Raw genomic sequence first — 57052 nt, forward strand, 5'->3', positions numbered from 1 at the left:
GGTCCGGCTTCGCGGCCTCGTATGAAGCGGGGGAGGGGGCGATGCGGACGATGTACGCCAGGGACACGGCGAAGGTCAGCAGGTCGGCGGCGTAGGCCCAGCCGAGGCCCGCGTAGGCGACGACCACGCCCGCGACCGCCGGGCCGGCCACGCCGCCGACCGTCCAGCGCAGGGAGTTCAGGGAGGTCGCGGCGGGCAGGTGGTCGTGGGCGACGATCCGGGGGAGCAGGGAGTCCAGGGCGGGGCGCTGTACCGAGACCAGGGCGGAGGAGAGGGCGGCGATGACGTAGAGCGGCCATACGGTGGGGTGGGGGAGCAGGGCGTTCAGCAGCAGGGCTGCGCTGAGCAGGCCCTGGCCGGCCTCCGTCCACACGATCAGCTGCCGCTTGTCGAGGGCGTCGGCGAGGGCGCCGCCGTACAGGCCGAAGACGATCAGGGGGATCAGTTCTACGGCGCCGATCGCGCCCACGGCTGCCGCCGAGCCGGTGAGGTCCTTCAGCTGGACCGGGAGTGCGACGAAGGTCAGGAAGCTGCCGAAGTTGCTGATCAGACCGGATGCCCAGAGTCTGCGGAAGTCGGCGGAGGCCTTCCACGGGGCGAGGTCGGGGAGGAGAGCTTGGGGCACTTGGGCATGCTCTGCTCGACGGAAGTACAGGGCAACTGCTTTTCGGCAGGCACCGCCCGGGGCTCCGCCCCGGACCCCGTTTCCCACCCGCCCGACTCGGTCGGCTGAAAACGTGGGAAAGTCACCAAGGGGCAGCCGGCGGTGCCGTCAGGATCTCCGCCAGTCTCGACAGACGGTCCCGGAAGCCCCGCCGAACCCTCGGAGAGCCCCCGTTTTCGCCTGCCGCCGCGCTCACCAGGTGCTGCACGCTGTCCAGGTCCAGTTCCGCCCCCTCGGGTACGGCCAGCGTGTCGTGGGCCATCGCGGACAGCTCACTCCCGCCCGAGCCCAGCGCCAGCACCGTCACCCCGGCCCGCCGCGCCGCATGGACCCGTTCCAGCAGCTCCGCGGGCTCCTCGGGGGCGACCACGAGCAGGGTCTCGCCGCGCCGTGCCTCCTCGATCCGGCCGGGTCCGACAGCGAGGTGCGCGGGATCGGAGGGGCGCGCGTGGTGTCGTACGAGTGTGGGCGCCAGTTCAGGGGTGCCGGACCAGGCCGCCTCGTCCACCAGGTGCGCGGCCAGATGCCAGGGCTCGTACTCGGGCGTGCCCACCAGCAGCAGCCCGCCCCCGTGCGCCACCACGGACCCGCGCAGCACCCCCGCGAACCGCCGGGTGGACCCCAACCACTCGGTCCCGGCGAGCACTTCGCGCAGCAGCGCGACCCGTACGGCGTCCATGCGGCCGCATCCTGCCTCAACCGGTCACTCGTGACGCGAAGTTCACTCCGAATTCGCCCAACCTGGGGAAATTCACGGCCCGAACCCGTCCGTGTGAGGAGCCGCCAGATGACCGATTTGTCCGTCCCCTTCCGTGCGGGTCAGGAGGGATACGCCAGCTTCCGCATTCCCGCCGTCGTAGCCACCCGCAAAGGCACGCTGCTCGCCTTCTGCGAGGGCCGGGTCGACTCCGCCGCCGACCACGGGCACATCGACATCGTGCTGAAGCGGTCCACGGACGGCGGCCGCACCTGGGGCCCGCTGCGGGTCGCCGCGAGCAACGGGAAGAACCTCGCCGGCAACCCCGCCCCCGTCGTCCTCGACACCGGCCGGATCCTGCTCGTGCACGTCCGCGCCGCGGCCGGCGCCACCGAGGCCGCCATCCTGCGCGGCCAGGTCGACGACGCCGACGGCCGCCGGGTGTGGGTGCAGCACAGCGACGACGAGGGCGCGACCTGGTCCAAGGCGAGAGAGATCACCGCGCAGGTGAAGAAGCCCGGCTGGCGCTGGTACGCCACCACCCCCGGGCACGGCCTGCAACTGAGCAGCGGCCGCGTCCTCGTCCCCGGCAACCACACCCTGCCGCCCACCGGCACCGACACCGGCGCCGAGGCCAAGTACAACAGCGGCCACTGCCTGCTCAGCGACGACCGCGGCGAGACCTGGTACCTCGGCTACCTGGACGAGAACACCGACGGCTACATCAACGTCAACGAGACCACCGCCGCCGAACTCCCCGACGGCCGCGTCTACTTCAACACCCGCAACGACTCGCCCGCGCCCGGCAACCGCGCGGACGCCCACTCCAAGGACGGCGGGAAAACGCTGGTCAAGCCCTTCCGGCCGCAGGCCGGGCTCACCGCCCCGGTCTGCGAGGCCTCCGTCCTGCAGCTCCGCGACCCCGACCTGCTCCTCTTCTCCGCCCCGGCCGACCCCGCCGCCCGCGCCCTGATGACCCTCCGCGCCTCCGGCGACGGCGGCACCACCTGGCGCAAGGCCCTCTCCGTGGACGGACTGCCCGCCGCCTACTCCGACCTGGTCCGCGTCGACCGGGGCACGGTCGGACTCCTCTACGAGACAGGGGACTTCAGCGCCTACGAGACCCTCACCTTCCGCCGGGTGCCCGTGACGCGGCTCACCTGACCCGGTGCCGTACGCCCCACGGACGTAGAGTCGGCCCATGACCTCTACCGACAGCGCACAGACTCCCGCGAAGGCCCCCGCCAAGGACCCCTGGGACCTGCCCGACGTCTCCGGGCTGGTCGTCGGCGTGCTCGGCGGCACCGGCCCGCAGGGCAAGGGCCTCGCCTACCGGCTCGCCCGGGCCGGCCAGAAGGTGATCATCGGCTCGCGGGCCGCCGAGCGCGCCCAGGCCGCCGCCGACGAGCTGGGGTACGGCGTCGAGGGCGCCGACAACGCCGAGACCGCGCGCCGCAGCGACATCGTGATCGTCGCCGTACCGTGGGACGGCCACGGCAAGACGCTGGAGTCCCTGCGCGAGGAGCTGGCCGGCAAGCTCGTCGTCGACTGCGTGAACCCGCTGGGCTTCGACAAGCAGGGCGCCTACGCGCTGAAGCCGGAGGAGGGCAGCGCCGCCGAGCAGGCCGCCGCCCTGCTGCCGGACTCCCGGGTCGCCGCCGCCTTCCACCATCTGTCGGCCGTGCTCCTCCAGGACCCGGAGATCGAGGAGATCGACACCGATGTGATGGTGCTGGGCGAGGCCCGCGCCGACGTGGAGATCGTCCAGGCGCTGGCCGGGCGCATCCCCGGTATGCGCGGCATCTTCGCGGGCCGGCTGCGCAACGCCCACCAGGTCGAGTCGCTGGTCGCGAACCTGATCTCCGTCAACCGCCGGTACAAGGCACACGCCGGGCTCCGCGTCACGGACGTCTGAGGGCATGGGGGACACTGGTCGTCGTAGCAGTGTCCCCCGCAAGGAGCCGACCCCCATGCCCCGCATCGCCCTCTACACCTTGATCGTCTGCCTTCTCGCCGTGGCCGCCGCGGTCGTCTCGTTCGTCCAGGGCAGCTGGCTGGGGATCGTCTGGGTGCTGCTGGCGGGCCTGTCGTCCAACATGACCTGGTACTACGTCAAGCGCGGCCGGGCCACCGCGGCGCAGGGCAAGTCCGTCACGGGTTGACGCAGACGTCCGGGGTGTCGCGCCAGAAGCGGTAGAGCTCGTGGCCGCAGGCCTGGGAGAAGTCGTCGACACTCAGCCCGCGCAGGATCGCGTCGATCGCGTCGAAGAACGCGATGTTGACCGAGGGCACCCACAGCAGCGCGAACACGAACAGCAGCCCGAACGGAGCGAACGGCTCCACCTGCCGCTTCACGCTGTACGACAGCCACGGCTCGATCACGCCGTAGCCGTCCAGGCCCGGCACCGGCAGGAAGTTCAGGATCGCCGCCGTCACCTGGAGCAGGGCGAGGAACGCCAGCGCGTACCGGAAGACGAGGGGCACGCCGTCCAGGGCGTGCAGCCAGAAGGGCGCCGTGCACACCGCCGCGAACAGCACGTTCGTCAGCGGGCCCGCCGCCGAGATCAGGCTGTGCCGCCAGCGGCCTCTGATGCGGCCCCGCTCGATGAAGACCGCGCCGCCCGGCAGACCGATGCCGCCCATGATCACGAACAGCACCGGGAGCACGATGCTGAGCAGCGCGTGCGTGTACTTCAGCGGGTTCAGCGTGAGGTAGCCCTTCGCGCCGACCGTGATGTCCCCGCTGTGCAGGGCGGTGCGCGCGTGCGCGTACTCGTGCAGGCACAGGGAGACGATCCAGGCCGCCGTCACGAACAGGAACACCGCGATGCCCGGCTGCTCGGCGAACCCCGACCAGGTGGCCCAGCCGGTCACCGCCGTGACGGCCAGGATCCCGAGGAAGACGGGACTGATCCGGCGTTCGCCGCTGCGGGTGGTGGCGGTCGTCATGAGCGGCTCCTGTGGGCAAGTACGGTCGGGAGGCCGACCGTACCGGCCGGGGACTCACCGGGAAAACGTCTCGCGATGGCCGTCCGGTTCCTGGAAGGTGGGGGAATGGCACTGATGAGGGTGTTCTACGAGGACTGGCAGATGGAGTGCTGCGGCAAGCCGTTCAGCGTGGGCCAGGAGGTCGGCTGGCGGCTGGTCGCCGTCGACGGGAAGGAGACCGGGAACGGCCACTGGCAGGGCGCCGAGGCCTGGGTGGAGAACCACGGAGGCCCGAAGCACAAGACCGTCGGCCAGGTCCGCGCCATCGACGTCGTGCACCAGGAGTACGCGGCCCACCACGACCCGCGCGCCGACGAACCCGCCGTACTCGCCGACCTGAAGCCCGGCACGGTGGTCATCCGGGGGACCGGGCGCGCTCTGGAGCCGGTGCCCGGCGCACGGACCCTGGAGCCCGTCGACAGCTGTCCGAAGTGGTTCGGCGACTTCGAGGAGGAGGAACAGCCACCGCGCAAGGTGCCGTACCGCGTCCGCCGCGCCGTCGGCGCCCTCGTCACCCTGGAGGTCCCGGACGACCCGGGAGGTCCCGGGCGGCGCGCCGCCCGAACCCGGTGACCCGTCCCGCCCCCTCCGGAGACAATGAACCCCGTGCGCTACCGCCTCCTCGGCCCCACCCAGGCACTCCGCCCCGACGGCACGCCCGTCCCGGTCGGCGGGGCGCGGCTGCGTGCCCTGCTGAGCGTGCTCGCGCTGCGGGCCGGCCGGACCGTGCCGACCGATCTGCTGGTGGACGAGGTGTGGGGTGCTGACCCGCCCGCCGACGCCACGGGCGCGCTGCAGGCGCTGGTCGGCCGGCTGCGCAGGGCGCTCGGCGCCGACGCGGTCGCCTCCGCCGAGGGCGGCTACCGGCTCGCCGCCGCCCCCGACGACATCGACCTCACCCGGTTCGACCGGCTGACCGGCGAGGGCCTCGGCGCCCTGGCCGACGGCGACCCGGCCAAGGCCGCCGCCGTCCTGGACGACGCGCTCGCCCTGTGGCACGGCCCCGCCCTCGCCGACCTGCCCGACCACACCGCCGACGCGGCCCGCTGGGAGACCCGCCGCCTGGACGCCCTGCGCGCCCGGCACACCGCCGCCCTCGCCCTCGGCCACGCCGAGCAGTCCCTGCCCGAGCTGGCCGCGCTGTGCGACGCCCATCCCCTGGACGAGCCGCTCCAGGCGCTGCGGCTGCGCGCGCTGCGCGACGCGGGCCGCCCGGCCCAGGCACTGGCCGCCTACGAGGACGTACGACAGCTCCTCGCGGACCGGCTCGGCTCCGACCCCGGCACCGAACTGCGCGCCCTGCACGTCGAGTTGCTCACCGAGACGGAGCGGGAACCGCAGCCCGCGCCGCCCGCCGCCCTGGGCAACCTGCCCGCCCGGCTCACCTCCTTCGTGGGCCGGGAGGCCGACATCGCGGCCATCGGCGCCGACCTCGCGGCGGCCCGTCTCGTCACCCTGCTCGGGCCCGGCGGAGCGGGCAAGACCCGGCTGTCCCAGGAGGCCGCCGAGGCCGTACGGCACACCGCCCGGGACGGGGTGTGGCTGGCCGAACTGGCGCCCGTGGACGACCCGGACGCCGTACCGCAGGCCGTGCTGACCGCGATCGGCGCCCGCGAGACCGTGCTGCACGGCGCCGGCGTCGAGGCCATGCGCGCGATGACCGACGTGGACGACCCGGCCGACCGGCTCGTGGAGTACTGCGCCCGCCGCCGGATGGTGCTGATCCTCGACAACTGCGAGCACGTCGTCGAGGCGGCCGCGCGGCTGGCCGAGCGGCTGCTGGCCCGCTGCCCGCAGCTGACCGTGCTCGCCACCAGCCGTGAACCGCTCGGTGTGCCGGGGGAGTTGGTACGGCCCGTGGAGCCGCTGCCCGAACCGGTCGCGCTGCGGCTGCTCGCCGACCGGGGTGCGGCGGCCCGGCCCGGATTCCGGCTGGAGGACGACCCCGAGGCCTGTGCCGAGATCTGCCGGCGGCTCGACGGGCTGCCCCTCGCGATCGAGCTGGCGGCCGCCCGCCTGCGCATGCTGACCCCGCGCCAGATAGCCGGCCGGCTGGACGACCGCTTCCGGCTGCTCACCAGCGGCAGCCGCACCGTGCTGCCCCGCCAGCAGACCCTGCGCGCCGTCGTGGACTGGTCCTGGGACCTGCTCGACGCGGACGAACGGGACGTCCTGTCCCGCCTGTCGCTCTTCGCGGGCGGCTGCGACCTGGCCGCCGCCGAGGGTGTGTGCGGCCCGGCCGCCCTGGACGCGCTCGGCTCCCTGGTCGACAAGTCCCTGGTGGTGGCCTCCCCGGCGGCGGACGGCGGGATGCGCTACCGGCTGCTGGAGACCGTCGCCGAGTACGCGGCCGAACGGCTGGACGAGACCGGGCGCCGGGCCGAGGCCGAGCGCGCCCATCTGACGTACTACCGCGAACTCGCCCGCACCACCGACCCGTTGCTGCGCGGCGGCGAACAGCGCGCCGCCATCGACCGGTTCCAGCTGGAGTACGAGAACCTGCGCACCGCCCTGCGGCACGCCGTCGCCCTCGGTGACGAGCAGGAGGGGCTCAGCCTGGTGCTGTCCCTGGTCTGGTACTGGCAGATGCGCGACCTGCGCATCGAGTGCCGTACCTGGTCGGAGGAGGCCATGGCCCTCGGCCCCGACCCGTTCGCCGAGCCGGCCCGCCCCGCCCGCCCGGTCTGGCAGCGCTGCACCGACATCCCGCCCCCGTTCACCGGCGAACTCCTCGCCGAGGCCCGGCGCGGCGTCCACCTCGCCCATCTCGCCTGCATGGACACCGAGATGGAGGCCTGGCAGACCCCCGAGGCCCAGACCAAGCTGCGGGCGATGGCCCGGGTCTACGAGCCCGGCCTGCCGCAGACCTGCCGCGCCCCGGGCGCCATATGGTTCTACGCCGTCATCCTCACCGACGGCGCGGACCGGATACGCACGATCTCCGACGCCACCATCCGGACCTGCCGGGACAACCCCGGCTTCGAGTGGGAGCTGGCCGGCGCCCTGCAGATGCGCGCCAACCTGCTCGCCAACCGCACCGCCTGGGCGGGCGACGCCACCCGCGACGCCGACGAGGCCCTGGAGATCTACCGCCGCCTCGGCGACCAGTGGGGCATCGCCGAGGCGCTGTCCGCACGCGGCGAGGCCAACGAACGCAAGGGCTCCTACCGCACGGCAGCCGCCGACTACGAGGCGGCCATCGTCCACGCCGAACGCCTCGGCGCCCGCGCCCAGATGGCCGTACTCAGCGCCCGGCTCGGCAGCGTCCTCATGGAGGCGGGCGACGCCGAACGCGGCGAGCGCATGCTGCGGGACGTCATCGCCAACCAGGAGGGCGCCGTCAACGAGGCGATGCCGGCCGCCCGGCTCTTCCTCGCCGCCTGGCTCGGCCTGACCGGGCGCACTGCCGAGGCACGTGAGCAACTCCGGCTGCTGCGCGAGGAGTTCACGATCGCGCACTTCGTCGTCTTCGACGTCATGATCCTCAGCCAGGAGGCCTGGCTGGACGCCCTTGACCACCGGCCCGAGGAGTCCCTGACCCGCGTCCGCACGGCACTGCGGCGCGCCGACGACCCGCTGTCCCAGGTGATCACCCCGCATCTGGGCTCCATCTGCCTCACCATCGCGGCGATGGCCCTGGCGGGCCTCGACGGCGGCACCCGCGCCGCGGACGCCGCCCGCTGCCTGGCCACCGCGGACGCCCTGCTGCCGGCCGAGCACGTCTCCTCCGGTATGGAGCGCCGGGTGTACGAGCTGACCGAGTCCCGGATCCGCGAGACGCTCGACGGCCCCGCGTACGCGGCCGCGTACGCCGAGGGCGGTGGCCTCTCCCTCGCGGAGGCCACCGCCCTGCTGTGACACGGTGTTCGTCTGCTCTGCGTACGTCTGCTCTGCGTACGTCAGCTCTTCTTACGTCAGCTCTTCGTGCGGAACTTGTAGATCGCGACCGGAGCCATCACCGCGGTGAGGCCGGCCGACCAGATCAGGGTCACCCACAGGCCGTGTGTGACCGGTCCGCCGACCATCAGGCCGCGCGCGGTGTCCGCCAGGGCGGACAACGGGTTGTAGTCGGTGAAGTTCCGCAGCCAGCCCGGCATCGAGGCGGTCGGCGCGAAGATCGACGAGCCGAACTGCAGCGGCATCAGCACCAGGAAGCCCATGGCCTGCACGGACTGCGCGCTCTTCATCACCACGCCGAGGGTGAGGAACACCCACATCAGGGCCGAGCCGAACAGCGCGGACAGGCCCACGGAGGCGAGCAGCCCCGCCCAGTTGGTGATGTCGAAGCCCACGAGCAGGGCGACGATCATCAGCACGACGGTCGCGAACAGCATCCGCATCAGCTCCACCGCGATCTTGGCGAACAGCACGGAGCCGCGCCCGATCGGCAGGGACCGGAAGCGGTCCATGACACCGGAGTTGAAGTCCTGGTTGAAGCCGGTTCCCACGCCCTGGGCCATGTTCATGCCCATCATGGCCATCAGGCCGGGCACGACGTACTGCACGTACTGGTCCTGACCGCCGCCCAGGGACTGCCCGATGGAGCCGCCGAAGACGTACACGAACAGCAGGGTGAAGATGACCGGGAACAGGATGGCGTCGAACATCGACTCCGGGTCCTGCCGGATCCACAGCAGGTTGCGGCGGATGAGGGCGCCGGTGTGGCGCAGGTGGGCGCGCAGCGGGATGGGCGTGTCGCCCTTCGTGGCGGCGGCCGGGGTGAGGGTGGCGGCACTCATACCGCGACCTCCTCGCGGGTCTCGGCGGGCGTGATGTCCTGCGGGGCACCGGCACGGTGGCCGGTGAGCGACAGGAACACCTCGTCCAGGCTGGGCAGTTCGGTGGTGATGGAGGAGATCGTGATGCCGCGCGCGGTGACCGCGCCGACCACGGCGGTCAGCTGCTCGTCGCTGAGGATCGGCACCAGCAGCGTCCCGGTCTCCGGGTCCACGGTGGTGGCGGCGAGCCCGGTGATGCCCAGCTCGTCCAGCATGGCGGCGAGCGGCCGCAGCTGCAGCGGGTCCACCGGCCGCACCCTCAGCGTGCGCCCGCCGACCCTGGCCTTCAGCTCCTCGATGCCGCCGTTCGCGATGACCTTCCCGCGGTCCACGACGGTCAGCTCGGAGGCGAGCTGCTCGGCCTCCTCCATGTACTGGGTGGTGAGCAGCACGGTGACCCCCTCCCCGACCATGGCCTTGACCTCGTCCCACACCTCGTTACGGGTACGCGGGTCGAGCCCGGTGGTCGGCTCGTCCAGGTACAGGACGGCGGGCCGCCCGATCATCGAGGCGGCCAGATCCAGCCGCCGCCGCATACCGCCGGAGTACGTGCTCGCCGGGCGCTTCGCGGCCTCCGTCAGCGAGAACCGCTCCAGCAGCTCGTCGGCGCGGGTACGGGAGTCCTTGCGGGAGAGGTCGAGCAGCCGCCCGATCATGTACAGGTTCTCCCAGCCGGGCAGCTTCTCGTCCACCGAGGCGTACTGCCCGGTCAGCCCGATCACCCGGCGCAGCTGCCGGGGCTGCCGCACGACGTCGTACCCGGCCACGGTGGCCTGCCCGGCGTCCGGTGTGATCAGCGTGGACAGGATCCGTACGAGGGTGGTCTTCCCGGCGCCGTTCGGCCCGAGCACCCCCATCACGGTGCCCTCCCGCACGTCCAGGTCGACCCCGTCCAGTGCCTTGGTCTCGCCGTAGTGCTTGACCAGTCCCCGTACGGTCACGGCGGCGCGCCCGCCGGCGGGGTTGTCATCGATTCGCGTCATGCCCATGAAGGTGCCAGGCCCCACCGACAAACCACCGACAGGGCGCCGACAGCCACCGACAACCTGCCGACGACCACCGCAACCATCAATTGAGGAACCACGACGGCGACCAACCACCTCCGCGAGAGCGGCGCCGGTTCAGGCGCACAAAGGGGACAGCCCGCTGACGGGGGATGATCAGCGGGCTGTCCAGGGTGTTGCCGCAATGGCTAGTGGACGGAGTGCTCCTCCAGCGGGAACGTTCCGCCGACGACGTCCTCCGCGAACTCCTTCACCGCGTTGCCCATGACCTCACGCAGGTTGGCGTACTTCTTCACGAACTTCGGGACCCGACCGGACGTCAGCCCGAGCATGTCGGTCCACACCAGGACCTGCGCGTCCGTCTCCGGGCCGGCGCCGATGCCCACGGTCGGGATGTGCAGCACCCGCGTCACCTCGGCCGCCAGCTCCGCCGGGACCAGCTCCAGCACCACCGCGAACGCGCCCGCGTCCTGCACGGCCTTCGCGTCGCGCAGCAGCTGCTGGGCCGCCTCCTCGCCGCGGCCCTGGACGCGGTAGCCCATGGCGTTCACGGACTGCGGGGTCAGGCCGATGTGGGCCATGACCGGGATGCCGGACTCGACGAGGAGCCGGATCTGCTCGTGCGAGCGCTCGCCGCCCTCCAGCTTGACCGCTCCGACGCCGGCCTCCTTCACCAGCCGGGTCGCCGAGCGCAGCGCCTGCACCGGGCCCTCCTGGTACGAGCCGAAGGGCAGGTCGCCGACGATCAGGGAGCGCTGGGTGCCGCGTACGACGGCCGCCGACAGCATGCTGATCTCGTCGAGGGTGACGGGCACGGTGCTCTCGTACCCGAGGTGACAGTTGCCCGCGGAGTCGCCGACCAGGATCACCGGGATCCCGGCCTCGTCGAAGACGGACGCGGTCATCGCGTCGTAGGCGGTGAGCATGGGCCACTTCTCGCCGCGTTCCTTGGCGAGGGCGATGTCGCGGACGGTGATGCGGCGGGTGCCCTTCCCCCCGTACAGCGCTTTGCTGCCGTCGGAAGGCTTGTTCTGGGCAGCCGAAAGCTGCGTCATGGCAACGGCTCCTTCAGTCATCTCGAGGCGCCCTTAACGGCGTCCCCGGATCGCCTCCATGGTGGCACCTCGTGCCAGCGAGGGCCAGGGGACCCCCCTGTGATCCCTTCGGCTCTCCTCGGTTCCCTCGGGGGCGTCGCGGATGCGCCCCCGCTGTGTAAGGTCTCGGTAAAGAAATAAGATACGAGACGGTTCCGTATCGAAATGGATCTAGGCTCGAACGCATGACAAGTTCCGTCCCTGCCTCCCGGATACCGGAAGCGGTGCACCGGCGCCGATGGGCGATCCTCGGCGTGCTGATGCTGAGCCTGCTCATCGTGGTGCTCGACAACTCGATCCTGAACGTCGCCATCAAGACGATCTCCACCCCGGCGCCCGTCGGCCTCGGCGCCACCCAGAGCCAGATCGAGTGGGCGATCAACGCCTACACCCTCGTCTTCGCCGGTCTGCTGTTCACCGCCGGACTCATCGGCGACCGCCTCGGCCGCAAGAAGGTCCTGCTCGGCGGCCTGGTCGTGTTCGGCATCGGCTCGGCCCTGGCCGCCGAGTCCGGCTCCCCGGACCAGCTGATCGCCTACCGCGCCCTGATGGCCCTCGGTGCCGCCTTCGTGATGCCCTCCACCCTCGCCGTGCTGATGAACGTCTTCGAGCGCGAGGAGCAGCCCAAGGCCATCGGTATCTGGGCCGGCGGTGTCGGCCTCGCCATCGCCATCGGTCCGATCACCGGCGGCGCGCTTCTGGACCACTTCTGGTGGGGCTCGGTCTTCCTGATCAACGTGCCGATCGTGATCACCGCGCTCGCCCTGATGGTGTGGCTCGTGCCCGACTCGCGCGACCCCCGGCCGGGCCGTCTCGACCCCGTCGGCGTGGTCCTGTCCGTCGTCGGCCTGGTCCTGCTGGTCTACGGCATCATCAAGGGCGGTGAGCTGGCCGACTTCACCGACGCCAAGGTGCTGGCGACCATCATCGCCGGTCTCGCCGTCCTCACCGGCTTCGTGATCTTCGAGAAGCGCAGCGACCACCCGTCGCTGGACGTCACCTACTTCAAGAACAAGGTCTTCTCGGCCGCCATGGCCGCCATCGCGCTGGTCTTCTTCGCGCTGATGGGCGTGACCTTCTTCTCCGTCTTCTACACCCAGAGCGTGCGCGGCTACTCGCCGCTGCAGTCCGGTCTGCTGCTGCTCCCGCTGGCCGCCGCCCAGCTGATCTTCGCGCCGCGGGCCCGGCTGCTGGTCGACCGGTTCGGCAACAAGGCCACGACCACCGCGGGCCTGGTGCTGATCGCGGCGACGCTGGCCGCGTTCTCCGGCTTCGAGGCCGACACGCCGATCTGGGTGCTGGAGGTCGTCTTCTTCCTCATGGGCACCGGCATGGCGCACATCATGACGCCGACCTCCGTCGTCATCATGCAGGCCCTGCCCCGCGAGAAGGCCGGCTCGGCCTCCGCGCTCAGCAACACCTTCCGCCAGGTCGGCGGCGCCCTCGGCATCGCCGTGCTCGGCTCGGTGCTCTCCGCGTCCTACCGCAACGGCATCGAGGGCAAGCTCGGCCTGCTGCCGCCCGGCCTGAGGGACACGGCCGCCGAGTCCATCGAGGCCACGCTCGGCGTCGCCGAGAAGTTCGGCGCGCAGGGCAAGGCCCTCGTCACCCCCGCCAACGACGCCTTCCTGCACGCCATGCACGTCACCGCCCTGTGCGGTACGGGCGTGGCGCTCGTCGGCGCCCTGGTGACGGCCCTCTTCCTGCCGGGCAAGCCGCCGGTCGGCCAGGAGGGCAAAAAGGAGCAGGAGTTGGTCGTAGCCGCTGAGTGACCGAAACCGACCGGTCCTCAGGAGAAACCAACCGGTCCACGGGGGAAGGAGGCTGCTGCGGGAGAATTCCCGCAGCACAGCGAAAGGACGGACGAGTGAGCCTTGCCGAGAGCCGGCCGCGGCCGGACGGGCCCGTGCGGGGCCGACCGCGCAGTGAGGCCGTGGAACGCGCCATCCTGGAGGGCGTGGTGAAGCTCCTGGAGGACGGTGTGCCCCTTGCCGAACTCTCCATCGAGCGCGTCGCGCGCACGGCCGGGGTCGGCAAGGCCACCATCTACCGCCGCTGGAGCGGCAAGGAGGAGCTGTTCGTCGACGTCGTGCGCGCCGCCGAACCCCCCGACCCCGTGCTCCCCGGCACCTCGATGCGCGACGACCTGGTCGTGCTGCTGGAGTCCCTGCGCCAACGCGGCCTCGCGAGCCGCTCGTCGGCGATCCTGCACAACGTGTACGCCCAGATGAAGAGCAGCCCCAAGATCTGGGCGGCGTACCACGCCAGCGTCATAGCGCCCCGGCGCGCCCTCGCCCTGGACGTGCTCCGCCGCGCGCGGCAGCGCGGCGAACTCCGGGCGGACGTCGACCTGGAACTGGCCAACGACATGTTCATCGGCCCCATGCTCGTGCGCTCCGTCATGCGCCCGGACGACGACCTGCCCGAGGGGCTCGCGGAACAGATCGTCGACACGGTCCTGGAAGGCCTACGGCCCGTCAGCTCGACAGCCTCGTAGCACGTATGTGCATGTTTCGTCACAGAACACGCCGCTCCCGGGGGTAACCGGAACCCCGGGCGCCGCCTCGTTCGTCCTCGTCTTCCGTACGGCCGTCATGGGACGGCGGGAACGGAGCCGATCATCCCCTAGGGTCGGATGAACACGGGGGAACGACGGTGTGCACGGCAGGCAGTGAGGCAGACGGTATGGCGCAGCAGGCGTACATGACGGAGACGGACAACGGCGGCTCGGGGCCCGAGCGACCGGGTTCTGGGCTTCGGCGCCTGATGCACCGCCTGTTCGGCGGCTGGCGCGGCGATCCACGCATCTGGCGCCGGGGCATCATCCTCGCCGTCCTCGCGCTGCTGCTCGCGCTGGTGATGCTGCTGCACTCGCACATCCCCAACCGGGTGGGCAACCTGGGCAGCCTCACGGAGACCTTCCTGCCCTGGCTGGGCGTGGCCATCCCGGTCCTGCTGGTCCTCGGCGTGCTCCGGAAGTCGGCGACCGCCCTGCTCACGATCCTCCTCCCGGCGATCGTGTGGCTGAACCTCTTCGGCGGACTGCTCACCGACAGGACGGGCGCCGGCGGCGACCTGATGGTGGCCACCCACAACGTGAACGCCGACAACCCCGACCCGGCCGCGACCGCCCGGGACGTCGCCTCCTCCGGGGCGGACCTGCTGGCGCTGGAGGAGCTGCCCGCGTCCGCCGTCCCGGTGTACGAGAAGGCGCTCGCGTCGACGTACAAGTACCACGCGGTCGTCGGCACGGTCGGCCTGTGGAGCAAGTACCCGATGACCGGCGTCAGGGACGTCGACATCAAGCTCGGCTGGAAGCGCGCGATGCGCGCGACCGTGACCACCCCCAAGGGCCCGCTCGCCGTCTACGTCGCCCATCTGCCCTCGGTGCGGGTGAAGGTGGAGGCCGGTTTCACCGCCCGGCAGCGGGACAAGAGCGCCGACGCGCTCGGCGAGGCCATCGCCGACGAGCCGCTGCGGCGGGTCGTGCTGCTCGGTGACCTGAACGGCACGATGAACGACCGCTCCCTCAACGCCGTCACCTCCCAGCTGCGCTCCACGCAGGGCGCGGCGGGCAGCGGCTTCGGGTTCAGCTGGCCGGCGTCGTTCCCGATGGCGCGGATCGACCAGATCATGGTCCGGGGCGTCGAGCCGGAGAGCTCCTGGACCCTGCCGCGCACCGACAGCGACCACCTTCCGGTGGCTGCTCGTGTGAAGGTGGACACGTCCTCGTAACCGGTTGGAATACTGGGCCTGGGAGACTTTGTTCCGAAGCTGAACATAAACTGTACGGAACTCCGCTCTCCTCCCTTGAAAGGCACAGGCCCTTCATGCCTCTGGCCCTGCTCGCTCTGGCCGTCGGCGCTTTCGGTATCGGTACGACCGAGTTCGTGATGATGGGGCTGCTGCCCGACGTCGCGGACGACCTGCACATCTCGATCCCCACCGCCGGGCACCTGGTCTCGGCGTACGCGCTGGGCGTCGTCATCGGCGCCCCGCTGCTGGCCGCGCTCACCGCCCGGATGTCCCGCCGCACGGTGCTCATCGGTCTGATGGCCCTGTTCGTCGCGGGCAACGCGCTCTCGGCGTTCGCTCCCGGCTACGACTCCCTGCTCGCCGCCCGCTTCCTCAGCGGTCTGCCGCACGGCGCCTTCTTCGGGGTCGGCGCGGTCGTCGCCACGAACATGGTCGCGCCGGAGCGCAAGGCCCGCTCCGTGTCCCTGATGTTCCTCGGCCTGACCGTCGCCAACATCGCCGGCGTCCCCGTCGCCACGCTGATGGGCCAGCACCTGGGGTGGCGGGCGACCTTCCTCGGCGTGAGCGCGATCGGCCTGGCGGCGATAGCTTCACTCGCCCTCCTGATCCCGCGGGACCGCGTCGCCGCCCCCACGACGGGCCTGCGCGGCGAACTGGCCGCGCTGAGGTCGGTGCCGGTGTGGCTGGCCCTGGGTACGACGGTCGCGGGCTTCGGCGCGCTCTTCTCCGCGTACAGCTACGTCACCCCGATGCTGACGGACTCCGCCGGGTTCGCCGAGGGCAGCGTGACAGTGCTGCTGGCGCTGTTCGGCGTGGGCGCGACGGCGGGCAACCTGCTGGGAGGACGTCTCGCCGACCAGTCGATGCGGGGCACGCTGTTCGGCGGGCTGGCCTCGATGGTGGGCGTACTGCTGCTGTTCCCTCTGCTGATGCGGGCCGAGTGGAGCGCGGCCCTCGCGGTGGCGCTGCTCGGCATGGCCGCGTTCATCACCGGGTCCCCGCTGCAGCTGATGGTCATGGAGAAGGCCGCCGCGGCTCCCTCGCTGGCGTCCTCTGCCAACCAGGCGGCGTTCAACCTGGCGAATGCCGGCGGCGCTTGGATCGGGGGGTTGGCGTTGGCGGCGGGGTTTGGGGTTACATCGCCTGCGGTTGCGGGGGCGGCGTTGGCTGTCCTGGGGCTGGGTGTGGCGAGTGCGGCATACCTGGTGGACCGGCGTCGGGAGGTTGCTTCAGTGGGCCGAGTCGTCGCTACTCACGTACCTGAGCAGTCGGGGGCGCTGCAGCACTGACCCAGGGGGCTCCGCCCCCTGGACCCCCGCTTGCCCACCACGCCCACCCGACTCGGTTGGCTGAGGGGTGGGCGGTGGCGGGTCGGTCGGTCGAGAGGCGGGCGGTCGCGTGGTCAGGGCCCGTCGGCAGCCACGTCGCGTGCTCAGGCCCGGTCGCCAACCCCGTCGCGAGCGGCGCCCTCTCGCAGGAAGCCCGCCACGGTCGTCTCCGCGTCATCCAGCCACGGGAAGTGGGCCGTCGCGGGCTGGATCACTAGCCGGCCCCGTGGGAAGAGCCCAGCCACCTCGGCCATCGCGCGGGGTGGGCGCAGGCAGGGGTCCGCACGCGCTAGGCACGAACCCCTGCCTGGAGTCGATCTTCTGAAGCGAAACTCAGCTCAGGTTCTGGCGGCACTCATTGAGCGCGAACTCTCCGAAACTGTCCGCGATCTTCTCCATGAGGCCGCCTTCGGGAACGCCCGGGTTCCACGCGAAGACCGGGTACTCGCCGTCCTGGTCTGCCCGAGAGGTGTCGAGGACGACCACCCCCAGGACGTCGTCGTGCATGACGACCAAGAAGTGGTGCGGCAGTCCCAGCTGGGCGCGGTCCTCCAGGGTGTACGCGGATGATCCCAACAGTTCTTCCCCCCTGGCGGGCGTCTGGTACACGCCGGGGAACTCGGCAGGCGGAATCTCCCACGTACCGAATTCCTCGATCAGACGCCGATACGAGGGCGGGAAGGCGAGCGCCATCTCAGCCTCCGCTCGTGCGATTAGCTCTGGGGAGCAGCCGTCGCCATGATGAGCCAGGTCCTCGTTCTCACGCACGAGGTTGATCACTTGTTCGGCTGCCTGCATACCGCTCGTCATCCGAAGTCCTTTGCCCTGCTCTTCCAATATTCCTTCTTCCATCTTTCGAACTCAGGCCGGTCGATTCCGCTGGGGATCTTGGTGCCCACCGCGCAGCTGTTCCGCCGCTTTGGTGTCATAGCCGTCGTAGGAATCCCCTAGGAGGCTTGCATCGTCGTGGTCCGAGATGCCGGCGAGGTCGGGTCGCACAGCAAGGCCGACGACGACCGCGACTGCGGTCAGCAGAAGGATGATTCGGGCAAGCAGTCCTGAACGGCCTGGCGTTGGTATGAGCGATCTTCCTGGGCGGGAAGGCAACGGAGCATCACTTTCTTCAGAGTGTGTATGCGCCGGTTGATCGGCCGATGCGATGCAAGGATTCTCACGGAGACTCAGAAGCGCGGGTCCCTGGCTGGCCAGCGCGACGGCATGGCGATGCAACCCCTCCCCGTGAGCGACGGCGTTCCCCCGGTCGCTGAATGCTGTGCGCGTACGGAGCGGTCAGGCTCCGCTGGTGCACGCCGACACTCTAGGCACACACAGGTGCACTCGTACAGGTGTTCACTTTCGTGTGGCGAGCGTGGTGGCGTGAACCTTTCGGCAGGTCAGCCTGCTGGAAGGTGGTGCTGACTCGCAGGGTGCCTGTGTTCTTCCTGTGAAGCTTCTGTGTATGTGGATGACCGACGGGGTGCGATAGGTGATCACGGATGACTGATTTTCGATCCCGATGGGTTCGCACTGCCTGGCCTGGGCTGCCCCGGTTCGGCCAGCTCGCACCAGACCGTCTTGCGGTCCGCTCCCTGATCCACGCCCCAACGCCGGGAGAGCTGGTCGACCAGGGCCAGACCGCGGCCCGACTCGGCCGTGCCGGTGGCGGGCAGGAAGACTGGCAAAGCGCGCGGGTCGGGATCGGTGACCTCGATGCGGGTGTGGCCGTGGGGCGTGCCGGTGACGCAGACCGTCACCGGGGTGCCCTCGCCGAGGTGGTCGATGACGTTCGTCAGTAACTCGGTTGCACACAGGCGGACTTCGAAGTCGTGCGCGCGCAGGTGGTGGCGCAGCTCCGGTACGGCCTTCGGGGTGGCGAGCAGGTTGAGTTCGAAGGTCACTGCCCGGCTGCCGTCTTCCGGAGGGCGGTCGCCAGCGCGTGGGCCGTCGCGGTGTTGCAGTTCCCGAGCGCGACGAGGCCGGCGGGCGGTGCGTACGTACCCGCGAAGCTCGGCAGGTCCACGCGCAGGGAGGGCAGCGTGATGCCGTGCAGGGCGAGGGCGGCGCGGAGTTCCTCCACGCAGAGGGTCACGTCGTAGGCCGTGGGGGAGTGGTCGGGCATGGGTGGCGTGGTCCTGTTCCGGTGCGTTGTGTGACGAACACCTCACAGGCTGTCGTCAGGCTCGCTACGGTGAAAGGGGTTTCGCGTTCGCGACCGGGACAGCGGAAGGTGAACGATGGCACGGCGCAAGGACATCGACGGCTCGATGAGCGTTCCGACGTTCTACGGCAAGGAGTTGCGGTGGAAGCGGGAGGCGGCGGGGATGTCGTTGGAGGCGTTCCTTGAGGGCAGCTTCTACGGCAAGACGTACCTCAGCGACATCGAGCACGGGGAGCGGAGGATGCCGATCGATCTGGCTCGGCATGCGGATCGGGTGCTGCGGACTGACGGGTTCTTCGAGCGGCATTGCGAGGATGTGCGGAAGGCGCGTCGGGGGCCGCATGCCGCGTACTTCGAGAAGGTCCTGGAGGCGGAGAAGTACGCGGAGTCCATTGAGGAGTGGTGCTCCATCACCCTCCCCGGGCTGCTCCAGACCGGCCCGTACGCTCGGACGCTGGTCCGGTCGGCCCACCCGGCGGCTTCCGACGAGTGGGTTGAGGAGAAGGTGACGGCCCGACTCGCTCGTGCCCGCCTCTTCGAGGAGGATCACTCCACCCCGGAGTACTGGGCGGTCCTGCACGAGTCGCTGATCGCGGATCCGATCCTTCCTCTGCTGGAGATGGCCGAACAGTTGGACCGGGTGGTGGAGTTGGCCGAGCGGCGCCGGATTACTCCGCAGATCGTTCCGCTGACTTGTGGCGCGTATCCCCTGATGGCCGCCTCCATCAAGGTCATGACGTTCCCGGACGCGCCGCCGCTGCTCTATATCGAGGCGTCGTACAGCGGTGACACCATCGACGATCCGGCCCTCGTGAAGCAGTATCGCAAGGCATACGATCGGCTCAGGGCCGTCGCGCTGTCACCAGACACGTCCCTCGCCATGATCAAGGCAGCGGCAGAGGATTACCGAAATGGCAAGCAATCGGATCGACTTGAGTGACGCGCTCTGGTTCAAGAGCAGCTACAGCAACGGTGACGGCGGGGACTGCGTCGAAGTCGCCGACAACTACCCCGGCCTCGTCCCCGTCCGTGACTCCAAGCTCCCCCACGGCCCCGCCCTCATCCTCAGCGCCGCCGCCTGGGCCCCCTTCGTCACCTCGCTCAAGAGGTGAACTAGGGGCCCAGGGGGCCGTCCCCCTCACGCCTCCGGGATGTCAAAGCGAGCAAGGTCCCGCAACCACGCCCGCGCAGAACTGTCCGACGGCGCACGCCAGTCGCCGCGCGGCGAGAGCGAACCCCCGGCCGACACCTTCGGCCCGTTCGGCATCGCCGAGCGCTTGAACTGCGCGAACCCGAAGAAGCGGCGGCAGAAGACCTCCAGCCACCGCCGGATCTCCGGCAGGTCGTACGCCACCCGCTTGGCCTCGGGGAACCCCGGCGGCCAGGCGCCGCCGTCCGCGTCCTGCCACGCGTGCCACGCCAGGAACGCGATCTTCGACGGCCGGAAGCCGTAGCGCAGCACGTGGAAGAGCGTGAAGTCGTGCAGCGCGTAGGGGCCGATCTTGGACTCGGTGGACTGCATCTCCTCGCCCGGCACCAGCTCCGGACTGATCTCGGTGTCGAGGATCGCGGCGAGGATCTTGCCGGTCTCCTCGTCGAACTGCCCGCTGCTGATGACCCAGCGGATCAGATGCTGGATCAGCGTCTTCGGCACACCGGAGTTGACGTTGTAGTGACTCATCTGGTCGCCCACGCCGTAGGTGGACCAGCCGAGCGCCAGCTCCGACAGGTCACCGGTGCCGAGCACGATGCCGCCGTGCTGGTTGGCCAGCCGGAAGAGATAGTCCGTGCGCAGACCCGCCTGCACGTTCTCGAAGGTGACGTCGTACACGGGCTCGCCGGAGGCGAACGGGTGCTCCATCTCCTTCAGCATCAGCCGCGCGGTCGGCGTGATGTCCAGCTCGGCCGCGGTGACACCCAGAGAACGCATCAGCGCGTGCGCGTTGTCCTTGGTGTGGTCGCTGGTGGCGAAGCCGGGCAGGGTCCAGGCCAGGATGTCGGTGCGCGGGCGCCCCGCGCGGTCCATCGCACGGGCGGCGACGATCAGCGCGTGCGTGGAGTCGAGGCCGCCGGACACCCCGATGACCACCTTCGCGCCGCCGATCGACGCCAGCCGCTGCTGAAGGCCCTCGACCTGGATGTTGTACGCCTCGTAGCAGTCCAAGGCGAGACGTTCGGCGTCGGCCGGCACGAACGGGAAGCGCTCCAGGCGGCGGCGCAGCCCCAGGTCGGTGAGCGGCGGATCGAGTTCGAAGGCGACCGTCCTGAAGTCGGCGGTCCGCGCGCGGTGCGTACGGCGGTTGTCGTCGAACGTGCCCATCCGCTGCCGCTCCTGGCGCAGCAGGTCGAGGTCCACGTCGGCCACGGCGTACTCGTCACCCAGCGGGAACCGCTCGGTCTCGGCCAGGAGTACGCCGTTCTCGTAGATCATGGTCTGGCCGTCCCAGGACAGGTCGGTGGTCGACTCGCCGAGGCCGGCCGCCGCGTAGACGTACGCGGCGAGGCAGCGGGCGGACGCCGAGCGGCACAGCAGCTTGCGGTCCTCGGCCCGCCCGACCGTGATCGGGCTGCCCGAGAGATTGACCAGGACGGTCGCGCCGGCGAGGGCCGCCTCCGCGCTGGGCGGCACCGGCACCCACATGTCCTCGCACAGCTCCGCGTGCAGCACGAGCCCGGGGACGTCGTCCGCCGCGAACAGCAGATCCACGCCGAACGGCACGCTCTCGCCGCCGACCCGGATCGAACCGCCGCGCTCGTCGGCGCCGTCGGCGATCTGCCGGCGCTCGTAGAACTCCCGGTAGTTCGGCGGGTACGACTTCGGCACCACACCGAGGACGCGGCCCCGGTGCACGATCACCGCGCAGTTGTAGACGCGGTTGCGGTGGCGCAGCGGGGCGCCGACGACCAGTACCGGCAGCAGCTGGGCCGACCCGGCGACCACCTCCTGGAGCGCCGCCTCGACCTGATCGAGCAACGGGTCCTGCAGCAGCAGGTCCTCGATCGAGTAGCCGCACAGCACCATCTCCGGGAAGACGGCGACGGCCACCCCTTCCTCGGCGCACCGGCGCGCGTGGCGCAGGACCGCCTCGGAGTTGGCGTGCGGGTCCGCGATGACGGTGTGACCCGTACAGGCGGCGACGCGGGCGAAGCCATGCTGATAGATCGACCAGAAGTTCAAGGGAGGCACGGGCCCAGTGTAATCGTCAGAGCGACGCAATGGGGGCGTGGGGTGTCACACACCCCACGCCCCCACCGTTTCAGCGGATCAGCGCCGGCCGGTCAGTGACGACGGAACGACTGCACGTAACCGCCCGCGGGTGAGCCCACGCCGGTGACGTCGTCGTAGCCCTTCACCGCGGACAGCGAGCTGTCCTTGCCGAGGCTGCGGACCGAGGTCGCGAGGCCGCCGGAGGCGTCGAAGCCGTTCACGAAGTCGATACGGGCCTCCGCCAGGCCGGAGCCCGTCGGGTTGTCCGTGACGTCGTGGAAGACGCCCTTCTTGCCGTACTTGGCGTAGATCGACGGGTTGGCGAAGCCGATCGCCTTGCCGCCGTGCGCCTCCTGGGCCAGGGCCTGGACCGCCGCGATCACCGGGGCGGCCAGCGAGGTGCCGCCGATGCGGTACTCGCTGTACTGCTGCGACCCGTCCGGGAAGGTCTGGGTCTGGCCGACCAGGAAGCCGGTGTTCGGGTCGGCGATGGCCGCGATGTCCGGGACGACGCGGTTGCCGTCGGCGCTGTTGGCCTTGGCGAGCGAGTCCGGGACGACGCCCTTCTGGTAGTACGGCTGCGCCACGGTCTTGCTGGTGCCGCCGCCCGCGCCCGAGGTGAACGCGCCGGGGAAGTTGGTCCAGCTCTTGCCGTCCGCGGACAGCACGGCCTTCTCGGTGCCCCAGCCGGTCTCCCACTGGTACGTGTCGCCCTTGCCCACGGCCAGCGAGGTACCGCCGACCGCGGTCACCCACGCCGAGTTGGCCGGGGTGTCGACCTGCTTCGTACCGGTGTTGGCGACCTCGTCGCCGTTGTCACCGGAGGAGAAGTAGAAGCCGATGCCCTGGACCGCGCCCAGCTGGAAGACCTGGTCGTAGGCGGCCGCGAGGTCCGGCGTCTGGTTGGCCTCGATGTCGCCCCAGGAGTTGGAGACGATGTCGGCCAGGTGGTTGTCGACGACCTTGCTGAGCGAGTCGAGCAGGTCGTCGTCGAAGCAGGACGCGGCGCCCACGTAGGTGACGTCGGCGGCCGGCGCGACCGCGTGCACGGCCTCGACGTCGAGGGTCTCCTCGCCGTACCAGCCGGCCGCGCCGCACTCCTTGGTCTTGGTGTAGTTGTTCGGCAGCACCTGGTGCAGCTGGCCGGTCTTCCAGGCCGCGTCACCGTGCTTCAGCGCGTACTTGCCCGCGTCGAAGGCGATGGTCGGCGAGGCGTACGCGTCGGTGATCGCGATGCGCACGTTCTTGCCGGTGTAGTCGCCCGCGCCGTAGGCGGCACGCAGCTGCTTGCCGGTGTAGCCCTTGATCGCGTACGGGATCTTCTGGCCGTACGCGTCCGGCAGCGTGGTCGCGATGTTCGAGCCGAAGTACGAGGAGAACGGCCCGGAGTTCTTGAACACGGCGTCCGGGGGCGGCAGCTGCTCGTCGTGGGTCGACTTGTGCGGGGCGTTGTCCAGACCGGTGACGGTCAGGACGGCGCCCTGCAGACCGGCCGGCGCCGAGGCGGTCTTCGCCGGGGCGCGGTAGGTCTTCGAACCCTTGGTGAAGTTGTGCAGCTGGGTGCCGAACGCCTTCTCGGCGGCGGCGACGTCACCGGAGACGGCGACGTAGTGCGAGGTGACCTCGGTGACCTGGAGCCCGGCCGACTTCAGCCAGGACTTGACCGCGGCCACCTGGGCCTTGGTGGCCCCGAAGCGGGCCTGCGCCTTCTTGGCGCTCAGGTACTTGCCGTACAGCGGCGAGCTGGGGTCGGACACGGCCTTGGCATAGGCGGCGAGTCCGGCCTGGTCCCGGCCGGCCAGGTACACCCGGGCCTTGACCTGGGCGTTGTCGGCGGTGGCACCCTTGTCCGCCTTGGCCGTGGCCCACGCGGGCTTGGTGCCCGCCAGTGCGTCACGAGCCGGGGTGTCCGCGGCGTGCGCCGCGGATATACCGAACGCCAGCGCCCCGGCGATCATGGGCAGTGTCGCTGCCATGCTCACGCCGGCGCGCACCTTGGCGCGGTTGGATCTCATAGAACCCCCTGCGATGCGGTTCGCATGCATGTAGTGGTCGGTACGTCGTGGATCCGCACACCGGCCCGCGGCGGTCAATCGGCCCGCGACTGATCACACGATGGGGGTCACTCTTTCGATGAACCGTTCATGCCAGGGGAACGCAAAGGTCAAGAGAAGCTCAAGTAACCTTCATGCAGGGCGATTTGAGGCATTCATCCTTACGGGGGTGTTACGAACGGGGTTGCGCGCCCCGCTCCTTGAGCATGCCGGCCATCAACTCGATCTCCGACTGCTGCGCGTCGACCATGCCCTGCGCGAGCCGCTTCTCCACCCCGACGGTGCACTTGGCCACACACCCCTCGGCCATGTGGATACCGCCCTTGTGATGGTCCGTCATCAGCTGGAGATAGAAGATCTCCGCCTGCTTGCCGTCGAGCGTGCCGAGCTTCTTCATCTCGGTGTTCGTCGCCATGCCCGGCATCAGCGCGCCGTCCTTGCCGGAGGCCATGTCACCCATGCCCATCCAGGTCATCGGCGCGTCGGCCGACACCTTCGGCAGCCCCCACAGATCCAGCCAGCCCAGCAGCATCCCGCGCTGGTTGGCCTGCGTCTGCGCGATGTCGTACGCGAGCCGCCGGACCTCCTCGTTCTTCGTGCGGTCCCGCACGATGTACGACATCTCGACGGCCTGCTGGTGATGGACGGCCATGTCCCGCGCGAACCCCGCGTCGGCGGACTCGACGCCCGGCGTCGTCGTATCCGATCCGCCGTCCTCGGCGACCGCGTACGTGATCGCCCCGGCCGCGACGAGCACCGCCGCGGCCGCGCCCGCCACCCAGCCGATGTGCTGCCGCCTCACTTCATCATCCCGCCGGTGCACGAGGCGCCCGGCTCGGGCGTCTGGTCGCCCTGCACGTAGGTGGCGAAGAACTTGTCCACCTTCGGGTCGCTCGCGCTCTTCACGGTCACCTGGTGGCCCCAGGCCGACAGGATCAGCGGGGCGGCCTGGTTCTCGTACGGGCTCATCAGCGAGTACGGCGTCTTCTTCACCTTGGCCGCGAGCGCGTCGACGTCGGCCTTGGCCGCCTTGCCGGTGTACGTCACCCAGACCGCGCCGTGTTCCAGCGCGTGCACGGCGTTCTCGTCCTGCACCGGCTTGGTGTAGACGTCGCCGTTGCAGTTGAGCCACACCGGGTTGTGGTTGCCGCCGACCGGCGGGTGCATCGGGTACGACACCTTGGTCGTCACGTGCGTCCGCGCCAGCTTCCCGGACCAGGTCTTCACGCCGTCCTTGCCGGTGGTGAAGTGCCCGGAGTCCCCGGACGAGCCGCCCTTGGCGTCGCTGCTCGCGGCCGAGTCGCTCTTGCTCGACTTGTCCGACTGCGACTTCACGAGCACCACACCGCCGACGACGAGACCGCCGACGACCACCGCGCTGGCGGCGACGGTGAGCACCCGGTTGCGGCGTTCCCGGGCACGCTCGGCGCGCCGCAACTCCTCGATGCGCGCCTTGCGCGCCGCGCTGCTGCTGTTCTTGGCGGAACCCATGAGGTGTCCTTCTTGGGGGAAACGGACGTGGACGGTGGGGCTCGCTGATCGTAGTGGGCTTGGAGTGCCCGTCCGTAGGGGAGGGCGCGCAACCGGATAATTTGAACCCGGGATGCGCATTACCTAACCTCGCCGTATGCGGTTGCTGCGCTCCACCGACCTGGCCCTGCGGGTCCTCATGCGGCTCGCCGTCGCCGGCGACGCCAGCCCCACGACCCGCCAGGTCGCGGAGGACATGGACGTCCCGTACACGCATGCCGCCAAGGTCGTGGCGGAACTCCAGCACCTGGGCCTGGTCGACGCCCGCCGCGGCAGGGGCGGCGGCCTGACGTTGACGGAACGGGGCCGCTCGGCCTCCGTGGGCTCGGTCGTCCGCACCTTCGAGGGCGACGGTGACGTGGTCGACTGCGAGGGCGCGACCCCCTGCCCCCTGCACTCCGCCTGCCGCCTGCGCGGCGCCCTGCGCCGGGCCCAGGAGGCGTTCTTCGCGACGCTGGACCCGCTGACGGTGCAGGACATGGTGGCGGAGCCGACGGGCCCGCTGCTGCTGGGCATCTCCAGAGGGCCGGGGCGCGACTGAGGGGCCGCGGGGCCGCCGCTTGGCCGGAAATGGTCGTTGATCAGCGGCACCGGCCTCAGGAAGGCTGGGACCTCCGCATGGATCGACAACGGGGGAACGTATGAAGATCCTGATCTCCGGCGCGAGCGTCGCCGGACCTGCCCTGGCCTGGTTCCTGCACCGCGACGGCCACGAGGTGACCGTCGTCGAGCGCGCCCCGGGCCTGCGCGACAGCGGCTACGCCGTCGACTTCCGGGGACCCGCCTTCGAGGTGCTGGAGGAACTGGGCATCCTGGCGGAGGTCCGCGCCCACGCGACCGGGATGACCGGCACCGACCTCCTGGACGCCGACGGCAACCGCGCCGGCGAACTGCCGGCCGAGACCTTCGCCGGAGAGCTGGAGGTCCCCAAGCGCGAGGTGACCCGCATCCTCCACGAGCACACGGCCGACACCGTGCGCTACGTCTTCGACGACTCGATCGACCGCATCGAACAGGACGCGAGCGGTGTCCGGGTCGGCTTCGAACGGGCCGAGCCGGACACGTACGACCTGGTGGTCGGCGCCGACGGCATCTACTCCGTGGTGCGCCGTCTGGTCTTCGCCCCGCACGCCGAGGCGATCCGCCACCTCGGCCTCTCCGGCGTCGGCTTCAGCACGGCCAACCACCTCGGCCTGGACCACCGGGGAGCGCTGTGGCAGACCCCCGGACGGGCGGTCTACATGTTCAGCGCGGCGGACCCGGAGCGGACGTCCGTCAGCCTGTCCTTCGCCAGCGACTCCCCGGCGCTCGACCTGCTGGACCGCGCGGAACAGGAGCGCATCACCCGGGACCGGCTGGCCGGCGCGGGCTGGCTGGTGCCCCGCCTCCTGGAGGACATGTCCGCCGCCACCGACTTCTACTTCTCCTCGGCCTGCCAGGTGCACCTGGACCGCTGGTCCGAGGGCCGCGTGGTCCTGGTGGGCGACGCCGGCTACTGCGCCGCCCCGACCTCCGGCATGGGCACCTCACAGGCCCTGATCGGCGCCCACACCCTCGCCCGCGCCCTCGCCGCGTCCGCCGACGACCACACCAAGGCCTTCGCGACGTACGAGCAGGAACTTCGCCCCTACGTGACCGAGAACCAGGAGATCGGCCGGGAGGGCGCACGGCGCTTCGGGGCCTGACCTCCCTAGCCCTGGGCCAGCCACAGGTCCGGCCCGAACACCTCGTAGTGGATGTCGGCCGGAGCCACGCCCTTCTCGATCAGCTGTGACCGCACCGCGCGCATGAAGGGCAGCGGTCCGCACAGGTACGCGCGCGTGCCGGGCCGTACGGGGATGTCGGCCAGGTCGACCAGGCCGGTGCGGGTGCCGGGCTGGGCGTCACGCTCGTAGAAGAAGTGCGCGGAGGCGTCCGGGAGCTTGGCGGTGTACGCCTCGTGGTCGGTGCGCAGGGCGTGGTCGGCGGGGGAGCGGTCGCCGTGGACGACGGTGACCGGGGCGGGCCGGCCGTCGGCCGCGAGGGCGGCGAGCATCGCGACCATCGGGGTCACGCCGATGCCGGCGGAGGCGAGGAGCAGGGGGGTGTCCGGGCCGGCGTCCAGGACCAGGTCGCCGTACGGCTCGGACAGCTCCAGGACGTCACCGGTACGCACGCGCGCGTGGAGGTGATTCGAGACCTCGCCCTCCGGGGCCGTACCGCCGTGCACCCGCTTCACGCTGAACTGCCTGACCGTTTCGCCCGGGGCCCCGGAGAGGCTGTACTGCCGTATCTGACGGGCCCCGTCGGGCAGGGCGACCTGGACGGAGACGTACTGCCCGGCGCGGAAGTCGGCCACCGGCCCCCCGTCGACCGGCCGCAGCCGGAAGGAGACGACGTCCGCGGTCTCGTCGACGCGCTCGACGACCTCCCACTGCCGCGGCCCACGGCTCCCGCTCTGCTCGTACAGCCGCTTCTCTACGGCGACGAGCGCGTTCGCCATCAGCCAGTACACCTCGTCCCAGGCGGCCGCGACCTCAGGCGTGACGGCCTCGCCGAGGACCTCGGCGATGGCGGCGAAGAGGTGCTCGTGGACGACCTCGTACTGCTCGGGCGCCACCCCGAGGGAGGCGTGCTTGTGGGCGATGCGGCCGAGCAGGGCGTCCGGGCGCTGGTCCGGGTGGTCCAGCAGATGGGAGGCGAAGGCGGCGATGGAGCCGGCCAGGGCCTGCTTCTGGGCGCCGGAGGCCTGGTTGCCGCGGTTGAAGAGGTTCCGCAGCAGGTCGGGGTGGGCGGCGAAGAGCCGGGCGTAGAAGCGCTCGGTGATCTCGCCGATGGCCGCGCCGACGGCGGGAAGGGTGGCGCGGACGGTGACTGCGGACGGCTCGGACAGCATCGTGACTCCTCACGGCTCGACTGCTCGGCTCGACGGATCGGCTCTGCTGCCCGGCACGCTATGAAAACTTGCATCTGAGATGCAAATTAAATGGGCGTGGTCTCGATCACGGGGGAAGCGGACCGGCCATTACGGATGTCGGCGCGAGCAGGCAAGATGGGCAACAGAGAAGGACACCTGCCGTACGACAGGCGTTCAGGCCGAGGACGCTCGGGCGATCAAGGTCCGCAACGCGATGGAAATGGTGTTGTGGTGGGATAGCTCGGAGGCCTGACCAGCAAGGATGGGGAAGCGGAAGATGGACAAGCAGCAGGAGTTCGTGCTCCGGACCTTGGAGGAGCGCGACATCCGGTTCGTACGCCTGTGGTTCACGGACGTGCTGGGCTTCCTCAAGTCCGTCGCCGTGGCCCCGGCCGAGCTGGAACAGGCCTTCGACGAGGGCATCGGCTTCGACGGCTCCGCCATCGAGGGCTTCGCCCGCGTCTACGAGTCCGACATGATCGCCAAGCCGGACCCCTCCACCTTCCAGGTCCTGCCGTGGCGCGCGGAGACCCCGGGCACGGCCCGGATGTTCTGCGACATCCTCATGCCGGACGGCTCCCCGTCCTTCGCGGACCCGCGCTACGTGCTCAAGCGCGCCCTGGCCCGCACCTCCGACCTGGGGTTCACCTTCTACACCCACCCGGAGATCGAGTTCTTCCTGCTGAAGGACCGCCCGCTGGACGGCAGCCGCCCCACCCCGGCGGACAACTCCGGGTACTTCGACCACACCCCGACCAACGTCGGCATGGACTTCCGCCGCCAGGCGATCACCATGCTGGAGTCGATGGGCATCTCGGTCGAGTTCTCCCACCACGAGGGCGCCCCCGGCCAGCAGGAGATCGACCTGCGCTACGCCGACGCGCTCTCCACGGCGGACAACATCATGACGTTCCGCCTGGTCATGAAGCAGGTGGCCCTGGAGCAGGGCGTCCATGCGACCTTCATGCCGAAGCCTTTCTCCGAGCACCCGGGCAGCGGCATGCACACCCACCTCTCCCTCTTCGAGGGCGACCGCAACGCCTTCTACGAGTCCGGCTCCGAGTACCAGCTCTCCAAGGTCGGCCGCTCCTTCATCGCGGGCCTGCTCAAGCACGCGGCGGAGATCTCCGCGGTCACCAACCAGTGGGTGAACTCCTACAAGCGCATCTGGGGCGGCTCCGAGCGCACGGCCGGCGCCGGCGGCGAGGCCCCCTCCTACATCTGCTGGGGCCACAACAACCGCAGCGCCCTCGTCCGCGTCCCGATGTACAAGCCCGGCAAGACCGGCTCCGCCCGCGTGGAGGTCCGCTCCCTGGACTCCGGCGCCAACCCGTACCTGGCCTACGCCGTCCTGCTCGCCGCCGGCCTCAAGGGCATCGAGGAGGGCTACGAGCTCCCGCCGGGCGCCGAGGACGACGTCTGGGCCCTCTCGGACGCCGAGCGCCGCGCGATGGGCATCGAGCCCCTGCCCCAGAACCTCGGCGAGGCCCTGACCCTCATGGAGCGCAGCGACCTGGTCGCCGAAACCCTCGGCGAGCACGTCTTCGACTTCTTCCTGCGCAACAAGCGGGCCGAGTGGAACGAGTACCGCTCGGAGGTCACGGCGTTCGAGCTGCGGAAGAACCTGCCGGTGCTGTAGGCACAGGTCAGGCAGGTTTCCCGGCGAAACGATCCCGTGGGGCCGACGGTGGTGGACCGTCGGCCCTTCGGCGTTTCACCGCCCGGCTCCCGAAGCCGACCGCCGCCCCGCTCAGGTGGCTCCGGCCCAGGTTGTGGCGCAGGGTGGATGTGTTCCGCCGTTGCGTACCACGGCACCCTCGCGGTGCCCCGTCAGCGGACCGGCTCCCCGATCCCCAGCAGGTTGCCCTCGCTGTCCCGGAACCAGGCCCCGCGCTCGCCCCGGGCGCCCTTGCTCGGGTAGTTCCCGTCGATCTCGGCGATGCCGTCCCGGGTGCGCATGCCCGGCAGGTCGACCTCCTCGAAGACCACCCCGTGCCGCCGCAGTTCGGACACGGCCGCCTCGATGTCCGCAACCTCCCAGGCCATCTGCGTGAAGGTGCCGGGAGAGGCTCCCGTCGACTGGAAAACAACGAAGTCCGTGCCCCCGCACCGGTACAGCAGCCCGCCCGGGCGTTCGTCGACGGGCTCCAGGCCCAGCACCTCGGAGTAGAAACGGCGGGCCCGGTCCAGGTCCTGGGCGGGCAGCCGGGTGGCCACATGCCCCCGGGCCAGAAGGTTTCTGTCGTCCATGTCCCTACTGTGACCCGCCCGCCGCTCCGTTCTCCGCAGATACGCGGGCGTGACCTACTGCTCCCGGTGGGCCAGTGCGGCCAGCACCTGATGCAGCGGCTCAGTGGTCCGCCGCTTGTACTCCTGGATGGCCCACCCGTTCCCGTCAGGGTCCTTGAAGTACATGAAGGTGGCCCCGTCCTGAGGCGCGAACTGCACCGGCTCACTCACGTCGAGCCCCCGCGCGGTCAGCTCCTCGTACGCGGCCTTGGCATCCGTCACACACAGCTGCATCCCGTGGTACGTCCCCGGTTGCGGCGTCCCGGTAGGCACCTGCAGCCCGTCGACGAGCGCGATGGAACACCCGGACCCCGGCGGCGTGAGCTGCACGATCCGCACGCCCTCCATCACCTCACCGTCGAGGTCGACATGAAAGCCGACCTTGTCCCGGTAGAACGCCTTGGCCCGGTCCACGTCGGACACGGGCAGCAGGATCACTTCGAGCGTCATCTCCATGAACGACTCCTTCACGTCCGGCTGAACGCCTCGCCCTTACCGAAGCCGAAAACCGTGCGGGGCGCCACGGAAAACGCCAAAGCCGCGGGCAGCCGCGCACGGCGGGAAGGGGACGTGCCGGGTGGTGTCCGCCCGCAGCGGCCGGCGAAAACTCCGCCCACCCCTCGGCGAACCGTCCGCCGGACCGAGGACGGACACCACCCGGCGCGGCCCCGACTCACCCATGGACAGCAGGCGCGCCCCAAGCCACAACGGACCGGCACGGGCCGCCGCAGGCATCGGCGCAAGCCACGACGGCCCCCGCAGACGGACCAGCCCCAGAGCCACAGACGCCCACTCCGGTTAGGCTCTGGCCAGGACGACCTAGATCCAGGGGAGGCCACCGATGACGCCGGGGCGCAGGAGCAGTACCTTCACGCGACTGCTGCGGCACGGCTTCACCGACCCCTCCGCCGCCGAGCGCCTCCTGGACAGCGGCGAACTGGCCCCCGTCCGCGACGACCCCTTCCTCCTGGAGGCCCTGGGCGCCACCGCCGACCCCGACCTCGCCCTGCACGGCCTGGTACGCCTCCTGGAGTCCCAGCCCGCCCCCACCGCCCGCCGCGAGCTGCTGGACACCCTGATAGCGGCCAAGCCCCTCCGCGACCGCCTCCTGGGCGTCCTGGGCGCCTCCGCCGCCCTCGCCGACCACCTCGCCCGCCACCCGAGCGACTGGCAGGCGCTGGTCACGTACGAGCCCCGGGACCTGCACCCCGGCGTGGAGGAGTTCGAGCGCGGTCTGGCCGAGGCCACCGACCCCATCTCCCTGCGCGTGGCCTACCGCCGCTGCCTGCTGTCGATAGCGGCCCGTGACGTGTGCGGCACCACGGACCTGCACGAGACCGCCGCGGAACTGGCCGACCTCGCCACCGCCACGCTCCGTGCGGCCCTGGCCATGGCGGAGGTCGCCGCCCCGGGGGACGCCGCGGCCTGCCGTCTCGCGGTGATCGCGATGGGCAAGTGCGGCGGCCACGAGCTGAACTACGTCTCGGACGTGGACGTGATCTTCGTGGCCGAGGCGACCGACGGCGCGGACGAGGGGAAAGCGCTCAAATCCGCCACCAAACTGGCCTCGCACATGATGCGGATCTGCTCCGAGACCACGATCGAGGGCTCGATCTGGCCGGTGGACGCCAACCTCCGCCCCGAGGGCCGCAACGGCCCCCTCGTCCGCACCCTCAGCAGCCACCTCGCCTACTACCAGCGCTGGGCCAAGACCTGGGAGTTCCAGGCCCTGCTCAAGGCCCGCCCGGTCGCCGGGGACATCGAGCTGGGACGGCAGTACGTCGACGCGCTGGAACCCCTGGTCTGGAAGGCGGCCGAGCGCGAGAACTTCGTCACCGACGTGCAGAAGATGCGCCGCAGGGTGGTGGAGAACATCCCCGCGGCGGAGATCGAACGGGAGCTGAAACTCGGCCCGGGCGGCCTCAGGGACGTCGAATTCGCCGTCCAGCTGCTCCAGTTGGTGCACGGCCGCACCGACCCGTCCCTGCGCAGCGGCACCACCCTCGACGCCCTCCAGGCACTCGCCGCCGGCGGCTACGTGGGCCGCGAGGACGCGGCCCGCCTCGACGAGGCCTACCGCTTCCTGCGCTCCATGGAGCACCGCATCCAGCTGTACCGCCTGCGCCGTACCCACCTGGTCCCCGAAGCGGAAGCGGACCTCCGCCGCCTCGGCCGCTCCCTGGGCCTGCGCACCGACCCGGTGGTCGACCTGCAGCGCGAGTGGAAGCGGCACACCGGTGTCGTACGCCGCCTGCACGAGAAGCTCTTCTACCGCCCGCTGCTCGACGCCGTGGCCCAACTGGCACCCGGCGAGGCCAGGCTGAGCGTGGAGGCGGCCCGCGAGCGCCTGGTCGCCCTGGGCTATGCCGACCCGGCCGCGGCCCTGCGTCACCTGGAGGCCCTGGCCTCCGGCGTGACCCGCAAGGCCGCCATCCAGCGCACCCTGCTGCCCGTCCTGCTCGGCTGGTTCGCCGACTCCGCCGACCCGGACGCGGGCCTGCTCAACTTCCGCAAGGTCTCCGACGCGCTCGGCAAGACCCCCTGGTACCTCAGGCTCCTCAGGGACGAGGGCGCGGCCGCCGAGAACCTGGCCCGCGTCCTGTCGGCGGGCCGCCTCGCCCCCGACCTCCTGATGCGCAACCCCGAGGCGGTGGCTCTGCTCGGCGACGGCACCACCGGCACCGGCGGCGGCCTCGAACCGCGCGACCGCGCCCCGCTGGAGCAGGAGATCCTCGCCGCCGCGGGCCGCGCCGAGAACGCCGAGCAGGGTGTCACGGCGGCCCGTGGAGTCCGCCGCCGCGAGCTGTTCCGTACGGCCGCCGGGGACATCGTCTCCTCGTACGGCACCGAGACCAGCCCTGCCGAGCCCGACCAGGGCGCCCTGGTGGACCGGGTCGGCGCGGCCGTCTCCGACCTGACCGCGGCCACCCTCGCGGGCACCCTGCGCGCGGTGGTCCGCGACGGCTGGGGGGACACCCTGCCGACCCAGTTCGCGATCATCGGGATGGGCCGTTTCGGCGGCCACGAGCTGGGCTACGGCTCCGACGCCGACGTGCTGTTCGTGCACGAGCCGCGGGACGGCGTGGACGAGCGGGAGGCCGCGGAGGCCGCGAACAAGGTCGTCGCCGAGATGCGCCGCCTGCTGCAGCTGCCCAGCGCCGACCCGCCGCTGCTCATCGACGCGGACCTGCGCCCCGAGGGCAAGTCCGGGCCGCTGGTGCGCACCCTGAACTCGTACGAGGCGTACTACCGCCGCTGGTCCCTGGTCTGGGAGTCGCAGGCGCTGCTGCGGGCCGAGCCGGTCGCCGGGGACGAGGACCTGGGCCGCCGCTTCACCGAGCTGATCGACCCGCTGCGCTATCCGGAGCGGGGCCTGGGCGACGACGCGGTGCGCGAGATCCGCCGGCTGAAGGCCCGGATGGAGGCCGAGCGCCTGCCGCGCGGCGCCGACCCCAAGCTGCACACCAAGCTCGGCCCCGGCGGCCTGTCCGACGTCGAGTGGACCGTCCAGCTGATCCAGATGCGCCACGGCTGGCACGAGCCGGGGCTGCGCACCACCCGCACCCGCGAGGCCCTGTCCCACGCCCACGCGGCCGGGCTGATCGCCGCCGAGGACGCGGCCGTGCTGGACGAGGCCTGGGTGCTGGCCACCCGGGTGCGCAACGCGGTCATGCTGGTCCGCGGCCGGGCGGGGGACACCTTCCCGACCGCACCCCGCGAGCTGGCCGCCGTCGGCCGCTACCTGGGCTACGGCGCCGGCCACGCCGGGGACATGCTGGACGCCTACCGCCGTACGACCCGAAGGGCGCGCACGGTCGTGAAGGACCTGTTCTACGCGGACGGGAGCTGAGCCGGTCCTACGCCGACGGAGGCCGAGCCGGCGCTACACCAACGGGACCTGAACCGGCGCGGCCGCCCGCGCCGGAGCCGGCACCAGCCTCGGCAGGGCGTACGGCAGGCTGCCGTACCAGAGCCGGGCCACCGTGAAGCCGAAGGTCAGGCAGAGAACGCCGCCCACCGCGTCGAGCCAGAAGTGGTTGGCCGTGGCAACGATCACCAGCAGTGTCGTCGCCGGGTAGAGCAGGCCCAGCACCCGCACCCACGGCACGGACGCCAGCGCGAAGACCGTCAGCCCGCACCACAGCGACCAGCCGATGTGCATGGACGGCATCGCCGCGTACTGGTTCGACATGTGCTTCAGATCGCCCGAGGCCATCGAGCCCCAGGTGTGGTGCACCGCCACCGTGTCCACGAAGCGGCCGCCGTTCATCAGCCGGGGCGGGGCCAGCGGGAACAGGTAGTAACCGACCAGCGCCACACCCGTGGTCGCGAACAGCACCAGCCGGGTCGCCGCATAGCGGCCGGGATGCCAGTGGTACAGCCACACCAGAACACCCAGCGTGACCACGAAGTGCAGCGTGGCGTAGTAGTAGTTCATGCCGATGATCAGCCAAGCCACCGCGTTCACGGCGTGGTTGACCGACCCCTCGAGCGCGATGCCCAGCTGGTGCTCGACGCGCCAGACCCAGTCGGCGTTGCGCAGCGCCTCGGCCTTCTGCTCCGGGACCGCGTTGCGGATCAGGGAGTACGTCCAGTAACTCACCGCGATCAGCAGGATCTCGAACCAGAACCGGGGCCTGCGCGGGCGTCGCAGCCGGTGCAGGACACCCTGTCTGTGCTCGCCCGTGACGGCCTGCGGAACGGCCACCTCCTCGCGACCTTCCGGTTCTGTCACGGTCGAGTCACTCATAGGCACAGAGTCTGCCAGAAAAGGCTTCCTCGCCAGATCATCCCAAGGTTGGGTCCGCCCCGCACGTTCTACGACATACGGAGGACATTCGGTGCCGAAGCGGTCGAACCCCGCACCACCAGCTCCGGCATGAACACGAACTCGCTGTGCGGCGCGGGCGTCCCGCCGATCTCCTCCAGCAGCGTGCGCACCGCGGCCTGTCCCATCGCCGGGACCGGCTTGCGGACCGTGGTCAGCGGCGGGTCGGTGAAGGCGATCAGCGGGGAGTCGTCGAAGCCCACCACGGACACGTCACGCGGCACCTCCAGACCCAGCTGCCGGGCCGCCCGTATGGCACCGAGCGCCATCATGTCGCTCGCGCACACCACCGCCGTGCAGTTCCGCTCGATCAGCGCGGTCGCCGCCGCCTGACCACCCTCCAGGGTGTACAGCGAGTGCTGGATCAGCTCGGTCTCGACCGTCGGGGCGCTCAGCCCCAACTGGTCCTGCATCGCCCGGACGAAACCCTCGATCTTACGCTGCACCGGCACGAACCGCTTCGGGCCGAGCGCGAGACCGATCCGGGTGTGCCCCAGCGAGGCCAGGTGCGTGACGGCCAGGGTCATCGCCGCCCGGTCGTCGGGGGAGATGAACGGCGCCTGCACCTTCGGCGAGAACCCGTCCACCAGCACGAACGGCACACCCTGCGCCCGCAGCCGCTCATAGCGCTGCATGTCGGCGGTGGTGTCGGCGTGCAGCCCGGAGACGTAGATGATCCCCGCCACCCCGCGGTCCACCAGCATCTCGGTCAGCTCGTCCTCCGTCGACCCGCCCGGGGTCTGGGTGGCGAGCACCGGGGTGTAGCCCTGCCGGGTCAGCGCCTGGCCGATGACCTGGGCCAGGGCCGGGAATATCGGGTTCTCCAGCTCCGGGGTGATCAGGCCCACCAGGCCCTCGCTGCGCTGCCGCAGCCGTACCGGACGCTCGTAGCCGAGCACGTCCAGCGCGGCGAGCACGGACTGGCGGGTGGTGGCGGCGACGCCCGGCTTCCCGTTGAGGACCCGGCTGACGGTCGCTTCGCTCACCCCCGCCTGCGCAGCGATGTCCGCAAGCCGTGTGGTCACGGCACTGGACTGTACCGGCCGCACCTCGCCTTGCACACCGACGGGACGCCGCGGGCGGCCGCGCGATCGGCCTGCCGTGGATTGCTGCGTCATCGCGCTCCCTCGAGTTAAGTGGCGGCAAGAGCTTGCAGAGTCTTGCACAAGTCTCCCCATCCCCGCTGATCGGCACCGTAACCGGGTTTCGTACGGGTCGACGACAGGTCACGGAGTGGTAACCCCAGTGTCCTCTTGCACTTTTTTTCTGCAAGGTCTTTCGCAGCGCTTACATCGCTGTTACGTTCCAGTCGCCCGGCGGCCGCAACGGCGCAGTCGGCAAGACCGCGGGGACGGCGGACGGGACCGCTCCCTGCATCACTCGGGCTTTAACCCTCAAGGAGAACTCATGCGGCGTGGCATAGCGGCCTCCGCGCTGGTGGCGTCCCTCGCCCTGGCGGCGACGGCGTGCGGCGGGAGCGACAGCGACAGCAAGTCGGACGGCCCGGTCACCATCACCTGGTGGGACACCTCCAACGCCACCAATGAGGCACCGACGTACAAGGCCCTGGTCGCGCAGTTCGAGGCCGCCAACAAGAACATCAAGGTCAAGTACGTCAACGTCCCCTTCGACCAGGCGCAGAACAAGTTCGACACGGCGGCCGGCTCCAAGGGTGCCCCGGACGTGCTGCGCTCCGAGGTCGGCTGGACCCCGGCCTTCGCGAAGAAGAGCTACTTCCTGCCGCTGGACGGCACCGACGCCCTCACCGACCAGGCCAAGTTCCAGCCGAACCTGATCAAGCAGGCCCAGTACGAGGGCAAGACCTACGGCGTGCCGTTCGTCACCGACACCCTCGCCCTGGTCTACAACAAGGCCCTGTTCAAGAAGGCCGGCATCACCGAGGCCCCCAAGACCTGGGACGAGCTGAAGGCCGACGCCGCGAAGGTCAAGGCCAAGGCCGGCGTCGACGGCTACTGGGGCTCCACCCAGGCCTACTACGCCCAGACCTTCCTCTACGGCGAGGGCACCGACACCGTCGACGCCGCCGCCAAGAAGATCACCGTGGACTCGGCCGCCGCCAAGAAGGCCTACGGCACCTGGCTGAGCACGTTCTCCGGCAAGGGCCTGCACAAGGCCGACACCACCGCCGACGCCTACGCCCACATCCAGGACGCGTTCGTCAACGGCAAGGTCGCCGCGATCATCCAGGGCCCCTGGGAGATCACGAACTTCTACAAGGGCTCGGCCTTCACGGACAAGTCCAACCTCGGCATCGCCACCGTCCCGGCCGGCTCCACCGGCAAGGCGGGCGCCCCGACCGGCGGCCACAACCTCTCGGTCTACGCCGGCTCCGACAAGGCCCACCAGGCCGCGGCGCTCAAGCTCGTGCAGTTCATGACCTCGGCGAAGTCCCAGGAGACCATCGCCCTGAAGAACTCCACGCTGCCCACCCGCTCCGACGCCTACACCGCCCAGGTCAAGGCCGACCCCGGCATCGCCGGCTACCAGGGCGTCCTCGCCGCCGCCCAGCCCCGCCCGGCGCTGCCCGAGTACAGCTCCCTGTGGGGTCCGCTGGACACCGAGCTGCCCAAGATCGCCGGCGGCAAGGAGTCGCTGGACAAGGGTCTGAGCAACGCCGAGGTGGCCATCACCAAGCTGGTGCCCGACTTCAGCAAGTGAGCCCGCGTGGCCGTCGGATTCTCTCTCGAGGGGGGAAGGATCCGGCGGCCACCGACCTGTGCCCAGCCCAACCCCTGAACCATCAGAAGGTGTCGAACCATGACAGTCGCCATCGACCGCGCGACCGGCAAGCGCCGCGGTGACCGCGCGCCTCGGCCCGGGCTGGGGCAGCGCATCAAGAACGGCTACCAGAAGCACTGGTACGCCTACGCGATGATCGCCCCCGTGGTCGTCGTGCTCGGTGTCATCGTGGGCTACCCCCTGGTCCGGGGCGTCTACCTGACCCTCACCGACGCCAACAGCCTCAACTCGGCGCGCACGATCGGCGTCAACCACATCGCGGCCACGTACAAGTTCATCGGGTTCGACAACTACAAGGACATCCTGTTCGGCCCGTTGTCGTACGACCGGTTCTGGTCGCACTTCCTGTGGACCGTCTTCTGGACGGTCGCCTGCGTGGCGCTGCACTACACCTTCGGCCTCGGCCTCGCGCTCATGCTCAACCAGAAGCTGCGCGGCCGCACCCTCTACCGGCTGCTGCTGGTCGTGCCCTGGGCCGTGCCGACGTTCGTCACCGTCTTCTCCTGGCGGATCATGCTCTCCGACTCCGGGGTGATCAACCAGGTCCTCGGCGCCCTCCACCTGCCCGAGCCGCAGTGGCTGGAGGACACCTTCTGGCAGCGGTTCGCCGCGATCATGGTCAACACCTGGTGCGGTGTGCCGTTCATGATGCTCTCGCTGCTCGGCGGCCTGCAGTCCATCGACTCCACGCTCTACGAGGCCGCGGAGATGGACGGCGCCAGCGCCTGGCAGCAGTTCCGGCACGTCACCCTGCCCGGCCTGCGCTCGGTCAGCTCCACCGTGGTGCTGCTCGGCATCATCTGGACGTTCAACCAGTTCGCCATCATCTTCCTGCTGTTCGGCCCCACCGGCGCGCCCGACGCCCAGATCCTCGTCACCTGGGCCTACTTCCTGGGCTTCGGACAGCAGCCCCGCGACTTCGCCCAGTCCGCCGCGTACGGCGTGCTGCTGCTGTCGATCCTGACCGTCTTCACCTCCTTCTACTTCCGCTGGCTGAAGCGCAATGACCAGCTCGCCGTCTGACGCCGCAGGAGCCGCCGCCATGAGCACCACGACCCTCGAGAAGACAGAGGCCCGAGCGACCTCCGCCCCCGCGCCCGGGCGGACCCGGCGGCGCGGCGAGCGCGGCCCGCTCGGCGCCGCCCTCCTGCACGGCGGCCTCGCCGTCGCGAGCCTGATCGCGCTGGCCCCGGTGGCCTGGCTGGTCTTCCTGTCCCTCGGCCCGGACAAGGACGACTACCTGCACCCCGGCAAGATCCTGGGCAAGCTCACCTTCTCCAACTACAGCTTCGTGCTGCAGCACACCGCCTTCTTCGACTGGTTCAAGTCGACGATGATCGTGGCCCTCGGCACCACCCTGATCGGTGTCTTCGTCGCCGCGACCACCGGCTACGCCGTCTCCCGCATGCGCTTCCCCGGCTACAAGTCGCTGATGTGGGTGCTGCTGCTCACCCAGGCCTTCCCGATCGCCATCCTGATCGTGCCGATGTACGAGATCTTCAGCGAACTCGGGCTCATCGACACCTACTGGGCACTGATCGTCATCAACTGCACCACCGCCGTGCCGTACAGCGCCTGGCTGCTCAAGGGGTACTTCGACACCGTCCCCTTCGAGATCGACGAGGCCGGACGCGTGGACGGGCTCACCCCCTTCGGCACCTTCTTCCGGCTGATCCTGCCGCTGGCCCGCCCGGGCCTGGCCGTCGCCGCCTTCTACAACTTCATCACCGCCGTCGGCGAGGTCGCCTTCGCGACCACCTTCATGCTCGACGACTCGAAGTACACCTTCGCCGTCGGTCTGCAGACCTTCGTCAGCGAGCACGACGCGCAGTGGAACTACATGGCCGCCACCGCGGTACTGATCGCGATACCCGTGTCCGTGTTCTTCTACCTCGTGCAGAAGAACCTCGTCACCGGCCTCACCGCCGGCGGCACCAAGGGCTGACGCCCGCTTCGAGGCTCCCGCGCGCCTGTCCGCGCGGGTAGGCGGCCGCGGTGTCCATCCGACCCCGCTGACACTGCGGCCGCCTCGCACACACCCCTGGCCCCTGTCGCCGTACCCACGCCCATGACCAGAACTCCCTTACGCATCAAGGACGCCATGAGCCAGCAGCACTCTGCAGCCCCGGCAGACGACTCCACCGTCGCCACCGTCGCCCAGCACCGCGACTGGTGGCGGGACGCGGTGATCTACCAGGTCTATCCGCGCAGCTTCGCCGACAGCAACGGCGACGGCATGGGCGACCTGGAAGGCGTACGTTCCCGACTCCCGTACCTGCGCGACCTCGGCGTGGACGCCGTGTGGCTCAGCCCCTTCTACGCCTCCCCGCAGGCCGACGCCGGCTACGACGTCGCCGACTACCGCGCCGTCGACCCCATGTTCGGCAACCTGCTCGACGCCGACGCACTGATCCGCGACGCCCACGAGCTGAGCCTGCGCGTCATCGTCGACCTGGTCCCCAACCACTCCTCCGACCAGCACGAGTGGTTCAAGCGCGCCCTCGCCGAGGGCCCCGGCTCGCCCCTGCGCGAGCGCTACCACTTCCGCCCGGGCAAGGGCGAGAACGGCGAACTCCCGCCGAACGACTGGGAGTCCATCTTCGGCGGCCCCGCCTGGACCCGGGTCGAGGACGGCGAGTGGTACCTCCACCTCTTCGCCCCCGAGCAGCCCGACTTCAACTGGGAGCACCCGGCGGTCGGCGACGAGTTCCGCTCGATCCTGCGCTTCTGGCTGGACATGGGCGTCGACGGCTTCCGCATCGACGTCGCCCACGGACTGGTGAAGGCCGACGGCCTCCCGGACCTAGGCTCCCACGAACAGCTCAAGCTGCTGGGCAACGATGTCATGCCGTTCTTCGACCAGGACGGCGTGCACGCCATCTACCGCCAGTGGCGCACGATCCTCGACGAGTACGCCGGCGAGCGGATCTTCGTGGCCGAGGCCTGGACCCCGACCGTCGAGCGCACGGCGAACTACGTCCGCCCGGACGAACTCCACCAGGCATTCAACTTCCAGTACCTGGGCACGGAGTGGGACGCGAAGGAACTGCGGACGGTCATCGACCGGACGCTGGAGGCGATGCGCCCGGTCGGCGCTCCCGCCACCTGGGTCCTGTCCAACCACGACGTCACCCGGCACGCGACGCGCTTCGCCAACCCGCCCGGCCTCGGCACCCAGATCCGCACGGCCGGCGACCGCGAACTGGGCCTGCGCCGGGCCCGCGCCGCCACCCTCCTCATGCTCGCCCTCCCCGGCTCGGCCTACGTCTACCAGGGCGAGGAACTGGGCCTCCCGGACGTCGTGGACCTCCCGGACGAGGTGCGCCAGGACCCGGCGTACTTCCGGGGCGCCGGCCAGGACGGCTTCCGCGACGGCTGCCGGGTGCCGATCCCGTGGACCCGCGCGGGCTCCTCGTACGGCTTCGGCAGCGGCGGCAGCTGGCTGCCCCAGCCGTCGACGTGGGCCGAGCTGAGCGTCGAGGCGCAGACGGGCGTCCCCGGCTCGACGCTGGAGCTGTACCGCTCGGCGCTGAGCGCGCGCCGGTCGCAGCCCGACCTGGGCGCGGGCGACGCGGTGGAGTGGCTGCGCGCGCCGGAGGGCGTCCTGGCCTTCCGCCGGGGCGAGTTCGTGTGCGTCGCGAACACCACCGGCGAGTCCGTGACGACCCCGTCCCACGGCCGTGTGCTGCTCTCCAGCGGTGAGGTGACCGAGGCCGACGGCGAGGCGAAGCTGCCGGCCGACACGACGGTGTGGTGGACGACGGCGTGATCACCGCTCGATAACTTCTTCCGTCAACTTCTTACGGCCCGCTGCCCTTTTGGGTGGCGGGCCTTTAACATCTGGCCACCGCAAGGTTTCTGAAAGATTTCAGCAAGGCCCTTCAATGGAGAAGGAACCCCCACATGGCCAGCAGCAGAATCGTTTCGGGTGCCCTCGCCCTCACCGCGGCGGCGGCCTTCCTCGCCCCCGGCACCGCGGCGTACGCCTCCCCGCCCGGCACCAAGGACGTCACCGCGGTCCTCTTCGAGTGGAAGTACTCCTCGGTCGCGAGCGAGTGCACCAACACCCTCGGCCCCGCGGGCTACGGATACGTCCAGGTCTCCCCGCCCGCCGAGCACATACAGGGCTCGCAGTGGTGGACGTCGTACCAGCCGGTGTCGTACAAGATCGCGGGCCGCCTCGGCGACCGCACCGCGTTCCAGAACATGGTGAACACGTGCCACGCGGCCGGCGTGAAGGTCGTCGTCGACACCGTCGTCAACCACATGTCGGCAGGCTCCGGCACCGGCACCGGCGGCTCGTCGTACACGAAGTACAACTACCCCGGCCTCTACTCCTCCTACGACTTCGACGACTGCACCTCCCAGGTCACCAACTACCAGGACCGCTGGAACGTCCAGCACTGCGAACTGGTGGGCCTCGCGGACCTGGACACGGGCGAGGAGTACGTCCGCAAGACGATCGCCGGCTATATGAACGACCTGCTCACGCTGGGGGTCGACGGCTTCCGGATCGATGCCGCGAAGCACATCCCGGCGGACGACCTGGCCAACATCAAGAGCCGCCTGACCAACCCCTCCGCCTACTGGAAGCAGGAGGTCATCTACGGCGCGAACGAGGCCGTCCAGCCGTCCGAGTACACCGGCAACGGAGACGTCCAGGAGTTCCGCTACGCCTACGACCTCAAGCGCGTCTTCACCAACGAGAAGCTGGCGTACCTGAGCAACTACGGCGAGGGCTGGGGCTACCTCAGCAGCTCGGTGGCCGGCGTCTTCGTCGACAACCACGACACCGAGCGCAACGGCTCGACCCTCAACTACAAGGACGGCGCCAACTACACCCTGGCCAACGTCTTCATGCTGGCCTACCCCTACGGCGCCCCGGACATCAACTCCGGCTACGAATGGTCCGACGCCGACGCGGGCCCGCCCAACGGCGGCACCGTCAACGCCTGCTGGCAGGACGGCTGGAAGTGCCAGCACGCCTGGCCGGAGATCATCCGCATGGTCGCCTTCCGCAACGCGACCCGCGGCCAGGCCGTCTCCAACTGGTGGGACAACGGCAACAACGCGATCGCCTTCGGCCGGGGGAGCAAGGGGTATGTGGCGATCAACCACGAGTCGAGCAGCCTGACCCGCACCTACCAGACGTCCCTCCCGGCCGGCACGTACTGCAACGTCCAGAACAACACGACGGTGGCGGTGAACTCCGCGGGGCAGTTCACCGCCACCTTGGGCTCGAACACGGCGCTCGCGATCTACGCCGGCAAGTCGAGCTGCTGAGCCCGGGGCACTACTTCCAGGTGTCGCTGGTCGTGTAGCCGGACGAACTGCCCGTCGTGTACGAGCGGTTCGTCCCGGACTCCCAGGTCACGTTCCCGGAGCCGTCCTTCTTGATGTACTTGTACTCGAAGGCCGTGCTCCTGGGGACGATGACCAGCTTGCTCCAGGTCGGGTAGGACGCCGAGGACAGCGGGATCGCGTCGCTCGTGTTCCAGGAGCCGAGGGAGGCGATCGAACCGACGACGTACACGTTGGTGCCCAGGTCGGTCGTCGCGGTCTCGTTGAAGGTGACGTCGGTGGCGCTCGCGTTCGCCACGTTCCAGGAGTTGTTCAGGGAGATCGCCGAGGTCGTGGTGGTCGCCGACCTGTTGGCGTTCGACTCCCAGGTCACGTTGCCGGAGCTGTCCTTCTTGATGTACTTGAACTCGAAGGACGTGTTGACCGGCACGCTCACCTCGCCCGACCAGATCGGGTAGCCCGACGACGACAGCTTGATCGCCTTCGAGGTGTCCCAGCCGCCCAGGGCCGAGATCGAGCCGACGACGTACACGTTGGTGCCGGACGTCGTCGACGCGTACTCGTTGAACGTCGCGTTCACCGTGTCGCCGGAGCCGCCGCCCGCGTCGCCGCAGCCCACCGTGCAGGTGTAGGACGCGTTGTAGAAGGCGACCGCGCCCTTCGCGGGGAGGGTGAGGGACGCGCTGCCGCCCGAGACGGTGACCTTCGTCGCGCCGCCGTCGATGACGTTGGCGTACGTGCCGTCCGCCATGCCCGTGGCGAAGGTGTAGGTGGCGCTGCTCGTACCGTTGTTCGCGGCGAAGAAGCCGGCGCCGCTGCGGCCGAAGCCGATCACGGACGACGACTTGGTCTGCCAGTTGGAGACGGCCGCCGTGTCGACCGCGTTGTGCCAGGACACCATGCCGACGACCGCCGTGTCGCGGTCCAGGCAGTACCAGGAGCCGCTGGAGCAGTCCGTGTTCGTCACGAAGCCCGAGGAGTTGGGCGGGGCCTGGTCGCTCTGGGTCCACTCCCAGCTGGCGTAGACCGTGGGGGTCGACCACTTGTAGGCCAGCTGGAAGAGATTGGCCAGCTTGTAGGTGTCGCCGTCCTTGTAGGACATGTGCAGGCCGTTGCGCTCGGTGTCGTGGTTGGTCACGAAGGACACCGAGTTGGCGGCGGGCAGGATGCCGGAGGAGGACAGGGACTCCAGGTCGCTCACGTTGCCCTGGAACGCCGACTTCAGCTTGCTCGCGTAGGTGAAGTCCAGGACGTCACCGGAGGCGTAGTAGTCCGACGGCTGCGGGGTGGAGCCCGGGTAGATCTCCTGGAAGACGTACGGCGCCGAGCCCGCCGTGGTGTTCGTCAGCTTGGACTCGATCGCCGCCAGGTCGGCCTCGGGTATGTGCTTGGCCGCGTCCACCCGGAAGCCGTCGACGCCGAGGGCGAGCTGGCTGTTGAGGAAGTTCGCGATGCCCGCGCGGACCGTGTCCGAGCCGGTCTTGAGGTCGGGCAGGCCGAGGAGTTCGCAGTTCTGGACCTGGGTGAGGTTCGAGTAGTCCTGGATTGTCAGGTCGGAGGTGGGGCACGACGTCGAGTCGTGGTAGTCGGCACGGTCCCAGTCGGGGGTGTCGTACTTGTTGGTGATCGTCGTGCCGTTGTAGCCGGTGCCGGTCTGCGCGGCGGTGTGGTTGATCACCGCGTCCGTGTAGACCTTGACGCCGGCCTGGTGGCAGGTGCTCACCATCGACGCGAACTTCGCCGCCGTACCGAAGCGGCTGTTCAGGTTGTAGGAGTACGGCTGGTAGACGTCCCACCAGTAGTAACTGGACTGCTTCAGGGACTCGGCGGGCGGGGCGACCTGCACCGCGCCGTAGCCGGCGGGGCCCAGGACGTTGGTGCACTCGGTGGCGACGGAGTCCCAGTTCCACTCCCACAGGTTGGCGATGACGTCGCCCTTGGCGGTGGTGTCCGCCTGTGCGGGGGTCGCCGGCAGGGCTATGGCTCCCGCCAGCGCGAGGGCGCCTGCGGCTGCGGCGGTCGCGGTGCGGCGGAGGACACCCTGGGGTCGGTGTCTGATCATGTGCGGCTCCGAAACGAACTTCGAGAGAAGGTGACAGGGTTCAACAACCCGTGAGCGTGCGGCAGTTGAGAAGGGCACGTCAAGGTTGACGTTGAAACTTCTTGCTATGAGTTTCAAGGGTCTTGCTGTAAACCTTTCGGCAGCGATACGGTCGCGCGGGGTCGGACCCAAAAGAGCCGTAATCGCAAGGAGTTCCCGCCTGTGATACCGAGATGGCCGGCGCCCCCGACGCGCCGTACCGCCCATGCCAGACGGGTCGCGGCCGTCACCGTCGCCGCGCTCGCCCTGGCCCTCGTGCAGCCGCTCGCGGCCCACGCGGACGCCCCGCCACCGCCGCCGTCGGACGCCAGGCTCGCGGCCCAGCCCGCCCGGCACGACGACACCCGCGAGCAGTTCTACTTCGTCATGCCGGACCGTTTCGCCAACGGGGACAGGTCCAACGACCGGGGCGGGCTGACCGGCTCCCGCCTCAGCACCGGCTACGACCCCACCGACAAGGGCTTCTACCAGGGCGGCGACCTCAAGGGCCTGACCAAGCGGCTCGACTACATCAAGGGGCTCGGCACCACCTCCATCTGGATGGCGCCGATCTTCAAGAACCGTCCCGTGCAGGGCACCGGCAGCAACGCCTCCGCCGGCTACCACGGTTACTGGATCACCGACTTCACCCAGGTCGACCCGCACTTCGGGACGAACAAGGACCTCCAGACCCTCATCTCCAAGGCGCACGCCAAGGGCATGAAGGTCTTCTTCGACGTCATCACCAACCACACCGCCGACGTCGTGGACTACGAGGAGAAGTCGTACGACTACCTGTCCAAGGGCGCCTTCCCGTACCTGACCAAGGATGGACGGCCCTTCGACGATTCCGACTACGCGGACGGCAGGCGGAAGTTCCCGGCCGTGGACGCCGACTCCTTCCCGCGCACCCCGAAGGTCACGAGCAGGAGCAAGGTCCCGGCCTGGCTCAACGACCCGGCGATGTACCACAACCGGGGCGACTCGACCTACGCCGGCGAGTCCACGACCTACGGCGACTTCTCCGGCCTGGACGACCTGTGGACCGAGCGTCCCGAGGTCGTCAGCGGCATGGAGAAGATCTACGAGCGCTGGGTGCGGGACTTCGGCGTCGACGGCTTCCGGATCGACACCGTCAAGCACGTGAACATGGAGTTCTGGACCCAGTGGGCCACCGCGCTCGACAAGTACGCGGCCGCGCACGGGCGGAAGAACTTCTTCATGTTCGGCGAGGTGTACTCGGCGGACACGTCCATCACGTCCCCGTACGTCACCCAGGGCCGCCTGGACGCCACCCTCGACTTCCCCTTCCAGGACGCGGCCCGCTCCTACGCCTCCCAGGGCGGCAGCGCGCAGCGGCTGGCGAGCGTCTTCGGTGACGACTACAAGTACACGACCGACAAGGCCAACGCGTACGAGCAGGTCACCTTCCTCGGCAACCACGACATGGGCCGCATCGGGTACTTCCTGAAGCAGGACAACCCGAAGGCCGGCGACGCCGAGATCCTGAAGAAGGACAAGCTCGCCAACGAGCTGATGTTCCTCAGCCGCGGCAACCCGGTCGTCTACTACGGCGACGAGCAGGGCTTCACCGGGTCCGGCGGCGACAAGGACGCCCGCCAGACGATGTTCGCCTCCAAGGTCGCCGACTACCTGGACGACGACGAGATCGGCACCGACCGCACCCACGCGAGCGACGCGTACGACACCAAGGCGCCGCTCTACCAGGAGATCGCCGCCCTCTCGAAGCTCCGGAAGACCAACCCGGCGCTGACGGACGGCGTCCAGACCGAGCGGTACGCGGCCGACGGCGCCGGCGTCTACGCCTTCACCCGCACGGACGCCAAGACGGGCGCCGAGTACGTGGTCGCCTTCAACAACGCCGACAGCGAGAAGTCGGCGACCTTCGCCACCGGCTCGGCGGACATGTCGTACCAGGGCGTCTACGGGACCTCCGCCGCGGTCAAGTCCGACGCCGACCGCAAGCTCACCGTCACCGTCCCGGCCGGTTCCGCCGTCGTCCTCAAGGCCGCCGGCACCCTCGCCGAGCCCGCCGCCGAGCCGACGATCGCGCTCAAGGCCCCGGCCGCCGGAGCCACCGGGACTGTGGACGTCACCGCCGATGTCGACGGCGGTCAGCTCAACCGCGTGGTCTTCGCCGCCCAGGTAGGCAACGGCGCGTGGAAGACCCTCGGCTCCGCCGACCACGCCCCCTACAAGGTCACCCAGGCCCTCGGCAAGGACGTACCCGCCGGGACCGCCCTGCGCTACAAGGCCGTCGTGATCGACTCGGCCGGGCACACCGCGAGCGCCCTGGCGAGCAGCACCACCGGCACCCCGCCCGCGCCCGAGGTCCCCACGGCCTCCTCCCGGGACTACGTGATCGTCCACTACAAGCGCACCGACGGCGACTACGCCGACTGGGGTCTGTACGCCTGGGGCGACCTGGCCGACGGCGAGGCGACCAGCTGGCCGAACAGCCACCCCTTCGTCGGCCGCGACGCGTACGGCGCCTTCGCCTACGTCAAGCTGAAGCCGGGCGCCTCGAACGTCGGCTTCCTGGTCATCGACAAGGACGGCAACAAGGACGTCTCCGCCGACCGGTCCATCGACGTCACCAGGACGGGTGAGGTCTGGATCGAGCAGGGCAAGGCCGACGTCCTGACCCAGAAGCCCGACTATCCCGCCCAGGACAAGACCAAGGCGGTCATCCACTACCACCGCGCCGACGGGAACTACGACGGCTGGGGCCTGCACGTCTGGACGGGTGCCGCGAACCCCACCGACTGGTCGAACCCGCTGAAGCCGGTGAAGACTGATGCCTATGGCGCGGTCTTCGAGGTACCGCTCACCGAGGGTGCCACCAGCCTCAGCTACATCATCCACCAGGGCGACGACAAGGATCTCCCCGCCGACCAGTCACTCGACCTCAAGTCCAACGGCTACGAGGTGTGGCTGTTGAACGGCCAGGAGAAGTACCTGCTGCCGCAGCCCGCGGGCAGCGCGGCCGCCCTCGACCTGACCACGTCCAAGGCGATCTGGATCGACCGGAACACGGTCGCCTGGAACGGCTCCGACGGTGCCGTCTCCACCCAGCTGCTGTACTCCCACGACGGCTCCATCGCCGTCAAGGACGGGACGCTGACCAGCGACGACGAGCGCTGGCTGCGGCTGGAGAAGACGACGCTCACCGACGCCCAGAAGGCGAAGTTCCCGCACCTGAAGGACTACACCGCCTGGTCCGTCGACCCGCGTGACCGGGACCGGGTGCGCTCGGCGCTCGGCGGGCAGCTGGTGGCCTCGCAGCGTGCGGCGAACGGCGCCGTGCTGGCCGCGACCGGGGTGCAGATCGCCGGCGCGCTGGACGACCTGTACTCCGGCGCGACGAAGAGCAGCCTCGGCCCGGTCTTCCACGACGGCAAGCCGACCCTCTCCGTGTGGGCGCCGACGGCCCAGTCGGTCCACCTCGACCTGGCCGGCACGGCCGTGAAGATGCACCGCAACGCCACCACCGGCATCTGGTCCGTCACCGGCCCCGCCTCCTGGAAGGGCAAGCCCTACCGGTACGTCGTGAAGGTCTGGGCGCCCAGCGTCCGCAAGGTGGTCACCAACAAGGTCACCGACCCGTACTCGGTCGCGCTGACCGCGAACTCCGAGCGCAGCCTGGTCGTGGACCTGAACGACAGGTCCCTCGCCCCGAGCGGCTGGTCGGGTCTGCACAAGCCCAAGGCCGTACCGCTGAAGGACGCGCAGATCCAGGAGCTGCACATCCGGGACTTCTCGGTCGCCGACACGACCGTCCCGGCCAAGGACCAGGGCACCTACCTGGCCTTCACGGACAAGAACAGCGACGGCTCGAAGCACCTGCGGCAGCTCGCGAAGTCGGGCACCTCGTACGTGCACCTGCTGCCCGCCTTCGACATCGCCACCATCCCGGAGAAGAAGGCCGACCAGGCGAGCACCGACTGCGACCTGGCCTCCTACGCCTCCGACTCCGACAAGCAGCAGGAGTGCGTGGCGAAGATCGCCGCGAAGGACGCCTACAACTGGGGCTACGACCCGTACCACTACACGGTCCCCGAGGGCTCGTACGCCACCGACCCGGACGGCACCGCCCGTACGGTCCAGTTCCGCAAGATGGTGCAGTCGCTGAACGGGGACGGCCTCCGGGTCGTCATGGACGTCGTCTACAACCACACCGCCGCCAGCGGCCAGGCGGACACCTCCGTCTTGGACAAGGTCGTGCCCGGCTACTACCAGCGGCTCCTCGCCGACGGCTCGGTGGCCAACAGCACCTGCTGCGCCAACACCGCGCCCGAGAACGCGATGATGGGCAAGCTGGTGGTGGACTCGATCGTCACCTGGGCCAAGGAGTACAAGGTCGACGGGTTCCGCTTCGACCTGATGGGCCACCACCCGAAGGCCAACATCCTCGCGGTCCGCAAGGCCCTCGACGCGCTGACCCTGGAGAAGGACGGCGTCGACGGCAAGAAGATCATCCTGTACGGCGAGGGCTGGAACTTCGGGGAGGTCGCGAACGACGCCCGGTTCGTGCAGGCCACGCAGCAGAACATGGCCGGCACCGGGATCGCCACCTTCTCCGACCGCGCCCGTGACGCCGTGCGCGGCGGCAGCCCCTTCGACGCGGACCCCGGCATCCAGGGCTTCGCGTCCGGGCTCTACACCGACCCCAACGGATCGGCGGCGAACGGTACTTCGGCCGAACAGAAGGCCCGGCTCCTGCACTACCAGGACCTGATCAAGATCGGCCTGACCGGCAACCTCGCCAAGTACCACTTCACCGACACCGACGGCAAGGAGGTCAAGGGCTCCGAGGTCGACTACAACGGCTCGCCCGCCGGATACGCGGCCGCACCCGGCGACGCCCTCGCCTACGTGGACGCGCACGACAACGAGTCGCTGTTCGACGCCCTCACCTACAAGCTCCCGAAGGGCACGTCCGCGTCCGACCGGGCCCGGATGCAGGTCCTGGCGATGGCCACGGCCGCCCTCTCGCAGGGGCCGGCCCTCTCCCAGGCGGGCACCGACCTGCTGCGCTCGAAGTCGCTGGACCGCAACTCCTTCGACAGCGGCGACTGGTTCAACGCCATCCACTGGAACTGCGCCGACGGCAACGGCTTCGGCCGAGGGCTGCCCATGGCGGCCGACAACCAGTCCAAGTGGGACTACGCCAAGCCGCTGCTCGGCACGGTCAAGGTGGGCTGCCCGCAGATCACCGGCACCTCGGCCGCCTACCAGGACCTGCTGCGGATCCGTACGACGGAGCAGGCCTTCTCCCTCGGTACGGCCGCGCGGGTGCAGGACCGGCTGTCCTTCCCGCTGTCCGGCAAGGACGAGACGCCGGGCGTGATCACCATGCGCCTCGGTGACCTGGTCGTGGTCTTCAACGCCACTCCGCAGCAGCAGGAGCAGCGGATCGGCGCCCTCGCCGGGACGGCCTACCGGCTGCACCCGGTGCAGGCGGCCGGCGCGGACGCGGTGGTGAAGACCTCCTCCTACGCCGCCGACTCGGGCACGTTCACCGTTCCCGCGCGGACGGTGGCGGTCTTCACCGGGGCGGCGAAGTAGGGTCGGGCCCGTTGCCGTAGAACAGGAGTGCTCATGCCGCAGATCACCGTCGACTACTCGAACACGATGGAGGCCGCCTTCGACCGCGCGGGTTTCGCGCGGGAGCTGCACGAGGCGACCGTGGAGATCGCGGCGGCCAAGCCGGAGGCCTGCAAGACGCAGTTCCGGCCGAGCGCGCTCACGGCGTACGGGTACGAGGACCCGGCGGAGCACGGGCACGCCATCGTGCACGTGTCCATCGGGCTCCTCGCCGGCCGCAGCGACGAGACGAAGACGAGGCTCACGGAGACCGTGCTGGAGCTGCTCCGCAAGCATGTGGCGGACAAGCGCTTCGCCCTGCACGCCTCCGCCGAGATCCGCGACCTGGATCCGTCGTACCGGAAGTTCGACCGGTAGCGGCCCTCGGCCCTCAGGGCGCCAGGGACAACAGCCGGCCGACCAGCTCTGCGAAGGGCCCGTCGGCCGGCTCGTCCTTGACCATCGTGCGCAGCAGGGCGGCCATGTCCGCGTCGTAGGCGGCGCTCACCGCCGCCAGCGCGGCGAAGTCGTGCACGAGCTGCAGTTCCAGCTCGGCGCGCGGGATACGGCGGCCGTCCAGCCAGATCAACGCGGTCGACTCGGCGAGCGAGATCCAGGAGCGGACGACCAGTTCCATGCGCGCGGGTGCCTCGGTGACGCCCAGATGCGTGAGGATCTGCTCGTAGGCGGCCTGGCGTACGGAGTCGATGAGCGCGTTGGTCGTCGAGGAGCCGACAGCCGGGCCGCCGCGCATCAGCGCCGAGAAGCCGGGCCCGTGCTCGTCCACGAAGTCGAAGTAGCGGCGCATCACCCGCAGCAGCCTGGCCCCGAGCGGACCCTCGTGCGGCTCGGCGAAGCGGCCCGCCAGATCCTCCGAGGCACGCTTCAACGCGGCTTCGTACAGGCTGAGTTTGCCGGGGAAGTAGTGGTAGACCAGCGGGCGCGAGATGCCTGCCGCCGACGCTATCTCGTCGATGGAGACCTCGTCGGGCGAACGGCGGCTGAACAGGTCGAGCGCGACACCGATCAGCTGCTGCCGCCGCTCCTCGACGCCCATCCTGCGGCGAACCCCGGTACTCATGCGAACACCTTACCGACCGGATTCGGTCGTCCGTGTTCACATGTCGAGCACCAAGCGATCACTCCGGGCCCGTGATACACAGATCAACATCGACTCGTGCCGTTCCGCATCCGTCAGCAGCTCGTCCCGGTGATCGATCTCCCCTTCCAGCACCCGCTGTTGACAGGTCCCGCAGAAGCCCTGCTCACAGGAGTAGGCGGTGTCGGGCAGTTCACGGCGTACGGCGGCCAGCACCGTGGAGTCGGCGGGGACCGTCAACGTCCGCCCGCTGCGGCGCAATTCGATGGCGAACTCGTGGTTGCCGTCGGCGGAGACGCGCGGTGCGAACCGTTCGACGCGGACATGCGGGAAGCGCTCCTCGACGGCTGTCATGAGCCCTTCCGGCCCGCAGCAGTAGACGACGGCTCCCTCCGGCACCTGCAGTGCGTCGAGATCCGGCCGCCCCTCCACCACGGTCACCCGGTCCCGGCCCAGCTTCTCGACCTCCTCCAGGAACGGCAGCGACGCCCGCGTCCGACCGGCGTACAGCAGCCGCCAGTCCGTGCCTTCGGGAAGCGCCCGCAGCATCGGCAGCAGCGGGGTGATCCCGATCCCACCGGCGACGAAGACGTACGACTCCGCCCCGACCAGCGGGAATCGGTTCCGCGGCCCCCGCACCTCCAACTCCGTGCCCTCCGTCACCTGCTCGTGCACCTCACGCGAGCCGCCCCGTCCGTCCTCGACGAGCCGGATCGCGACGGTGTACGACGAGGTGTCCTCCGGGTCGCCGCACAGCGAGTACTGCCGTACGAGCCCCGACGGCAGGACGACGTCGAGATGCGCGCCGGGCTCCCAGCGCGCCAAGTCTGCTCCCTCGAGCCGGAGTTGTACGACTCCGTCGGCCACCGCCTCGTGCGAGGTCACCAGCAGCTTCAGCGCCCGTGAGCGAGGCCTGCCCGAGGTCGGCTTCTCCAGGGCGGGCAGCGGCCACAGCGGCGAGACCTGGATGCGGCGGCGCAGCGCCCGCCGGGTCAGCAGGGCGGCGCCCGCGACGAGGGCGACGGTGCGCAGCTTCGGCATCACGACCCCGTCTTCTCCGCCGCGAGCGCGGCGGGGGAGGAGGCCAGGTAGGCGACGGCCTGGGCGGTCGAGCCCTCCTGGGAGGGGTGGTAGGAGTGGCTGAGGTAGCGCGGGATGGACCTGAGCATGGCGCCGGTGGTGGGCAGGGTGCCGCGCCGGCCGCTCTGGTGGAAGTCCTTGAAGGAGGCCTTGCCGTCCACGAGGGTGGGGTCGTTCTCCATGAAGAAGCGGGCCCCGCGCTGCCACAGGAAGACCAGTGCGCTGAAGGCCGTCGCCCAGGTGCGCACCCGGCGCCGGTAGCTGCCGTCTATGTGCAGGAACAGGTCGAAGGCGACGGAGCGGTGCTCGACCTCCTCGGCGCCGTGCCAGCGCAGCAGGTCCAGCATGGTCGGGTCGGCGCCGCGCCGGTCCAGCTCGGCGGCGTTGAGCACCCAGTCGCCGAGGAAGGCGGTGTAGTGCTCGATGGCCGCGATGAGCGCGACCCGCTCCAGCAGCCACCAGCGGCGCGCTCTGCCCGGCGGCAGCGTGCGGTCGCCGAGCAGTTTCTCGAAGAACCAGTCGACCTGCGCGGTGTACGGCGTCGGGTCGAGCCCCAGCTCGCTCAGGTGCGGCAGGACCTCGTCATGGGCCTGGGAGTGCATCGCCTCCTGCCCGATGAAGCCGATGACGTCCTCGCGGAGCCGGTCGTCCCGGATGAGCGGCAGCACCTGCTTGTACACGTGCACGAACCACCGCTCGCCGGCGGGCAGCAGCAGGTGCAGCACGTTGATGGTGTGCGTGGTGAACGGGTCGCCGGGCACCCAGTGCAGCGGCGTGTCCTCCCAGGAGAAGGACACGTTGCGGGCCTTGAGCGGTATGCGCTCGGACTCCACCGGCCGGGCCTGCGTGTTAGACATGGCGTCAATGTACTGACGGGTAGCTCGTCTGAGAACCCCCGTGCAGCACCTTGTTGACGCGAGTGTCAGCTAGTGCAGTCCGCTGATCGAGCTGCCGTCCGTCAGGGTGCCCTTCAGCTGTGCCTGTGCCCCCTGCTCGGCCCGGGCCACCAGCAGCGGTCCCGGGCCGGACGCGGTGACCCCGCCCGTCGCCCGGATCGACGCGGTGTCCCGGCTGCCCGCGGCCAGCAGGAACCAGTTCCCGGCGCGGGACTTCCACAGCACCCCGGCCAGGACGTGCGGGTCGCGCGGACCGCAGGCCGGTACGTCCGTGCCCTTGGCCACGATCGCGCCGACCGGCCCGCCCGGTGTCCGGAACTGGGCCAGTGCGGCCGTACCGTCACCGCGCCAGGTCTCGGCCCTGGTGCACACCCACTCGCCCGCCCCGCTCCCGTCGGGCAGCGGCTGGTCCGCGAACGCCCAGGCGTTGACGCTGCGCACCCCCGCGGAGCGCTCCGCGAGCAGCGAGCAGGCGAACGGCGCCCAGGAGCGCAGCCCCTCCGCGCCGGACGCCTCACCGGTGACGCCCGGGCGCCCGGCGGTGAGGTGCGCCGGGATCAACTCACCCAGGTCCGTGGCGAGTTGGGTGCCGAAGCCGTCGGTCAGCTGGAGCACGTTCCACGAGGTGCAGGTGCCGGGCTGCAGGGCGGGGCTGGCCAGCGGTGCGGTGACGCCGTCGGTGACGGTGAGGGGCGCGGCGGCCGACTCGGGCTTCATCAGGTCCCGCTCGGCCGCCTTCCTCACCCAAGGGGCGGTCAGATAGCGGACGTTGCCGTCGGCGCGGCCGAGCACCAGCGCGCTCGCCTCGGCGCCGGTCGCGCCGTCGACGCGGGCGAAGTCGAGGGCGGCGCCCGCGGTGCCGTCCTTGGGCTCGGCATAGCGGGTGATGCGCAGGCCGTCGTAGAAGATCGCCACGCGTGCGTTGTCCACCTCGCCCGCGTACAGCAGCTGGGGCGGGCCGGGCGGGGCGCCGGTCTGGGTGCCGGGGGTGGCCGAGACGCGGACCGTCTCTCCGGGGCGGGCCCAGACGGCCAGGGCGCGGCGCAGCAGGGCCTTGTCACCGGTGAGCGGGCCGCGGGCGGGCCACACGGAGAAGTCGGTGCGGGCCGCCGACTCCCATGCCGTCGGGGCGATGCGGGTCAGTTTGCCCGGGTCCAGGGCCGCCTGGGCCGCCGGGTTCTCCGCGTAGACGGGTGCGGCGGCGCCGTCGGGGCCCCAGCCGCCGCCCGGCAGGGCCACCAGCGCCCCGCACACCGCGAGCGCGGCAGCGGCGGCGAGCGCGGCCTTGGTGTGCTGACGGCGGCGCATCAGGTCGGTGGGCCGGGCCTGCAGGGAGCAGGGGTCGAACTCCGGGGAGGTGAGCAGCGCGTCCTGCGCGGGCACCCCGTTGGCCTCCGCCAGCGCGGACTCGGGGTGCTCGATCCCGGCGGAGGTGAGGATCCTGCGGATGTCCGCGTCGGGCAGCTTCTCCAGGCCGCGCAGCACATACACGGCGCGGGCCGGTCCGGACAGGGCGGACAGCCGCTGGTCCAGGGCCAGCTCGTCGGCGCCGCCGGAGCGCGGGAACAGGCGCAGGCCCCACACCTGGGGGAGCAGCGGCGGCAGCGGGGTGAGCCTGGGCCGGCCCTTGCGGGCGCGGGTCGCCTCCAGCGCCGTACGCAGGACCTGGAGGCGGAGGTAGGCGTACCCGGGGTCGCCCTCCCGGCCCGAGGACTGGGCCGGGATCACGGACGTCTGCTTGCGGCCCCGGGGCAGGGCGCGCTGCACGAGGGCGTGGGCCGTCAGCACCCGCCGGCTGCGGCCGAGACTCGGCGGCAGTACCAGGTAGGCGAGCCGGACCAGCCGGGGGTAGTGCTCGACGAGCGCGGCCTCGGCCTGTTCGACGTCGACGACCGGTCCGGCGGCCCCGGCGGAGGAGGGTGCGTGACGCTGGGCTACATCCTGTGACTGCACGTCCAGCAAAACGAGCGAACCGTTGGTTGGTCACCGCCAAGCGGGTGACTCACTCCTCCGGTTCGACCAGCAGGCGGGCGTAGTCGGCCATCGACCGCTGGTAGCGCGGCAGATGCGGGGCCAGGGCGCCGAGCACGAGGGAGAGACCCTCGCGGTCACGGCCCAGACTGGACAGGCACAGGGCGAGACAGGCTTGAGGCCCCGCGCCAGCGCCTCCCGGTACAGCGGTCCTGTGCCTGCCATGGCATCGGATTTGAGCGCACCGCCCCCCGCAGCCGTATCCGAGAGGGCTGGGGCATGCTTGGCCCACCAGGACCGGAGGAACGGATGAGGTTGACGCGAGTGATGATCGGCGCCGCAGCGGCGCTGGCCCTGGCGGGCTGTGGTTCGAGCGGTGACTCGAAGGCGGTGCCGCCCACCGCCACGGGCAGCCTGGAGAGCCTGGCCGCAGAGGTGAAGTGCAAGCCGAACATGCAGACCGACGCCGACGAGCTCCGCCAGGCCATCTGCAAGAACACCGACGGGCGGTTCATCCTCGCCACCTTCGCCACCGACCGCGGCCAGCGCGAGTGGATCAACGACGCGAAGGACTACGGCGGTTACTACCTCGTCGGCCGCAAGTGGGTCGCCGTCGGCGACGACGGGGTCGTCAAGGCGCTGCGCGGCACGCTCGGCGGCGACGTCGAGATCGGCACCAACCACAAGGCCCACAGCGGCGCCCACAGCGGCTGATCTGTTCGGCTCCACATCGGGGCACAAGAAAAGCGGGCGGTGGGAGATTCCCACCGCCCGCTTTCCTAGGGGGTGTTCACTACGCGCACCGCTGGCCGGTGTTGATGCAGTTCGCGATCTTGTTCGCCAGGCCGCCGGTCGTGACGCTGATGAAGTCGTCGTGGTCGGTGGCCGGCTTGTGGAGCTGCTCCGGGAAGCCGTCCACCGCGTAGGCGTTCTTCACCTGGCCGTTCACGATGGTCGGCGGGGTGATGTTGTACGTCAGGCGCATC

Annotated in this window: 47 protein-coding genes and 1 pseudogene (2 of these 48 only partly in view); 23 read left to right on the forward strand and 25 right to left on the reverse strand. The window is 70.3% G+C overall.

Annotated features, from left to right (window positions below; genetic code table 11):
* Window positions 1–625, reverse strand: partial view of an MFS transporter gene (locus BEK98_RS21040; RefSeq protein ID WP_094218139.1) — the 5' end (the start) only. 653 nt of this gene lie to the left of the window's left edge; only the first 625 of its 1278 coding nucleotides appear in the window; the start codon lies at window positions 623–625; its stop codon lies off the left edge, out of view.
* A 121-nt stretch (window positions 626–746) separates the two neighbouring features.
* Window positions 747–1343: a hypothetical protein gene (locus BEK98_RS21045; RefSeq protein WP_094218140.1), complete on the reverse strand. Its 597-nt coding sequence runs from the start codon at window positions 1341–1343 to the stop codon at window positions 747–749.
* Window positions 1344–1451: 108 nt separating this feature from the next.
* On the opposite strand from BEK98_RS21045, the gene BEK98_RS21050 reads away from it, so the two are divergent.
* Genes BEK98_RS21050 through BEK98_RS21060 form a run of 3 tightly spaced genes read left to right on the forward strand, consistent with a single transcriptional unit; the run spans window position 1452 to window position 3523 of the window.
* Window positions 1452–2525, forward strand: coding sequence for a sialidase family protein (locus BEK98_RS21050; protein ID WP_094218141.1), 1074 nt, complete (start codon window positions 1452–1454; stop codon window positions 2523–2525).
* Window positions 2526–2562: 37 nt separating this feature from the next.
* Complete coding sequence (gene npdG, locus BEK98_RS21055) at window positions 2563–3276, forward strand: NADPH-dependent F420 reductase (protein WP_094218142.1); 714 nt, start codon at window positions 2563–2565, stop codon at window positions 3274–3276.
* Between the two features lie 4 nt (window positions 3277–3280).
* Window positions 3281–3523 carry a hypothetical protein gene (locus BEK98_RS21060; protein WP_179851718.1) on the forward strand — a complete coding sequence of 81 codons (243 nt, stop codon included), beginning with the start codon at window positions 3281–3283 and terminating at the stop codon, window positions 3521–3523.
* Here BEK98_RS21060 and BEK98_RS21065 read toward each other — a convergent pair.
* Window positions 3513–4310, reverse strand: a complete 798-nt coding sequence (locus BEK98_RS21065) for a site-2 protease family protein (RefSeq protein WP_094218144.1) — start codon at window positions 4308–4310, stop codon at window positions 3513–3515. The two genes, BEK98_RS21060 and BEK98_RS21065, sit on opposite strands and share 11 nt — an antisense overlap.
* Before the next feature lie 105 nt (window positions 4311–4415).
* On the opposite strand from BEK98_RS21065, the gene BEK98_RS21070 reads away from it, so the two are divergent.
* Both BEK98_RS21070 and BEK98_RS21075 read left to right on the forward strand, forming a co-directional pair.
* Entirely contained in the window at window positions 4416–4922 is a 507-nt protein-coding gene (locus tag BEK98_RS21070; protein WP_244201916.1) for a DUF6578 domain-containing protein, read from the forward strand.
* A gap of 24 nt (window positions 4923–4946) precedes the next feature.
* Window positions 4947–8207 carry an AfsR/SARP family transcriptional regulator gene (locus BEK98_RS21075; RefSeq protein WP_094218146.1) on the forward strand — a complete coding sequence of 1087 codons (3261 nt, stop codon included), beginning with the start codon at window positions 4947–4949 and terminating at the stop codon, window positions 8205–8207.
* 56 nt (window positions 8208–8263) lie between these two features.
* Here BEK98_RS21075 and BEK98_RS21080 read toward each other — a convergent pair whose 3' ends face one another.
* The 3 genes from BEK98_RS21080 to panB all read right to left on the reverse strand — a co-directional run bounded on the left by BEK98_RS21080 (window position 8264) and on the right by panB (window position 11186).
* Window positions 8264–9088 (reverse strand): ABC transporter permease, encoded by an 825-nt coding sequence (locus BEK98_RS21080; protein WP_094218147.1) that lies wholly within the window; start codon window positions 9086–9088, stop codon window positions 8264–8266.
* Complete coding sequence (locus BEK98_RS21085) at window positions 9085–10110, reverse strand: ATP-binding cassette domain-containing protein (RefSeq protein ID WP_167444217.1); 1026 nt, start codon at window positions 10108–10110, stop codon at window positions 9085–9087. The genes BEK98_RS21080 and BEK98_RS21085 overlap by 4 nt, the downstream gene beginning before the upstream one ends.
* Window positions 10111–10319: 209 nt before the next feature.
* Window positions 10320–11186, reverse strand: a complete 867-nt coding sequence (panB, locus tag BEK98_RS21090; RefSeq protein ID WP_094218149.1) for a 3-methyl-2-oxobutanoate hydroxymethyltransferase — start codon at window positions 11184–11186, stop codon at window positions 10320–10322.
* Between the two features lie 224 nt (window positions 11187–11410).
* On the opposite strand from panB, the gene BEK98_RS21095 reads away from it, so the two are divergent.
* From BEK98_RS21095 to BEK98_RS21110, 4 genes are all read left to right on the forward strand, one after another.
* Window positions 11411–12997, forward strand: a complete 1587-nt coding sequence (locus BEK98_RS21095; protein ID WP_208643174.1) for an MFS transporter — start codon at window positions 11411–11413, stop codon at window positions 12995–12997.
* Window positions 12998–13092: 95 nt separating this feature from the next.
* Window positions 13093–13722, forward strand: coding sequence for a TetR/AcrR family transcriptional regulator (locus BEK98_RS21100; RefSeq protein WP_208643175.1), 630 nt, complete (start codon window positions 13093–13095; stop codon window positions 13720–13722).
* Window positions 13723–13991: 269 nt separating this feature from the next.
* Window positions 13992–14960 (forward strand): endonuclease/exonuclease/phosphatase family protein, encoded by a 969-nt coding sequence (locus tag BEK98_RS21105; protein WP_425276617.1) that lies wholly within the window; start codon window positions 13992–13994, stop codon window positions 14958–14960.
* A gap of 95 nt (window positions 14961–15055) precedes the next feature.
* Window positions 15056–16270: an MFS transporter gene (locus tag BEK98_RS21110; RefSeq protein WP_094218153.1), complete on the forward strand. Its 1215-nt coding sequence runs from the start codon at window positions 15056–15058 to the stop codon at window positions 16268–16270.
* A 372-nt stretch (window positions 16271–16642) separates the two neighbouring features.
* Here the strand turns inward: BEK98_RS21110 and BEK98_RS21115 are convergent, their stop codons facing one another.
* From BEK98_RS21115 to BEK98_RS21125, 3 genes are all read right to left on the reverse strand, one after another.
* Window positions 16643–17161 carry an SMI1/KNR4 family protein gene (locus BEK98_RS21115; RefSeq protein WP_094218154.1) on the reverse strand — a complete coding sequence of 173 codons (519 nt, stop codon included), beginning with the start codon at window positions 17159–17161 and terminating at the stop codon, window positions 16643–16645.
* 638 nt (window positions 17162–17799) lie between these two features.
* Window positions 17800–18207 carry an ATP-binding protein gene (locus BEK98_RS21120; RefSeq protein WP_094218155.1) on the reverse strand — a complete coding sequence of 136 codons (408 nt, stop codon included), beginning with the start codon at window positions 18205–18207 and terminating at the stop codon, window positions 17800–17802.
* Window positions 18204–18428, reverse strand: coding sequence for a hypothetical protein (locus BEK98_RS21125; protein ID WP_094218156.1), 225 nt, complete (start codon window positions 18426–18428; stop codon window positions 18204–18206). Before BEK98_RS21125 ends, BEK98_RS21120 begins: the two co-directional genes overlap by 4 nt.
* Before the next feature lie 115 nt (window positions 18429–18543).
* Here BEK98_RS21125 and BEK98_RS21130 point away from each other — a divergent pair, with 115 nt between their 5' ends.
* Window positions 18544–19407: a helix-turn-helix domain-containing protein gene (locus BEK98_RS21130; protein ID WP_208643176.1), complete on the forward strand. Its 864-nt coding sequence runs from the start codon at window positions 18544–18546 to the stop codon at window positions 19405–19407.
* The gene (locus tag BEK98_RS21135) at window positions 19379–19579 is read left to right on the forward strand and encodes a DUF397 domain-containing protein (protein ID WP_094218157.1); all 201 of its coding nucleotides are present in this window, start codon (window positions 19379–19381) and stop codon (window positions 19577–19579) included. Before BEK98_RS21130 ends, BEK98_RS21135 begins: the two co-directional genes overlap by 29 nt.
* Window positions 19580–19605: 26 nt before the next feature.
* On the opposite strand, the gene BEK98_RS21140 is transcribed toward BEK98_RS21135, so the two are convergent.
* From BEK98_RS21140 to BEK98_RS21155, 4 genes are all read right to left on the reverse strand, one after another.
* Window positions 19606–21654, reverse strand: a complete 2049-nt coding sequence (locus tag BEK98_RS21140) for an NAD(+) synthase (protein WP_208643177.1) — start codon at window positions 21652–21654, stop codon at window positions 19606–19608.
* A gap of 92 nt (window positions 21655–21746) precedes the next feature.
* Window positions 21747–23690 (reverse strand): S53 family peptidase, encoded by a 1944-nt coding sequence (locus BEK98_RS21145; RefSeq protein ID WP_094218159.1) that lies wholly within the window; start codon window positions 23688–23690, stop codon window positions 21747–21749.
* Between the two features lie 211 nt (window positions 23691–23901).
* The gene (locus BEK98_RS21150; protein ID WP_094218160.1) at window positions 23902–24531 is read right to left on the reverse strand and encodes a DUF305 domain-containing protein; all 630 of its coding nucleotides are present in this window, start codon (window positions 24529–24531) and stop codon (window positions 23902–23904) included.
* The gene (locus BEK98_RS21155) at window positions 24528–25220 is read right to left on the reverse strand and encodes a DUF3105 domain-containing protein (protein WP_094218161.1); all 693 of its coding nucleotides are present in this window, start codon (window positions 25218–25220) and stop codon (window positions 24528–24530) included. The genes BEK98_RS21150 and BEK98_RS21155 overlap by 4 nt, the downstream gene beginning before the upstream one ends.
* Window positions 25221–25356: 136 nt before the next feature.
* Here BEK98_RS21155 and BEK98_RS21160 point away from each other — a divergent pair, with 136 nt between their 5' ends.
* Window positions 25357–25800 carry an RrF2 family transcriptional regulator gene (locus BEK98_RS21160; RefSeq protein WP_094218162.1) on the forward strand — a complete coding sequence of 148 codons (444 nt, stop codon included), beginning with the start codon at window positions 25357–25359 and terminating at the stop codon, window positions 25798–25800.
* Window positions 25801–25900: 100 nt separating this feature from the next.
* Window positions 25901–26944 (forward strand): FAD-dependent monooxygenase, encoded by a 1044-nt coding sequence (locus tag BEK98_RS21165; RefSeq protein ID WP_094218163.1) that lies wholly within the window; start codon window positions 25901–25903, stop codon window positions 26942–26944.
* 5 nt (window positions 26945–26949) lie between these two features.
* Here BEK98_RS21165 and BEK98_RS21170 read toward each other — a convergent pair whose 3' ends face one another.
* Window positions 26950–28134 (reverse strand): globin domain-containing protein, encoded by a 1185-nt coding sequence (locus BEK98_RS21170; RefSeq protein WP_094218164.1) that lies wholly within the window; start codon window positions 28132–28134, stop codon window positions 26950–26952.
* Window positions 28135–28432: 298 nt separating this feature from the next.
* On the opposite strand from BEK98_RS21170, the gene glnA reads away from it, so the two are divergent.
* The gene (gene glnA, locus BEK98_RS21175) at window positions 28433–29794 is read left to right on the forward strand and encodes a type I glutamate--ammonia ligase (RefSeq protein ID WP_094218165.1); all 1362 of its coding nucleotides are present in this window, start codon (window positions 28433–28435) and stop codon (window positions 29792–29794) included.
* A gap of 191 nt (window positions 29795–29985) precedes the next feature.
* Here glnA and BEK98_RS21180 read toward each other — a convergent pair whose 3' ends face one another.
* Both BEK98_RS21180 and BEK98_RS21185 read right to left on the reverse strand, forming a co-directional pair.
* Window positions 29986–30405, reverse strand: coding sequence for a VOC family protein (locus BEK98_RS21180; RefSeq protein ID WP_094218166.1), 420 nt, complete (start codon window positions 30403–30405; stop codon window positions 29986–29988).
* A gap of 54 nt (window positions 30406–30459) precedes the next feature.
* Complete coding sequence (locus BEK98_RS21185; protein ID WP_094218167.1) at window positions 30460–30900, reverse strand: VOC family protein; 441 nt, start codon at window positions 30898–30900, stop codon at window positions 30460–30462.
* A 385-nt stretch (window positions 30901–31285) separates the two neighbouring features.
* Between BEK98_RS21185 and BEK98_RS21190 the strand changes: the two genes are divergently transcribed.
* Entirely contained in the window at window positions 31286–34294 is a 3009-nt protein-coding gene (locus tag BEK98_RS21190) for a bifunctional [glutamine synthetase] adenylyltransferase/[glutamine synthetase]-adenylyl-L-tyrosine phosphorylase (protein ID WP_094218168.1), read from the forward strand.
* 33 nt (window positions 34295–34327) lie between these two features.
* Here BEK98_RS21190 and BEK98_RS21195 read toward each other — a convergent pair whose 3' ends face one another.
* Both BEK98_RS21195 and BEK98_RS21200 read right to left on the reverse strand, forming a co-directional pair.
* Window positions 34328–35194: a phosphatase PAP2 family protein gene (locus tag BEK98_RS21195; protein WP_208643178.1), complete on the reverse strand. Its 867-nt coding sequence runs from the start codon at window positions 35192–35194 to the stop codon at window positions 34328–34330.
* Between the two features lie 68 nt (window positions 35195–35262).
* Window positions 35263–36297 (reverse strand): LacI family DNA-binding transcriptional regulator, encoded by a 1035-nt coding sequence (locus BEK98_RS21200; protein WP_094218169.1) that lies wholly within the window; start codon window positions 36295–36297, stop codon window positions 35263–35265.
* A 382-nt stretch (window positions 36298–36679) separates the two neighbouring features.
* On the opposite strand from BEK98_RS21200, the gene BEK98_RS21205 reads away from it, so the two are divergent.
* The 5 genes from BEK98_RS21205 (at window position 36680) to BEK98_RS21225 (ending at window position 43315) form a co-directional block, all read left to right on the forward strand.
* A complete protein-coding gene (locus BEK98_RS21205) occupies window positions 36680–37951 on the forward strand; it encodes an extracellular solute-binding protein (protein ID WP_094218170.1) in 1272 nt (423 codons plus the stop codon).
* A 99-nt stretch (window positions 37952–38050) separates the two neighbouring features.
* A complete protein-coding gene (locus BEK98_RS21210) occupies window positions 38051–39055 on the forward strand; it encodes a carbohydrate ABC transporter permease (protein ID WP_094218171.1) in 1005 nt (334 codons plus the stop codon).
* A 19-nt stretch (window positions 39056–39074) separates the two neighbouring features.
* Window positions 39075–39977, forward strand: coding sequence for a sugar ABC transporter permease (locus BEK98_RS21215; protein ID WP_094218172.1), 903 nt, complete (start codon window positions 39075–39077; stop codon window positions 39975–39977).
* Between the two features lie 156 nt (window positions 39978–40133).
* The gene (locus BEK98_RS21220; RefSeq protein WP_094218173.1) at window positions 40134–41801 is read left to right on the forward strand and encodes a glycoside hydrolase family 13 protein; all 1668 of its coding nucleotides are present in this window, start codon (window positions 40134–40136) and stop codon (window positions 41799–41801) included.
* A gap of 134 nt (window positions 41802–41935) precedes the next feature.
* Window positions 41936–43315, forward strand: coding sequence for an alpha-amylase (locus BEK98_RS21225; RefSeq protein WP_094218174.1), 1380 nt, complete (start codon window positions 41936–41938; stop codon window positions 43313–43315).
* A gap of 10 nt (window positions 43316–43325) precedes the next feature.
* On the opposite strand, the gene BEK98_RS21230 is transcribed toward BEK98_RS21225, so the two are convergent.
* Window positions 43326–45395, reverse strand: coding sequence for a carbohydrate-binding module family 20 domain-containing protein (locus tag BEK98_RS21230; protein WP_094218175.1), 2070 nt, complete (start codon window positions 45393–45395; stop codon window positions 43326–43328).
* A 201-nt stretch (window positions 45396–45596) separates the two neighbouring features.
* On the opposite strand from BEK98_RS21230, the gene pulA reads away from it, so the two are divergent.
* Both pulA and BEK98_RS21240 read left to right on the forward strand, forming a co-directional pair.
* Window positions 45597–51002: a pullulanase-type alpha-1,6-glucosidase gene (gene pulA / locus BEK98_RS21235; RefSeq protein ID WP_094218176.1), complete on the forward strand. Its 5406-nt coding sequence runs from the start codon at window positions 45597–45599 to the stop codon at window positions 51000–51002.
* 33 nt (window positions 51003–51035) lie between these two features.
* Window positions 51036–51398: a 5-carboxymethyl-2-hydroxymuconate Delta-isomerase gene (locus BEK98_RS21240; protein WP_094218177.1), complete on the forward strand. Its 363-nt coding sequence runs from the start codon at window positions 51036–51038 to the stop codon at window positions 51396–51398.
* A 13-nt stretch (window positions 51399–51411) separates the two neighbouring features.
* On the opposite strand, the gene BEK98_RS21245 is transcribed toward BEK98_RS21240, so the two are convergent.
* From BEK98_RS21245 to BEK98_RS21265, 5 genes and pseudogenes are all read right to left on the reverse strand, one after another.
* Window positions 51412–52101, reverse strand: a complete 690-nt coding sequence (locus BEK98_RS21245; RefSeq protein ID WP_094218178.1) for a TetR/AcrR family transcriptional regulator — start codon at window positions 52099–52101, stop codon at window positions 51412–51414.
* Between the two features lie 36 nt (window positions 52102–52137).
* A complete protein-coding gene (locus BEK98_RS21250; RefSeq protein WP_094218179.1) occupies window positions 52138–53160 on the reverse strand; it encodes a PDR/VanB family oxidoreductase in 1023 nt (340 codons plus the stop codon).
* Window positions 53160–54056, reverse strand: a complete 897-nt coding sequence (locus BEK98_RS21255) for a metal-dependent hydrolase (RefSeq protein WP_094218180.1) — start codon at window positions 54054–54056, stop codon at window positions 53160–53162. The genes BEK98_RS21250 and BEK98_RS21255 overlap by 1 nt, the downstream gene beginning before the upstream one ends.
* 69 nt (window positions 54057–54125) lie before the next feature.
* Window positions 54126–56048: a SigE family RNA polymerase sigma factor gene (locus tag BEK98_RS21260; RefSeq protein ID WP_094218272.1), complete on the reverse strand. Its 1923-nt coding sequence runs from the start codon at window positions 56046–56048 to the stop codon at window positions 54126–54128.
* A 49-nt stretch (window positions 56049–56097) separates the two neighbouring features.
* Window positions 56098–56244 (reverse strand): annotated as a pseudogene (locus BEK98_RS21265) (tetratricopeptide repeat protein); the annotation flags it as partial.
* 131 nt (window positions 56245–56375) lie between these two features.
* Between BEK98_RS21265 and BEK98_RS21270 the strand changes: the two are divergent.
* On the forward strand, window positions 56376–56780 hold the full coding sequence (locus BEK98_RS21270) for a hypothetical protein (RefSeq protein WP_208643179.1): 405 nt from the start codon (window positions 56376–56378) through the stop codon (window positions 56778–56780).
* A 79-nt stretch (window positions 56781–56859) separates the two neighbouring features.
* Here the strand turns inward: BEK98_RS21270 and BEK98_RS21275 are convergent, their stop codons facing one another.
* A protein-coding gene (locus BEK98_RS21275; protein ID WP_094218182.1) for a DUF1996 domain-containing protein crosses the window boundary here: on the reverse strand, window positions 56860–57052 show its 3' portion. It continues 1370 nt past the right edge of the window; only the last 193 of its 1563 coding nucleotides appear in the window; its start codon lies beyond the right edge, outside the window; the stop codon is at window positions 56860–56862.

This window comes from Streptomyces diastatochromogenes, assembly GCF_002242805.1.
Classification (GTDB): Bacteria; Actinomycetota; Actinomycetes; order Streptomycetales; family Streptomycetaceae; genus Streptomyces; species Streptomyces diastatochromogenes.

What these genes read in the sequence shown, in the direction of transcription:
- BEK98_RS21170 (WP_094218164.1), bottom strand. Translation starts at nt 28,134, where the DNA reads ATGCTGTCCGAGCCGTCCGCAGTCACCGTCCGCGCCACCCTTCCCGCC.
- BEK98_RS21250 (WP_094218179.1), bottom strand. Translation starts at nt 53,160, where the DNA reads ATGCCGAAGCTGCGCACCGTCGCCCTCGTCGCGGGCGCCGCCCTGCTG.
- BEK98_RS21245 (WP_094218178.1), bottom strand. Translation starts at nt 52,101, where the DNA reads ATGAGTACCGGGGTTCGCCGCAGGATGGGCGTCGAGGAGCGGCGGCAG.
- BEK98_RS21225 (WP_094218174.1), top strand. Translation starts at nt 41,936, where the DNA reads ATGGCCAGCAGCAGAATCGTTTCGGGTGCCCTCGCCCTCACCGCGGCG.
- BEK98_RS21205 (WP_094218170.1), top strand. Translation starts at nt 36,680, where the DNA reads ATGCGGCGTGGCATAGCGGCCTCCGCGCTGGTGGCGTCCCTCGCCCTG.
- BEK98_RS21115 (WP_094218154.1), bottom strand. Translation starts at nt 17,161, where the DNA reads ATGGAAGAAGGAATATTGGAAGAGCAGGGCAAAGGACTTCGGATGACG.
- BEK98_RS21180 (WP_094218166.1), bottom strand. Translation starts at nt 30,405, where the DNA reads ATGGACGACAGAAACCTTCTGGCCCGGGGGCATGTGGCCACCCGGCTG.
- BEK98_RS21270 (WP_208643179.1), top strand. Translation starts at nt 56,376, where the DNA reads ATGAGGTTGACGCGAGTGATGATCGGCGCCGCAGCGGCGCTGGCCCTG.
- BEK98_RS21255 (WP_094218180.1), bottom strand. Translation starts at nt 54,056, where the DNA reads ATGTCTAACACGCAGGCCCGGCCGGTGGAGTCCGAGCGCATACCGCTC.
- BEK98_RS21210 (WP_094218171.1), top strand. Translation starts at nt 38,051, where the DNA reads ATGACAGTCGCCATCGACCGCGCGACCGGCAAGCGCCGCGGTGACCGC.
- BEK98_RS21220 (WP_094218173.1), top strand. Translation starts at nt 40,134, where the DNA reads ATGAGCCAGCAGCACTCTGCAGCCCCGGCAGACGACTCCACCGTCGCC.
- BEK98_RS21160 (WP_094218162.1), top strand. Translation starts at nt 25,357, where the DNA reads ATGCGGTTGCTGCGCTCCACCGACCTGGCCCTGCGGGTCCTCATGCGG.
- BEK98_RS21230 (WP_094218175.1), bottom strand. Translation starts at nt 45,395, where the DNA reads ATGATCAGACACCGACCCCAGGGTGTCCTCCGCCGCACCGCGACCGCC.
- BEK98_RS21155 (WP_094218161.1), bottom strand. Translation starts at nt 25,220, where the DNA reads ATGGGTTCCGCCAAGAACAGCAGCAGCGCGGCGCGCAAGGCGCGCATC.
- BEK98_RS21165 (WP_094218163.1), top strand. Translation starts at nt 25,901, where the DNA reads ATGAAGATCCTGATCTCCGGCGCGAGCGTCGCCGGACCTGCCCTGGCC.
- BEK98_RS21060 (WP_179851718.1), top strand. Translation starts at nt 3,281, where the DNA reads ATGGGGGACACTGGTCGTCGTAGCAGTGTCCCCCGCAAGGAGCCGACC.
- BEK98_RS21085 (WP_167444217.1), bottom strand. Translation starts at nt 10,110, where the DNA reads ATGACGCGAATCGATGACAACCCCGCCGGCGGGCGCGCCGCCGTGACC.
- BEK98_RS21240 (WP_094218177.1), top strand. Translation starts at nt 51,036, where the DNA reads ATGCCGCAGATCACCGTCGACTACTCGAACACGATGGAGGCCGCCTTC.
- panB (WP_094218149.1), bottom strand. Translation starts at nt 11,186, where the DNA reads ATGACGCAGCTTTCGGCTGCCCAGAACAAGCCTTCCGACGGCAGCAAA.
- BEK98_RS21195 (WP_208643178.1), bottom strand. Translation starts at nt 35,194, where the DNA reads ATGAGTGACTCGACCGTGACAGAACCGGAAGGTCGCGAGGAGGTGGCC.
- BEK98_RS21215 (WP_094218172.1), top strand. Translation starts at nt 39,075, where the DNA reads ATGAGCACCACGACCCTCGAGAAGACAGAGGCCCGAGCGACCTCCGCC.
- glnA (WP_094218165.1), top strand. Translation starts at nt 28,433, where the DNA reads ATGGACAAGCAGCAGGAGTTCGTGCTCCGGACCTTGGAGGAGCGCGAC.
- BEK98_RS21070 (WP_244201916.1), top strand. Translation starts at nt 4,416, where the DNA reads ATGGCACTGATGAGGGTGTTCTACGAGGACTGGCAGATGGAGTGCTGC.
- BEK98_RS21105 (WP_425276617.1), top strand. Translation starts at nt 13,992, where the DNA reads ATGCACCGCCTGTTCGGCGGCTGGCGCGGCGATCCACGCATCTGGCGC.
- BEK98_RS21130 (WP_208643176.1), top strand. Translation starts at nt 18,544, where the DNA reads ATGGCACGGCGCAAGGACATCGACGGCTCGATGAGCGTTCCGACGTTC.
- BEK98_RS21185 (WP_094218167.1), bottom strand. Translation starts at nt 30,900, where the DNA reads ATGGAGATGACGCTCGAAGTGATCCTGCTGCCCGTGTCCGACGTGGAC.
- BEK98_RS21080 (WP_094218147.1), bottom strand. Translation starts at nt 9,088, where the DNA reads ATGAGTGCCGCCACCCTCACCCCGGCCGCCGCCACGAAGGGCGACACG.
- BEK98_RS21050 (WP_094218141.1), top strand. Translation starts at nt 1,452, where the DNA reads ATGACCGATTTGTCCGTCCCCTTCCGTGCGGGTCAGGAGGGATACGCC.
- BEK98_RS21065 (WP_094218144.1), bottom strand. Translation starts at nt 4,310, where the DNA reads ATGACGACCGCCACCACCCGCAGCGGCGAACGCCGGATCAGTCCCGTC.
- BEK98_RS21125 (WP_094218156.1), bottom strand. Translation starts at nt 18,428, where the DNA reads ATGCCCGACCACTCCCCCACGGCCTACGACGTGACCCTCTGCGTGGAG.
- npdG (WP_094218142.1), top strand. Translation starts at nt 2,563, where the DNA reads ATGACCTCTACCGACAGCGCACAGACTCCCGCGAAGGCCCCCGCCAAG.
- BEK98_RS21075 (WP_094218146.1), top strand. Translation starts at nt 4,947, where the DNA reads ATGAACCCCGTGCGCTACCGCCTCCTCGGCCCCACCCAGGCACTCCGC.
- BEK98_RS21145 (WP_094218159.1), bottom strand. Translation starts at nt 23,690, where the DNA reads ATGAGATCCAACCGCGCCAAGGTGCGCGCCGGCGTGAGCATGGCAGCG.
- BEK98_RS21135 (WP_094218157.1), top strand. Translation starts at nt 19,379, where the DNA reads ATGGCAAGCAATCGGATCGACTTGAGTGACGCGCTCTGGTTCAAGAGC.
- BEK98_RS21110 (WP_094218153.1), top strand. Translation starts at nt 15,056, where the DNA reads ATGCCTCTGGCCCTGCTCGCTCTGGCCGTCGGCGCTTTCGGTATCGGT.
- BEK98_RS21095 (WP_208643174.1), top strand. Translation starts at nt 11,411, where the DNA reads ATGACAAGTTCCGTCCCTGCCTCCCGGATACCGGAAGCGGTGCACCGG.
- BEK98_RS21045 (WP_094218140.1), bottom strand. Translation starts at nt 1,343, where the DNA reads ATGGACGCCGTACGGGTCGCGCTGCTGCGCGAAGTGCTCGCCGGGACC.
- BEK98_RS21190 (WP_094218168.1), top strand. Translation starts at nt 31,286, where the DNA reads ATGACGCCGGGGCGCAGGAGCAGTACCTTCACGCGACTGCTGCGGCAC.